The following is a 56,666-nucleotide window of genomic DNA, read 5'->3' as shown; positions in this document are numbered from 1 at the left end:
AGCTCGCCTCGCGGGCAAAATCGGGCAGCGTCTCGGTCTGACCGTCCAGGTAGATCGATGCACGCCCCAGCGATTCGGCGTGGGCTATCCACGCTTTCAAGAGATGTGTCTTGCCGCTGCCCGCTTCGCCCCACAAATAGACAAAGCGCTCTGGCGTCTCGCCGGTAATCGCCGCGATCAATTCGCGGTTGCGATCGGCGATGAAAGTATCGAACGCGGAGACGGGCTCGGGCGTAAGGTCGAGGACGAGCTGATCCAAGGCTTGCGGTCATCAAGAACAGTTGAAATCGAACCCCAAGTTTACGTGCAAAGTGCCCGTCAGTCGCCCCCAACAGCATCAAACGGCACCAAAAGGCGGCATTTTCCACCATTGCACCGCACCGGCCGACCAGCAGGCGGCAGACGAACGGCCTCGGCGTGCCGCAGATCAGGCCCAAAGCCACGGGGAAATCGGTTAAAATACAGGCGCTTTTGGCGACCCCCGGAAGCACCGATTACGCTTACGTTTGCAGAAAGAGACTCCTTTGAACACCACCTCCCTGAGTTACCGTGATGCCGGCGTCGACATCGACGCGGGCGACGCACTCGTCGAGAACATTAAGCCGTTTGCCAAGCGCACCATGCGTCCTGAAGTGCTGGGCGGCCTTGGCGGCTTTGGCGCATTGGTAGAAATCAGCAAAAAGTATAAGGAACCGGTCCTCGTGTCCGGGACCGATGGCGTGGGCACCAAGCTCAAGCTGGCTTTCGACTGGGACCGCCATGACACCGTCGGCATCGACCTGGTGGCAATGAGCGTCAACGACATCCTGGTACAGGGTGCCGAACCGCTGTTCTTCCTCGACTACTTCGCCTGCGGCAAACTCGATGTGCCACGCGCCACCGAGGTGATCAAGGGCATCGCCGCCGGCTGCGAACAAGCCGGCTGCGCGCTGATCGGCGGCGAAACCGCCGAGATGCCGGGCATGTACCCGGTCGGCGAATACGACCTGGCCGGCTTCGCCGTCGGCGTGGTCGAGAAGAGCCGCGTCATCACCGGCCGCGACATCGTCGCCGGCGACGTGGTGCTGGGCCTCGCCTCCAACGGCGTGCACTCGAACGGCTACAGCCTGGTGCGCAAGATCGTCGACCGTGCCCAGCCGGACCTCGACGCCCCGTTCGACGGCGGCAAGACGCTGCGCGAGGCGATCATCGCCCCGACCCGCATCTACGTGAAGCCGCTGCTCAAGCTGATCGACACCCTGCCGGTCAAGGGCATGGCGCACATCACCGGCGGCGGCATCACCGAGAACACCCCGCGCGTGCTGCCGGTCAATGTCGTCGCCCAGATCGATGCGAAGAGCTGGCCGCAGACCAAGCTGTTCCAGTGGCTGCAGGAGCAGGGCCAGGTGGACGCGCAGGAAATGTACCGCACCTTCAACTGCGGCATCGGCATGGTGGTGATCGTCGCCGCCGAACACGCCGACAAGGCCGCCGCACTGTTGGCTGAACAGGGCGAGACCGTCTACCGCATCGGCAGCATCCGTCCGCGTCAGGGCGACGAGCACCAGACCCAGGTAGCGTAACCCGGCGTTCTGATGACCAACGGCGCTACCGGGCACCCGCCCGCTAGCGCCGGTTTGTTTCGGCCCCCTACTCGCACAAGACTCCGAATGAAAAACCTCGTCATCCTGATTTCCGGCCGCGGCTCCAATATGCAGGCAATCGTCGACGCCAAGATTCCCGGCGCGCGCATCGCCGCAGTGATCAGCAACCGCCCGGACGCCGCAGGTCTCGCCTGGGCCGCCGAGCGTGGCATCGCCACCGCCGTGCTCGATCACAAGCAGTTCGCCGACCGCGAAAGCTTCGACGCCGCGCTCGCCGAGCTGATCGACGGCTACCAACCGGACCTGGTGGTGCTCGCCGGCTTCATGCGCATCCTCACCCAGGGCTTCACCGCCCACTACGCAGGCCGGATGCTCAACATCCATCCGTCGCTGCTGCCGTCCTTCCCAGGCCTGCACACCCACCAGCAGGCGATCAACGCCGGCTGCCGCATCGCCGGCTGCACCGTGCACTTCGTCACCGCCGAGCTCGATCACGGTCCGATCGTCGCGCAAGGCGCGGTGCCGGTGTTCCACAACGACACCGAGGCAACGCTGGCCGCCCGGGTGCTCGAGCAGGAACACCGCCTCTACCCGCAAGCGGTCGCCCAGTTCGTCGCCGGCCGTCTGAGCCTCGACGGCCTGCGCGTGCTGGTCGCCGACGAAAAGCCAACCAACGCCCGCCTGGCCGTGCCGCTAGACTGAGTAGCGTCGAACGGGCTTTTGGAGCGCAATGCGTAAACGTCTCGCCATCGTATTGGCACTGCTGCTGTCATTACTGGTGCATTTGGGCTTTCTGGCCGGCGACTTCATCCCGCCGGCCACGCTCGAGCTGCCCGATGACGGCAAGCTCAAGCCGCTCGATGTGCAGTTGAAGGCGATGTCGCTCGACGCGTCCGCTCCGTCGGTCCAGCAGCCGCCCCCACCGGCGACGCTCGCACTGCTGCCGGCGCCCCACACCCTGCCGGTCAGGCCGCCAAAGCGCAGGAAACCGCACCGCGCCGCCGCGCCGAAGCCCATGTTAGCCGTCAAGCAGGCATCGACACCGCTGGCCGAAGCGAGCGCGCCGGCCACCGAGACGATGGCAGAGTCCGCCGCGGCGTCCGCAGCTGCCACCGAGCACGTCGCCGCCAGCTCGGCGCCGAAGGCGCAGCGCCAAGCCGCCTCCGAGCCGACCTCGGCCAAGCTCTCCAGGGCACAGGCGTCCGCCGCCGCCGCCGAAGCCCGGGCCGTCGCCGAGGGCAAGAGCTGGCCGGGCCAGGGCGTCGGCCCCGACGGCATGCTGCGCGCCAGCCAGCCGCTCACGCGCTTCCCAAACACCGCCCGCCTAAGCTACCAAGTGTTCTACGGCCGCTTGTTGCTAGGCATAGGTCAGATCACCTGGCAGCGCGGCAGCGGCAGCTACCAGCTGACCCTGAAAGCAAACGGCCTCGGCCAACGGCTGCGCTACGAATCGCGCGGCAGCCTCGACGGAAATAGCCTCAAGCCCGACAGCTACAAGGCATTCCGCAACGACCAGCCGCGCGAACACGCCGAGTTCGACTGGGCCGCCGGCATACTGCACTACGCGGACGGCAAGCAGGAAAAGCTCGAACCGGGCGCGCAGGACTTATTGAGCCAGACATGGCAGCTGGCGCTGAAGGGCGCGCAGCTGGGCCTCACGCAGATCACCACCGGCAAGAAGGTGTACAGCTACCCCCTGAAACCCGCAGGCGAAACGGTGTTCGACACCGGCGCAGGCAAGATGCGGGCCGTCGTGGTCCGAGCCACCAGCAACGAGAATAGCGCCGAATTCTGGCTGGCCCCGGGCTACGCCAACCTGCCGATCCGTGTCATTTGGATCGACCCGGACAAGAAACTGGAATTACGCATTACCGCGATCAACATCAATGAGCAGGACGAGTGGACGCTTCCGACGTCGCCGACCCGCAGCTCCGGAAAATAGATGATTACTCAGCACCAACTCCCGCATATCGAGGCCGTGATCGGCCGTCTCGTCCGTTTCGACCGCCCGGCCGACGCCGTGCTGTCCGGCTATTTCCGCGAAAACCCGAAGCTCGGCAGCAACGACCGCCACGAGATCGCCGAAACCGCCTTCGCCTGCCTGCGCCACTACGGCCGCGTGTCGGCGCTGGTCGCCCCCAAGCGTACGCCGCGCCGACTGATGCTGGCGACGCTGGCGTGCGCACGCGACATCAACCCGGAGGTGCTCGACCGCCTCCTGCAGGACAACGAGCGCCAGTGGCTGGACGGCGTGCGCGCCGCACCGCAGCCGGATACGCTCAGCGTCGAGTCCGAACTGCCCGACTGGGTGATCGAACGCCTCGCCGACCCCAGCCCTGACGCGGTGCGCGCGCTCGGTGCCGGGCTGATGCAGCCGGCGCCGCTCGACCTGCGCGTCAACACCCTGAAGATGAAGCGCGACGCCGCGCTTGCCGCGCTGCGCGACTCGGGCCTCGCCGCCGAACCGACGCCGTACTCGCCGATCGGCATCCGCCTGGCCGGCAAGCCGGCGCTGAACAAGCACCCGCTGTTCCTCGACGGGGCAATCGAAGTGCAGGACGAAGGCAGCCAACTGCTCGGCATCCTGGTCGGCGCCCGCCGTGGCGAAATGGTGGTGGACTTCTGCGCCGGCGCCGGCGGCAAGACGTTGCTGCTCGGCGCGATGATGGCCAGCAGCGGCCGGCTGTACGCGTTCGACATCTCGGAGAAACGCCTCTCCAATCTCAAACCGCGGCTGGCGCGCTCGGGCCTCTCCAACGTCACTCCACAGCTGATCACCAACGAGAACGACACCCGCATCAAGCGCCTAGCCGGCAAGATCGACCGCGTGCTGGTCGACGCGCCGTGCTCGGGCCTGGGCACCCTGCGCCGCAACCCGGACCTGAAATACCGGCAGAGCGCGAAGAGCGTCGCAGAGCTGAACGATATCCAGGCGAGCATCCTCGCGTCGGCCGCGCGGCTGGTGAAGGCCGGCGGCCGGCTGGTCTACGCCACCTGCAGCCTGCTGCCGCAGGAGAACCGCGCCATCGTCGACGCCTTCCTCGCCGCCCATCCCGAGTTCGAACTGCTGCCCGCCAACCAGCTGTTGGCCGAACAGAAGATCGCGCTCGACACCGGCGACTGCCTGGAACTGCAGCCGCACCTGCACAACACCGACGGCTTCTTCGCTGCGGTACTGGTCAGAAAGGCCTGATCAGCCGTAATATTGCAATATTAGCAAACAGCAAAATAGCGTCTGAAAGGCGCCCGCCATGTCCAAGCCCGGGTTCCCCCCGTTCGCGCCGTACCAATCACGCTCGAGCCGGCGACTGCGCAACTTCTACCTCTCGGTAGGACTGTGGCGCCGCCGGGCGTCGATATGGCTGGCGGCGATCCTGGTCGGCCTGGCGGCAACCACCCTTGCCAGCGGCAGCCACCTGCTGCACCGCTGGTTCGATGTCGCCTACCATGCGTCGCCGTACTGGGCGCTACTGATCACCCCAGGTGGCCTCGGGCTGTCGGTCTGGCTGCTCAACCGCTACTTCACCGGCGCCGGCGGCGGTGGCATCCCACAGGCGATCGCCTGCCTGCAGCCGGGCGCGGTGGCAATCCGCGAGCAGTTCCTGACACTGCGCGTCGTGACCGGCAAGATGGTGCTGACACTGTTGGGCATCGCGTCTGGTGCGACCTTCGGTTACGAAGGCCCCATCGTCCAGGTCGGCGCGGCGATCAAGTACTCGTTCGACCGCAAGGCAGCGCTTGCCAACGAGGGCACTGCGCGCGGACTGATCCTGGCCGGCGCCGCAGCCGGCGTCGCTGCCGCGTTCAACACTCCGCTCGCCGGCATCGTGTTCGCCATCGAGGAAATGGGCCGTACACTCGACCAGCGTTCAAGCAAGACCATCCTGCTGTCGGTAATCCTCGCCGGTCTCACCGCCACCGCCCTGATCGGCAACTACAACTATTTCGGCGTCACCAGCACTACCCTGCCGCTGGCCTCCGGCTGGTACGCGATTCCGGTCACCGGCCTGCTCGGCGGCGTGGTCGGCGGTCTCACCGCCAAGCTGATCCTGGCGTTCTCCCACCAGTTGCCCGGCCCGTTGGCCCACTGGCGCAACAGCCGTCCCATCCTGTTCGCCGTCGGCTGCGGCGTGGTGATTGCCACAATCGGCATCGCCAGCAACGGCAGCACCTTCGGCACCGGTTACTACCGCGCCCAGGACATCATCCAGGGCCACAGCGCCGGGCTGGAAGGCTACAGCGTGCTGAAGCTGATCACGCTCTTGCTCAGCTATATCAGCGGCGCGCCCGGCGGCATGTTCGCACCGTCGCTGGCGGTCGGCGCCGGCTTCGGCCTGAACGTGTCGCACCTGTTGCCGGGCCTGCCTTACACCGCGCTGGTGCTGCTGGGCATGGTGGCGTTCTTCGCCGGCATGACCCGGGCACCGATGACCGGCTTCGTGATCGTGATGGAAATGACCGACTCGAACGGAATGATCATCCCGCTGATGGCGGCCGCGCTGATCGCCTCCAGCGTGTCCCGGATCGTGTCGCGCCACTCGCTGTACGATGGGCAGGCACACCTGCTGCTCAAGCAACTCGCTGCCCCACGGCTGCCCAAGCCGGCGACGCCGGTAAAAGCCGCGAGCGAAGCCCTGCAGCACGACCCCGACTAAGAGCGCTAAGCGCTCTGCCACAGAAAGCGAGAGCTACCCGCTTTTTCGTCGCACTGTACGAGATGTATGGCAAGAATGAGCAACAATGCTTAAGAGAGGTTGAATAGCGGCACCAATTGACCGGCCTGCCGCGAGCGACCTACAATAACCAACTTAATAAGTCAGGTATTTCGCAAGGATAGACTGCATGGACATTCAAGAAGCGCTGCGTCACACCGTCACCACCCACCCGGTCGTGCTCTTCATGAAGGGCTCGCCGAAATTCCCGCAGTGCGGCTTCTCCGCCCGTGCGGTTCAGATTCTGCAGGCCTGTGGCCTGGAGAGCTTCACCGCCATCGACGTGCTGGCCGACCCGGCTGTGCGCCAGGGCATCAAGGAGTACTCGAACTGGCCGACCATCCCGCAGCTGTACGTGAGCGGCGAGTTCATTGGCGGCTCGGACATCATGACCGAGATGTACCAGTCGGGCGAACTGCAGGAACTGATCAAGGGCCTGAACGCGGCCGAATAAGCGTCTAAGGCATCAGCCAGCAAGCCATTCCTTCCGGAATGGCTTTATTTTTGTCTAAAGAGAGACAAGCCTGGACGAAATGCCAATCCGTGTGCATAAACATCAGGTATGGCGTGGATTTCGCAGCGTAAGCCACGCTAAAATCGCGTCCCATACCTTGAATACAATCTACCGGCCTACACGGCCGGAACGCAACGACCGGAAGCTGTTTTTCACCGTACCCTCCGTGAAAGGCAGCTTTCTCATAAGGTAAGGGCTCACATGAACATCTCCGTAGTCAATCACCCGCTGGTCCAGCACAAGCTCGGACTGATGCGCGAAGGTGAGATCAGCACTTCGAAATTCCGCACGCTGACCCAAGAGCTGGCGCGCCTATTGGCCTACGAGGCCACCCGCGACTTTCAGCTGGAAACCATCACCATCGATGGCTGGTGCGGCCCGGTCGAAGTGCAGCAGATCAAGGGCAAGAAGGTCACTGTGGTGCCTATCCTGCGCGCCGGTCTCGGCATGCTCGAGGGCGTGCTCGACATGATCCCATCGGCCAAGATCAGCGTGGTCGGCCTGTACCGCAACGAGGAAACGCTCGAGCCGGTGCCTTACTTCGACAAGTTCGTCGACAGCCTCGACGAGCGCATCGCACTGATCATCGACCCGATGCTCGCCACCGGTGGCTCGATGGTCGCCACCATCGACCTGTTGAAGCGCAAGGGCTGCAAGCAGATCAAGGCAGTGGTGCTGGTCGCTGCGCCGGAAGGCGTCAAAGTCGTCAACGAGGCGCACCCGGACGTGCAAATCTACACCGCCTCGCTTGACTCGCACCTCAACGAGCACGGCTACATCATCCCGGGCCTGGGCGACGCCGGCGACAAGATCTTCGGTACCAAGCACGTCTGATCCCGATGCCATTCTGCAAGAACGCCGCCGCGGTCACCGGGCGGCGTTTTTTTGAGAGCGGTAAAAACCGCTGCGCTTTCACGCACAAGGATAATGCTTCATGTTCAACCACGTAAAACAGGCACTTGCTGGGGCGCAGATCCTGTTCGTCGCCTTCGGCGCGATGGTGCTGGTGCCGCTGTTGACCGGCCTGAACCCGTCGATGGCGCTCTTGGGCGCCGGCATCGGCACCCTCTTGTTCCAGCTCTTGACCCGCCGCCAAGTGCCGATTTTCCTCGGCTCCTCGTTCGCCTTCATCGCACCGATCATCTACGCGACGCAGACCTGGGGTCTGCCGTCGACGATGTTCGGCCTGTTCGCTGCCGGCTTCATGTACTTCGTGTTCGCGGCGCTGGTGCGCTGGCGCGGCGTCGAGGCAGTCAACCGCCTGCTGCCGCCAGTGGTGATTGGCCCCGTAATCATGATCATCGGCCTGTCAGTGGCTGGCGTCGCTTCGAACATGGCGATGGGGCGCGCCGGTGGCCACCAGGTTATCCCCTACGACACCGCGCTGATCCTGGCCGGCGTCTCGCTGACCACCACGGTGATCGTGGCCATCTTCGGCCGCGGCATCTTCCGCCTGGTGCCGATCCTGGCCGGCGTGACCGTCGGCTACGCCACCGCCGCGATGCTCGGCGTGATCGACTTCAGCAAGCTCGCCGCCGCACCGTGGTTTGCGGCGCCGCACTTCATTACTCCCCAGGTGAACTGGGCCGCCGCGCTGTTCATGCTGCCGGTGGCGATCGCCCCGGCGATCGAGCACATCGGCGGCGTGATGGCGATCGGCGGCGTAACCGGCAAGGACTACACCCGCACCCCGGGCCTGCACCGCACGCTGGCCGGCGATGGCCTGGGCGTATGCGTGGCCGGCCTGATCGGCGGTCCTCCGGTGACCACCTACGGCGAAGTGACCGGCGCTGTGATGATCACCAAGAACTTCAACCCGGTGATCATGACCTGGGCAGGGCTGTTTGCGATCACGATGGCGTTCTTCGGAAAGTTCAACGCTCTCCTGCTGTCGATCCCGATGCCGGTGATGGGCGGCATCATGGTGCTGCTGTTCGGCACCATCGCCTCGATTGGCTTGAAGACGCTGATCGAATCGAAGGTCGACCTGATGGCACCGCGCAACCTGGTGATCGTGTCGGTGGTGCTGACCTGCGGCATCGGCGCGCTGGAACTGAAGATCGGTAGCTTCACCCTGGTCGGCGTCGGCCTGTGCTCAATCCTGGCAATTCTGCTCAACCTGATCCTGCCGACGGCACCGGATCGGCATGATGGGATTCCCGAAGGCCAGGACATCTAAGAACCAACCCTCAAAATTACTACGCAGACGTGATCTCGGGTTGGGCGGTGCTCGGAATCCTCATGTACTCCAGTACATTCCGGTTCCTGCGCTCCGTCCGCCCCGAGCTGACGCCCGCTCGCTACACTTTGAGAGCCGGTTCTAAGCATCCCTCCGACAACCAGACCCGCACATACCGTGCGGGTTTTTTGTTGCGCTTGCCGATTCTGCCTGGCGGCACGGGGCGTGGCCGTGGATATAATGAGGCGGCAACAACGACTACAGAGGGAAACGACAATGTTGATGCAACGCGAGCACGCCACCTTACTGGTGGTGGACGTACAGGAAAAACTGGCCCCAGCGGTGCACGATGCCGACGGCTTGATGGCCCGCTTGCAGTGGCTGGTCGATGCGGTGCGTGATACCGGCGTGCCGGTGGTGTTTTCGGAACAGTATCCGAAAGGGCTCGGCCACACCGTGCCGGCACTGCGCGATGCGGCGCCGACTGCGCGCACGGTCGAGAAGCAGCACTTCTCCTGTGTCGCCGGCGACTGCCTGCCCGACAGCCTGATGCAGCGCGACCAGGTGATCGTCTGCGGCATGGAAACGCATGTGTGCGTGCTGCAGACGGTGATCGACCTGCTCGACGAGGACAAGGAAGTGTATGTAGTCAGCGATGCGGTATCGAGCCGACGCGAGGCCGATCACCTGGCGGGCCTTGCGCGGATGCGCGACGCGGGCGCCCAGTTGGTCACCCGCGAAATGGTGCTTTTCGAGCTGCTGCACCAGGCAGGCACCGACGAATTCAAGGCTGCCAGCAAGCGTTATCTCGTCGGCGAACAGCCGGCTTAGCACGCCCCGGGTTGGCCGAATACATTTCGGCCAACCTGCCCTTCCCCCTCATCCGCCCTGCCCGTCGCCGACCGCTTGGCCGTGCAGCAGGTGCAATTTTGCGACGATCCCCCTATCCTGTCCTTCCTATCTATCCAATTGGGAATCACTCGATGACGATCACCAGCAACTTCCAGGCGAATTTGGCCACCCTGCCGGCAACCGATGCCATCGACGCACTGGAACTCGTCAGCTCCACCGGCGCCGTTGTTGCCCGGCTGGAAAACCGCCCCGGCACTGCCGGCTCGGTACGGGTCTACCACGCCCTGCTGAAGGAATTCGGCGAAATCAACCAGGCCGCCGCGCAGCGCGGGCTCGAAATCTACGCCGAACATGTCGCCGACGCGCAAGCCAACCCGGGCAAGCACCCGAACATCGACCGGCTGTTCCCGATCGCAGAACAAGGCGTCCCGGCACTGCAAGTCAGCCTCTTCGCCAACGTCGCCGGCTGATAGCCACCGTGTCGGCCAATAAAAAACGGAAGCCCACAAGGCTTCCGTTTTTTATTGCGGGCCGCGCTCTCAGCGCAGCGGCTCGACTTTATAGCGCGGCGGCAGCAGCAGCGCCGGTACCTCGCGCTTGCGCTTGCCGCGCACCAAGCGCCCCGGAATCAACGGGAACTCAACCGCATCGGCCGGCGGCTCGCCGCGGCCAGCCGCCGGCTTGCCGCGCCCCTGCGCCGAACGCTGCGCGTTACCCGCCGCTCGCTGCGGCTGGGTGCTGCTCGGCACAATGCCGGTTGCTTCGCCCTTCGGCGACGCCATCCATGACGGCCAGAAGCCTTCCACAGGCTGGGCTGGCAGCTTCTGGCGGGTCAGCTTCTCGATCGCCTCGAGCTGCTTCTGCTCATCCTCCGCCATCAGCGAGATCGCCACGCCCTTGGCGCCTGCACGTCCAGTGCGGCCGATCCGGTGCACATAGTCTTCCGGCGAATTGGGCAGCTCGTAGTTGATCACGAACGGCAGCTCGGTCACGTCGAGGCCACGTGCCGCCACGTCGGTAGCAACCAGCACGCGCAGCTCGCCCGACTTGAACATCGACAGCGTCTCCAGTCGCGCTCCCTGCGCCTTGTCGCCGTGGATCGCCTCAACCGACAGGCCGCGTCGCTTCAGATCGCGCGCCACCTGATCGACGCTCTGTTTGGTCTTACAGAACACGATCACCTGACTCATGTCGCGCGACTTGATCAGATGCTCAAGCAGGCCGCGCTTGCGGCCGACGTCGGCAGCGTACACCAGCTGCTCGACCTGATCCGAGGTGGCGTTCTGACGTGCCACTTCGATCATTTCCGGGTTACGCATGAAGTCTTCGGCCAGCTTCTTGATCTCCGGCGCGAAAGTCGCCGAGAACAGCAGGGTCTGGCGTTCTTTCGGCAACATGCCGAGAATCTTGCGGATATCGTTGATGAAGCCCATGTCGAGCATCCGGTCGGCCTCGTCCAGCACCAGAATGTCGACCTTGTTCAGCTGAATGGTCTTCTGGCCGACATGGTCGAGCAGACGGCCCGGCGTCGCCACCACGATCTCCACGCCGCGGCGCAGTTCCTGGGTCTGCGGGTCCATGTTCACGCCGCCGAACACCACGGTGTGACGCAGCGGCAGATACTTGGTATACGCCTTGACGTTGACCGCGATCTGGTCGGCCAGCTCGCGGGTCGGCGACAGGATCAGCGCCCGCACCGGGTGCATCGCCGGCGACGCGCTGTTCGACGCAAATTTCTTCAAGCGTTCCAGAATCGGCAGCATGAACGCGGCAGTCTTGCCGGTGCCGGTCTGGGCGGCGGCCAACAGGTCGCGACTGCTCAGTACCTTCGGGATCGCCGCCGCCTGGATCGGGGTCGGCGTGCTGTAGCCCAGCTCGTCGATCGCCCGCAGGATCTCGGGCGCCAGCCCCAGCTCTGCAAAGGACATTCCATTACTCCTGCAACAGGAAGGGCTGGCCGATCCCGTCCCCGCGGTATCGGCCAACCCTTTCGTGTATGTTCATCAAATTATTATCAATCGAGCCCGCGCCCAAAAAAAAGCACGCCGCCTCCACGGTCGGGGCGGCGTTGCTCTATGGCGGCGACTCAGCCGAGCAGACGAGCAACGCTCAGCAGCAGGACCACGGCCAGCCATAGCAGGACGCAGCGCCACACCAAGCCGACCGCGCTCTTCAGGAAGCTCGGATCGGCCGGATCGCCCAGCCCCAGCTCGGGGCGATAGCGCACCGTGTAGTCCTGGCGCAGCGGATCACCCAGCTTCACGCCGATCGCGCCGGCTGCAGTTGCCAGCAGAATGCCGTTAGCGTAATTCCCCCAAGTGCGCGCCTGCGAGCGCCAGCAGTAGATCGCGTCCTCGAAGTCGCCCATTACGGCGAAGCTCGCTGCAGTCAACCGAACCGGCAACCAATCGAGCCAGGCCGAGGTACTGGCGGCGAAACGGCCGAACTGGTCGTCTTCCAAGCTGCGCTCGCCCCATTTCTGGCCGAGCATCGTCACCATCCGGTACAGCACCGCGCCGACCGGGCCGGGCAGCACCACGAACCAGAACATCGTGCCGAACACATGGCGGTAGCTGTCCACCACCCCTTGCTCGATCGCCAGTCGCGCCATTTCCTCCGTCGACAACTCGGCGGTCGGTTGGCCAGTCCAGTCGCGCAGCGCCTGGCGCGCATCGAGATCGCGCCCTTCGCTCAGTGCCCTCGACATCTCCGAGAAGGCGCCGGAGAAGTGCCTGAAGCCCATTGTCAGGTAGAGCACCAATACGTTCCACGCCAGTGCCAAGATCGGACTGATCCGGAAGAAGAGCACATACACGCCCCAAGCCACCAGCACCGGCGGGACGATGGCCATCAGCCAAGCGAATACGCCGTGGCGGTTGGAACCGGCATTGAAGTTGCGCTCCAGCTGGTTGGCGTAACGGGTGAACAGCAACCAGACGCGGTTGCGGTTGCCGAGCGGGCGCAGCTGCTCTAGGGCGAGCGCCAAAATAAGGGATAACAGGGTCATCGGTATCGGGTGGTTGATCGCAGGCCCAGCGTCAAGATACCACAGTTGGTAGCGCGACGCCCACCGGTGGCGGGCGTCGCGGAGGGATTCAGACTGATCCGAAGCGGCGGCCACCGCCTAGTGACGGCGGGCTGCCATTGCGCTCGTAACCGAGCGTGCTGATCGCCGCCTCGCGCAGCACCTTCAGCGCCTCATCGGTACGCGTCATCTTCTCGTTGATGAACTGACCGTTCAGGTCGTTGATGGCCTGTACCTTATGCAGCGCGCTCTGCAGCGCCTGCCAGGCAACCAGCGCCGCCGGCTTGTCGACCAGCCAACCATTGAGCGCAGCCTGAGAGTCGATGCCAAGCTCGAACAGACACCGCTCGCGCAGCACCGACAGCGAGGCGAGCTCTTCGAGCAGCACTGCCTTTGCGCGCGCTACCGGCTCCAGGTGCAGCGTCAGGCCGTTGATCAGCACCCGCTGCTCCTCATTAAGCACTTCGCCCAGCCGGTTCAGCTGGGCGGTCTCACTTTCGCAGGCGGCAGTAAAGCGCAGCGTGATATCACTCATGCACAACTCTCTCTGTCAGGACGGTCGGACGTCCCGCAGCTCAGCGCCCCAGCAGTTCGCGCGCGGAGGCGATCAGCCCGTCGGCAATCGCGCCCGGGTTCACCTCGAAGGTGCCTGCGGCGATAGCGGAACGGATCGCCTCGACCTTGCCGGCATCAAACGCAGGTTCCGACGCGACGCTGCGCTCGACCGCGCTGATCTGGCTCGCCAGCGGGTTGATCGCGACACTGTCGGTAGCGCCAGTGGTTCCACTTTGCACTTCGTCGTCCTTGCGGGTCGACCGGCTCGGTGTGCCATAGGCAGCCGCCAGGCTGCGGTTAGTCTCGACTTTCATAAAAAATCCTTGCGCTCGGCATTGCATTATTACTGCAATTATCGGCGACAAGTCTGCAATCTTTAACGGTTTTTTTCCGACCGCATTCAGTACTGCACCTGCACGGTACCGTCCTTCTGTGCCACTCCCTGTACCAGGCGGCCGGAGCCCATCCGTACTGCCACCACCTCGCCCGCTGCCGCACTGCGGTTGGCGATGCCGTCGGCGAGCACCGCGAAGCCGTCGCCTCCCGCGTGCACCTGCACCTTCTGGCCGGCCTTCACCACCTGCGGGGGGCGCAGCATGAAGGCGCGCAGCCAGCTGCCAGCCGGGATGCCACTCCTGGCACTTTGACCCACCACCTCGCCCGGCTCCTGCAGCACGCTGCGCGCCAGCGTCGGGTTCGGTACCACCACCCGCTGCACATCAGTGTCGGCCAGCACTTCACCCGCGCCGATCGCCCGCGTCGTCACCATGCCGTAGCGAGTCTCGCGGATCGTCACCGGCACCTTCACAACCCAACCGATGCTGGGGCAGGCCACGCTGACCTGGGTGCTGCCGCCGGGCTGGGCACCGGGCGGCCAGCTGACCCGCGGCGGCTGCGGACAGGGCTGCAGCCCGTCGAATGAGCTGAGCGGCCCGATCTGATAGCTGGCCTTACGGTGCTGCAGTTCGGCATCAAGGAAGCGGCGCAGCGCGCTCTCGACCGGCGCCGCAGCCGGTACAGCCGCCAGGACGTGTCCCGCCAGGACGAAGAAGAGCAGCGCGAAAATTCTGTTCGACATGCGGGCCATTGTACCTCTGCCATCCGGCAAAACCCAGAATCCGGTGAAAACCTCAAATGGGTTGACAGATGAAATGAACATGCAATAAACATACACAGTAGAGCACTGACTCCATACATACGTTTGACAAAATTAGCTAATAACAAGAGGGGAAACTATTAATGAAACTGCGTCTTGCTGCCTTGAGCTGCGCCATCAGCCTGGCGTTGGCTGCCCCAGCTACGCTGGCCCAGGGCTACAGTAATATCTACTTCTTCGGCGACAGCCTGACCGATACCGGCGCGTTCGCCGGCCAGCCCTTTAAACTGCCCCCTGCCCTAGGCGGCCAAACCATCACTCTGCCGGCCAATGCCCGCTGGACGCTCGATTACGGCCCGAACGTTGCCAGTGTGCTAGCCGGCAAGCTCGGTCTCGGCGTCACCGCCACCAACGCGACCGATGGCCTGAACCCGAACGGCAACAACTTCGCCCAGGGTGGCGCGCAGGCGCAGACCGCCACCCCACCCAGCACCGGTCCGAGTACTCCGGGCATCACTATCCGCGATGTACCGCAACAGGTGCAGGACTATCTCGCCCGCACCGGTGGCCGAGCCGACCCGAACGCCGCGTATTTCATCTGGGCCGGCGGCAATGACGTACCGGCTGCGGCGACCATCGGCGCTATCCAGGGTAGCCAGGCAGCGACCAACTACATCCTCACCTCGGCCGGCTCGCTCACCACCCAGGTCGGCTCCCTACAGGCGCTCGGTGCCAGAACCATCATCGTGCCAAACTTGCCGGATTTCTCGATCACGCCGGCATCGTTCTATGCAGGCCTGAGCCAGTTGTTCGGCGGCAACACCAGCAATCCGAATTTCGTGAACGGTGCATACGCCGCATGGAAAGTATTGTCGACGGTGAAAACCAGCAATGCGGCAGACGAACAGGCAGCGCTCAATCAGGCCATCGCCGCCGCCGCCGCCGCCTCCGGTCAGTCCGTGGCGGCCGTCACCGCAGCGGTCACCGCTACCAAGGCGGGTCTGCAACAGTTGTCGCAGGGCTTTAACGCCGCGGCCAACCTGGGCCTGTCCGGGCTGGGCGTCGGCATCGTGCGCCCGGACATCGCCGCGCTGCTGAACGAGATCATCGCCTCGCCAACGGCGTACGGCTTCACCAACGTCACCGGTAGCGCCTGCCCGGTCGGCGTCAGCGCGATCATCTGTAGCTCGGCCGTCGCCTCGCAAACCAACCCAGCCTTCGTGGCCGGGATGGCCTACCTGTTCACCGACGACCGCCATCCGACACCGCAGGCGGATGCGATACTCGGCCAGTACATCTACTCGCTGCTCGCCGCGCCGGCCTTCGCCGCCGCGCTGCCGGAAACTGGCCTGAACGCGTCGCGCCAGCTCGGCGACGCCCTGACTTCCCGCTACCAGGCACTGCGTGCAACGCCACGCAAGGCAGGCACCGTCAGCGGCTTCGCCAGCGGTGGCTGGCGGCCTGACTCGCTCGACGATGACACCCTGAGTGGCAAGACCCGTGGCAAGCTCCTCACGCTGGGCATCGACTTCCAGGCGACCGACACACTGACGCTGGGCATGGCGTTTGCCGCCGGCAAGGGCGACAACAGTGTCGATAACCAGGGCGATTTCGACAGCCGCCAGCAGCTGATGGCACTGCTTGCCAGCTGGCAGATGGACCACTACTGGGCCGATGGCGATCTGCACCTTGGCAATGGCCATATCGACACCCACCGTCAGGTGACGCTCGGCCCGATGGTACGCACGATGAACGGCACGACCCGCACCAACCAGTACGGCTGGCGCGTTAACGGCGGCTACCAGTTCGACATCGGCCCGGTCCAGACAGGTCCGGTTGTCGGTCTCGACTATGTCAAGGTCAAGGTCGGTGGTATCACCGAGGACGGCAACCTCAGCACCAGCATGAACTTCGACAAGCAGAACCTCAGTTCCTTCCTGAGCAAGGTCGGCTGGCAGGTGCAAGGCACGTTCGGCCAGTTCACCCCGTACGCCAACGCCTCGTGGGTGCACGAGTTCAAGGACGACGCGCGCAGCGTCGCGGTCGGCCTCAATACCCAGCCGGGCCTGTTCACCACCACGGTCGGCAAGCCGGACAGCAACTGGGCGGAGTGGAAGCTCGGTGCCTCGGCGAAGCTCACCAAGACCGTCAGCGCTTACGGCGAACTGGCGACCACCAGCGGGCGCAGCACCGGCAACCTGCATGCGGTAACGCTGGGACTCGCCGCGTCGTTCTGAGTCACACTCGGCAACGAAAAGGCCAACCCGTTGGGTTGGCCTTTTTGCTGGGCGGCGTTTGAAACCGGCTTATTCGCCGAGTTCGGAGACGATCAGCGCCTTCACACGGGCGGCATCGGCCGGCAGCTCGACCACCCGCTGCGGCAGCGCTTCCAGGCCCTCGAAGCCGGCCGGACGCGGCGGCTGTTTGCCGAGCGCCTCGACGATGGTGTCAGCGAACTTGGCCGGCAGCGCGGTCTCGAGACACACCACCGTCTCGCCGGCACGGCGCAGCTCGCGCGCCACCTTGATGCCGTCGGCGGTATGCGTGTCGACCACCACGCCATCCTCGGCATCGACCTGTCGGATCGTCGCGATCCGGTCGGCGTGGCTGCTCTGGCCGGACACAAAACCGAATCGCCCGCACACTTCATCGAGCTTGGCCGACAGATCGAACCCTTCGCCGCTGTCGACCTTGGCCCACAGTGCGCGCACCGCATCGCCATCGCGGCCGACCAGATCGAACACGAAGCGCTCGAAGTTGGATGCCTTGGAGATGTCCATCGACGGGCTGGAGGTGATGTGTGTCTCGGCGCTGCTGCGCGGGCGGTACACGCCGGTGCGGAAGAACTCGTCGAGCACGTCGTTCTCGTTGGTCGCAACGATCAGCCGCTCGATCGGCAGCCCCATCTGGCGCGCGATATGGCCGGCGCAAACGTTGCCGAAGTTGCCCGACGGCACGCAGAAGCTGACCTTCTCGTCGTTGCTTGCGGTGGCGTTGAAGTAACCCTTGAAGTAGTACACGACCTGCGCGACCACGCGCGCCCAGTTGATCGAGTTGACCGTGCCGATCTTGTGCGTTGCCTTGAAGTCGTGGTCATTCGACACCGCCTTGACGATGTCCTGGCAGTCGTCGAACAGGCCGGCGATGGCGATGTTGTGGATGTTGGCGTCCTGCAGGCTGTACATCTGCGCACGCTGGAACGCACTCATCTTGCCGGACGGCGACAGCATGAACACGTTGATGCCGTGCTTGCCGCGCATTGCATATTCGGCGGCGCTGCCGGTGTCGCCGGAGGTAGCGCCAAGAATGTTCAGCGTCTCGCCGCGCTTCTCGAGCACGTATTCGAACAGGTTGCCCAACAGCTGCATCGCCATGTCCTTGAACGCGAGCGTCGGACCGTTGGACAGTTCGAGGATCGCCAGGCCGTCCTTCAGGCGCTTCACCGGCGTGATGTCGGCCGAGCCGAACGCGGCGGCGGTGTAGGTACGGTTGACGATGTCCTTCAGATCCGCCTCGGGAATGTCGTCGGCGAATAGGCGGATGACCTCGAACGCGAGCTCCGGGTAGGACAGGCCGCGCCAAGCATCCAGCGTGCCGCGGTCGATCTGCGGATAGGCCTCCGGCAGCGCGAGGCCGCTGTCCGGCGCCAGCCCCATCAACAGGATGTCGGAAAAGGCGGCGGGCGCAAGGCCGCCGCGGGTACTGATGTAACGCATGATTCTTTTACCGTGGTTTGAGGCAGGAGAGCGCGGCCTGCTCGAGCATGCCCTTCAGGCGCGGGTCGTCCTTGACCTTGACCTCGCCGCCGATGATGGCGATCACGTCCTCCTTGGACAGCGAGGCAGTAACTTTCTCGGCGGTGCAGGTGCACATCCGCTCCGGGTTCGGGCCGGCCAAGAGGGCACCGACCGGCGAGTCCTGTGCCTTGTTGATGCACAACAGCGACAAGCCCTTCAGCGTGATCTCACGCCCCTGGCCGGTCAGCTGCTCGCCAGCGCCGGCGATGGCGCTGGTAGCGCACAACAGCATGCCGGCCAGCCACAATACCCGTTTAGCCATTGAGTTCTTCCATGCGCAGGCGCACGACCTTGCCATCCACGCTGTCGAGCGCTTCGATCGCGGCGATCGCGGCGTTGACCGCCTTTTCCTGCACCAGATGGGTGAGGATCACCACCTCGGCCGAGCCGTCGGACACCGAGCCCTTCTGGATCACCGCCTCGATCGAGATGCCCTGCTCGGCCAACAGGCTGGTGATGTTGGCGAGTACGCCGGCGCGGTCCACCGCACCGATACGCAGGTAGTAGCTGCTGTAGATCTCGTCGATCGGCAGGATGCGCAGGTCTTTGAGCTGGTCCGGCTGGAACGCCAGGTGCGGCACGCGGTGCTCCGGGTCGGAGGTGAGCAGGCGGGTCACGTCGACGATGTCGGCGACCACGGCCGAGGCAGTCGGCAAGGCGCCGGCGCCCGCGCCGTAGTACAGCGTCGGACCAACCGCGTCACCCTTGGCGAGCACCGCGTTCATCACGCCGTTCACATTGGCGATCAGCCGCTTCTCCGGGATCAGCGTCGGGTGCACGCGCAGCTCGATGCCGGCGTCGGTGCGGCGGGTCAAGCCGATCAGCTTGACGCGGTAGCCGAGCTCCTCGGCGTACTTGATGTCCTTAGCGGTCAGCTGGCTGATGCCTTCCAGGTAGCACTTGTCGAACTGCATCGGGATGCCGAACGCGATCGACGCCATGATGGTCAGCTTGTGGCCGGCGTCATGGCCTTCCACGTCGAAGGTCGGGTCCGCTTCGGCGTAGCCGAGGCGCTGCGCTTCGGCCAGCACGTCGGCAAAGTTGCTGCCCTTCTCGCGCATCTCGGTGAGGATGAAGTTGGAGGTGCCGTTGATGATGCCGGCGATCCACTCGATGTGGTTGGCCGACAGGCCCTCGCGCAGCGCCTTGATGATCGGGATGCCGCCCGCCACCGCCGCCTCGAACGCCACCATCACGCCCTTCTCCTGCGCGCGGGCGAAGATCTCGTTGCCGTGCACCGCCAACAGCTTCTTGTTCGCGGTGACCACGTGCTTGCCGTTCTCGATCGCCTTGAGCACCAGTTCTTTGGCGATGGTGTCGCCGCCGATCAGCTCGACGACGATGTCCACCTCGGGATGGTTGACGATCGCGAACGCGTCATCGACCACGGTGACGTCGTCGCCACACACCTCGCGGGCACGCTCCACGTCGCGGTTGGCGGCCATGAACAGGCGGATCGCCCGGCCGGCGCGGCGGCTGATTTCCTCGGCATTGTTACGCAGTACCTGAGCGGTACCGCCACCGACCGTTCCAACCCCCATCACGCCAATATTGATCGGCTTCATCATTGCTCCTGTTTCTTTGTCCTGGTCATTCTTGTGCCCGGTGGGCATCTATTCATGCACACACGGGGAGCCGATGGCTCCCCGTTTGCGGTGTCCAGCGGTTTCGGGCGTCGCGGTCCGAAACTCAGTCGGTGCCGTGGCGCTTTCGGTAATTGCCGAGGAAATTGGCCACCCGGCCCAGCGCCTCGGTCAAGTCATCGGTATTGGGCAGGAATACCACGCGGAAGTGATCCGGCGCAATCCAGTTGAAGCCGGTGCCCTGCACCAGCAAGACCTTCTCCTCGAGCAGCAGGTCGAGGATGAACTGCTGGTCGTTCTTGATCGGGTACACCGCCGGGTCGAGGCGCGGGAACATATAGAGCGCGCCCTGCGGCTTCACGCAGCTCACGCCCGGGATGTCGGTCAAGAGCTGGTAGGCGAGCTCGCGCTGGCGGCCGAGGCGCCCGGCCGGCAGCACCAGATCGTCGATGCTCTGGTAGCCGCCCAGCGCGGTCTGGATCGCGTACTGGCCCGGCGCGTTCGGGCACAGGCGCATCGACGCGAGCATGTTCAGCCCCTCGATATAGTCGCGCGCGTGCTTCCTTTCGCCCGACACGCACATCCAGCCTGCCCTAAAGCCGCACGCACGGTAGTTCTTCGACAGCCCGTTGAAGGTCACGCACAGCAGGTCGGGAGCGAGGCTGGCGATCGAAGTATGAGTGACGCCGTCGTACAGCACCTTGTCGTAGATCTCGTCGGCGTAGATGATCAGGCCGTGCTCGCGCGCCACCTCGACGATCGCCTGCAGCACAGGTACCGGGTAGACCGCGCCGGTCGGGTTGTTCGGGTTGATCACCACGATCGCCTTGGTGTTCGGGGTGATCTTGGCACGCATATCGTCGATGTCCGGCATCCAGCCTACCGACTCGTCACACAGATAGTGCACCGCCCGGCCGCCGGCGAGACTGACCGCAGCGGTCCACAGCGGGTAGTCGGGCGCCGGCACCAACACCTCGTCGCCGTTGTCCAACAATGCCTGCATCGCCATTACGATCAGCTCGGACACGCCGTTGCCGATATAGATGTCCTCCATACCGACGGTGGGCAGCTGCTTCTCTTGCCCGTAGTGCATGATCGCCTTGCGCGCCGCGAACAGCCCCTTCGAATCGGTGTAACCGGACGCGTTCTGCAGATTGGCGATCATGTCCTCGATGATCTCGTCCGGCGCGAAAAAGCCGAACGGCGCCGGGTTGCCGATATTGAGCTTGATGATGCGATGGCCTTCGTCCTCCATCCGCTTGGCATGGTCGAGCACCGGGCCACGGATGTCGTAGCAGACGTTGGCGAGTTTCTGCGATTTATGGATGGGCTGCATGGCGGTCTTTGGTTGCAGAGCGTGCTGGCTCTCTGGTTCTTTGTCTCTTGTAGGGCGCGCGGGCGGCAGTGCGGCGACCGCTGCGCGGGTCAGGGTATAATCCTATCCCAAACTTTGCTGCGCTGCGAGGGACGCGCGCCCCTCAGCGCCACCGACACAAAACGCGTGTTTCCAAGGACTTCGGCGATGAAATTCAATCAAGAAACGAGCGAGGGCTCGAACCGCTTCACCGGTTACGGCGACGGCTACGTCCTGATCAACGAGGAGCGCCACGATGGTAGCCTGATCGTCACCGCCGATCGCATCGAAACATGGCCGGTGGCCGATTTCGTCTCTCTGACGCCGGAGCACTTCGCGATGCTGACCGACTACAGCCCCGAGGTGGTGCTGTTCGGCACCGGCAAAAACATCCGTTTCCCGCACCCGCGCCTGACCGCGGTACTGACCAACGCACGCATCGGCGTCGAGGTGATGGATAGCCAGGCGGCCTGCCGCACCTTCAACATCCTGCTGGGCGAGGACCGCCGGGTACTGGTAGTGTTGCTGGGCTAACCAAGCGGATACTCGCCTACCTACACCTCCGGCCATCGTCTTAGTGCAGTTTCAGCGACGGACGCGCCACGCCGCGCAACTTGTCGCCGCAATAGAGCAGCGCGGTGAGCAGCCAGCCGTGCACCACCGCCTGGTGCATGCGGTACAGCGAGGCGTAGATCAGCTTCGCGCCACGCCCTTCCACGTAGTAGTCGCGCTTGGGGCCGACCACGGCGGCCAGGCTGCCGACTGCGCTGTGCTTGCCGAGCGACACCATCATGCCCTGCGGTTTGAACACGAACGGCGCCGCTTCCTTGCCGGCGAGGCGCGCGCTCAGCTCGCCGACCAGCCACTTTGCCTCCTGGTGTGCCACCTGGGCAGTCGCCGCCAGCGGACGGCCGCAGTCGCCGTCCGGCGCCGCCGCGCAGTCGCCCAGCGCGTAGATGCGCTCGGCGCCGACGCAGCGCAACCGGCCGTCGACCTGTAGCTGGTTGACCCGGTTCACTGTCAGACCGTCGAGACTGGCGAGCCAGGCCGGCGCCTTCACCCCGGCCGCCCACACGGTGATGTCGGCGCGCACCTTCTCGCCGCCGGCCAGCTCGACGCCGTCCGGTTGCACCGCGGCGACACGACTGCTGGTCAGCACGCGGATCTGCTTGGCGGCGAGCTGCTCTTCGGCATAGGCCGACAGCGACGGCGGCGCGGCCAATAGGATGCGCTCGGCGCCTTCGATCACGCTGATCTCGACTTGGTCCGGCGCAAGGCGCGCGCCGTACTGGTGCAATTCACGCATGGTATGGTTCAACTCGGCCGCCAATTCGACGCCGGTGGCACCACCGCCGACGATGGCAATGCCGAGCTTGCGTCCCGCCTCGTTGCTGCTGCTGACCGCGAACGCCAGCTCCAGCACGCGGCGGCGCAGCTCATCGGCGTCGTTCGGCGTGTTGAGGAACATCGCATGCTCGGCGACACCCGGGGTACCGAAGTCGTTGGCCTCGGCGCCGACCGCCAGCACCAGGTAGTCGTAGGCGATGTCGCGAGCCGGGCTCAACAGCTGGCCGTCGGCACCGTGGATCGCCGACAGCCGGATGGTGCGGTGTGCGCGGTCCAGCCCTTCCATGTAGCCGAACTCGAATTCGTAGTGGTTGCGGTAGCCGTGCGCGAAGTAATTGACCTCGTCCTCGCCGGTGTTGAGCGCTCCGGTCGCCACCTCGTGCAGCAGCGGCTTCCAAATGTGGGTGGCGGCGCCGTCGACCAGCACGACCTGGGCCTGGTGACTGGCACCGAGCTTGCGGCCGAGCCGGGTGGCGAGTTCGAGACCGCCAGCGCCGCCGCCGACGATGACGATGCGCGGTAAAGCCTGTGAGCGGCTGAGCATGACATCTCCTGATGAGTGGTTTGCGTCGAGCTTACCTGCTGTGTCGCGTCGCAACAACTGCATCAGAGCCCCATCATTTTGCAGGGAAAATCGCTTAATTCCAGCCAAAACAATCGAAGCCGCCAAACTGTCGACAAGCGATCGGCGGCGGCATTCAGCCATGCCTTCTTCCTCCGTCCGGTCGGGAGAGGGCTGCCGGCCTAATGTTCCGAAAACGCCGAGGGCCAGGCTAAGCAGCCCGGCCCCCGTAATCCCTTGCAGCGATTCGACTTAGCGTGCGAACAGCAACAACCCAAGCAACACCGCGATCAGTGCCAGCAGCCAATTCTGGCGCTTCTGCTCGCGCATCAGCTGCGTATAGCCCTCGATCAAGAGACCGGTGTGGTCTGCCGACAGCGCCTCGTTGAGTTTGCGTGGAATCGCCGGCAACGTGGTCGCCCAATCAGGCGCCTCGTTTTTCAAAGTACGCAACAGTCCGCGCCAACCGATCTGCTCGTTCATCCATTTCACGAGGAACGGCTTGGCGGTCGCCCACAGGTCAAGGTCCGGGTCGAGCTGGCGTCCCAGGCCCTCGATATTGAGCAGGGTCTTCTGCAATAGCACTAGCTGCGGTTGGATCTCGACGTTGAAGCGGCGACTGGTCTCGAACAAGCGCAGCAGCACCAGGCCGAACGAGATCTGGCTGAGCGGCTTCTCGAAGATCGGCTCGCAGACGGTGCGCACCGCCGCTTCGAGTTCCTCGGCACGGGTATCCTTCGGCACCCAGCCTGACTCGATGTGGGCGGTAGCGACGCGGTGGTAGTCGCGGTTGAAGAAAGCCAGGAAGTTGATCGCAAGATAGCGCTTGTCGTACTCGGTCAGGCTGCCGACGATGCCGAAGTCGAGCGCGATGTAGCGGCCGTCGGCGGCGACGAAGATGTTGCCCGGGTGCATGTCGGCGTGGAAGAAGCCGTGGCGGAACACCTGGGTAAAGAAGATCTCGACGCCAAAGCGCGAGAGCTTCTTCAGATCGACGCCCTGCTCGATGAGCCTGTCGGTCTGCGACACCGGCGTGCCGTGCATCCACTCCATCGTCATCACGTTGCGCGCGCACAGATCGAAGAACACCTCGGGCACCACCAGCTGGTCCGAGCCCACGAAGTTGCGGCGCAACTGACTGGCATTGGCCGCCTCGTGCATCAGGTCGAGTTCGTCGTGCAGGTACTTGTCGAACTCGGCGACCACCTCGCGCGGCTTCAAGCGCCGGCCGTCCGGCAGCAGCCGTTCGGCCAACCTGGCGAGCACGCGCATCAGCGCCAGGTCCTGCTCGATCACCGACAGGATGCCGGGGCGCAGCACCTTCACTGCCACCTCGCGGCCGCGCTCATCATTGCCGTTCTTCAGCCAGGCGCGGTGCACCTGAGCGACCGACGCACTCGCGACAGGAGTGAGATCAAACTCGGCATAGAGCTCCTTGATCGGCTTGCCAAAGGCGATCTCGATCTGGTCGCGGGCGATCTTCCCGTCAAACGGCGGCACCCGGTCCTGCAGCAGCGCCAGTTCGTCGGCATACTCAGGCGGCAATAGGTCGCGGCGAGTCGACAGCACCTGGCCGAACTTGACGAAGATCGGGCCAAGGCTCTCCAGCGCCAGGCGCACCCGCACCGGCAGCGGCTGGCCGCGGGTGACGGACGAGCGCGGCAGCAGCCGGCTGGCACGGTGCAGCCAGCGCAGCCGCGGGTGCAGGCCGAAGAAATCGCTCAGGCCGTAGCGGTGGAAGGTCGAAAAGATCTTGTAGAAACGGGCAATCCGCATGCTTCAGTTCAAAGTGATTCGGCCAACCCCGAGGTTGGCCCCAAGGTTGGCCGAAGAATCGAAGGAGCGCTCAGGATGCGGCACGGCGCGCCAGCGCGTCGGCAAGCCGTTCCAGACGCTTGTCGAGGCGCTCGACGTCGTCGCGCAGTGCATCGACGTCGGCGACGAAGTGCGCCACGTCGTGCTTGCGCGCCAACAACGGAGCCTCTTCGCGCAGGTGCTCGATCCAACTCTCAAGCAGCCGGCCGCCAATCTCGCCCTTGATGCCGAGTGCGCTACGCACGAAGCGCTCGACCCGGTTGGCGGCAACGTCGCCGACGAGGCGCGACAAGTCTTCGCCTGCATCCCACTTGAGCTGGCCAAAGACCCGCGCCACCGTGGTGGCAAGCTCGGTGTCGCCCGATAGCTTTACCGCGGTCAGGTCGGGGTCACGGCCGGACAGCGCCGTCAGCACCGCGCCGTGACTGACGGTGACACCCGCCTCGGCCTCGCCGTCGCTGTCGGCCAGCCAGCCCTGCTCGGTAAGCACGCCTCGCACCGTCACCGGTGGCAGCGTGAACGCGATGCGCCGGCCGGCGTGGCGGGCGAGTTCCTCGCGCGCTACCGGGCGCTGGTTGAGCAAGTGATTGATCAGCGCGAGCGACAGCATCAGAGCTTGTAGCCCTTGTGCAGCGCGACCACGCCGGCGCTGAGGTTGTGGTAGTCGACCTTGCCGAAGCCCGCGTCGAACATCATCTGCTTCAGCGTCTCCTGGTCCGGATGCATGCGGATCGACTCTGCCAGGTACTGGTAGCTCTCCGCGTCGTTGGCGACCAGCTTGCCCATCAACGGCAATGCCTTGAACGAGTACAGGTCGTAGAACGGCGACAACGGTTTCCATACCTTGGAGAATTCCAGCACCATCAGCTTGCCGCCCGGCTTGAGCACGCGGCACATCTCCTTCAGCGCTGCATCCTTGTGCGTCATATTGCGCAGGCCGAACGCCACCGACACCGCATTGAAGTAGTTGTCGGGGAACGGCAGCTTCTCGGCGTCGGCCAGCGACACCGGCAGGATCAGCCCCTCGTCGAGCAGACGGTCGCGGCCGACGGTCAGCATCGAGCTATTGATGTCGGTCAGCCACACCTCGCCGGTCTTGCCGACGCGCTTGGCCCAGCCGCGCGCCAAGTCGCCGGTGCCACCGGCGATGTCGAGTACCTTGTCGCCGCTCTTCACGCCGGAGGTGTTCAAGGTGAAATGCTTCCAGACGCGGTGCAGGCCACCCGACATCAGGTCGTTCATCACGTCGTACTTCTGCGCCACCGAGTGGAACACCTCGGCGACCTTATGGGCCTTCTCGCTCTCGTCGACCGTCTTGAAACCGAAATGGGTCTGCTTGTCCATCTATTACGACTCCCTGCTCGCGCCGGCGGCGGCGAGGCGGTTGAGATAATCCTGCCAATAGGTTTGTTGGTTGCGGCCCAGCTCGTAGAGGTAGTCCCAGCTGTAGAGGCCGCTGTCGTGACCATCGTCGAACACCAGCTTGAGCGCGTAGTGGCCGACCGGTTCGATCGCGGTGATCGCGACGTTTTTCTTGCCCACCTGCAGCACTTCCTGGCCCGGACCGTGACCGCGCACCTCGGCCGACGGCGAGTAGACGCGCAGGTATTCGCACGGCAGCGAGAAGCGCTGGCCATCGTCGTAGGCTAGCTCCAGCGTGTGGCTGGCGGTCAGCAGGCGCACTTCGCTGGGGATGGGGGTATTCGGGTTCAGTCCGGCCATTTTTCAGTTCCCCACATGGTCGGCACGCTCCAGCAGCATCGCGTCGCCGTAGCTAAAGAAACGGTATTCGTGCTCGACCGCGTGGCGGTAGGCCTTGCGAATCGTCTCGACGCCGGCAAACGCCGACACCAGCATCAGCAGCGTCGACTTGGGCAGGTGGAAATTGGTCAACAGCCGGTCAACCACCTTGAACTGGTAGCCCGGCGTGATGAAGATGTCAGTCTCGCCGCGCCCGGCAACCAGCTCCCCACTCTGCGCCGCCGACTCGAGCGCGCGCATGCTGGTAGTGCCCACCGCCAGCACCTTGCGGCCGGACGCGTGCGCGGCGGCGATGGCGTCAACGGTGGCCGGCGGGATCTCGTAGATCTCGCTGTGCATCTTGTGGTCGGCGATGTTCTCGACCCGCACCGGCTGGAAGGTGCCGGCGCCGACGTGCAGCGTCACATAGGCGAGCGTCACGCCCTTGGCGCGCAAGGCGTCGAGCATGGCCTCGGTGAAGTGCAGGCCGGCGGTCGGCGCGGCCACCGCGCCCTGCTCGCGGGCGTACACGGTCTGGTAGCGGCTGTCGTCGTCGCTGTCGGTGTCGCGCTCGATATACGGCGGTAGCGGCAGCTTGCCGGACGCCTCAAGGATGTCGAACACGTTTTCCGCGTCGAGGAAGCGCAACTTGAACAGCGCATCGTCGCGCTCGACCATCTCGGCCTGCCAACGGCCGGCGAAAGTGATCTTGTTGCCCGGCTTCGGCGACTTGCTGGCTCGCACGTGCGCCCATACCGTATGGGCGTCGATCACCCGCTCGACCAGCGCCTCGACCTTGCCGCCCGACTCCTTCTCGCCGAACAGCCGCGCCTTGATCACCCGGGTGTCGTTGAACACCATCACATCGCCGGCATTTATATGATGTATGAATTCAGAAAACTGGGTATCGGTCAGCGTGCTGCCTGCCACGTGCAGCAGCCGGCTGGCACCGCGCTCGGCTGGCGGGTGCTGCGCCACCAGATGATCGGGCAGATCGTAGTCGAAGTCGGAAAGCTGCATGGTCAAGAACAAATACCGGATTCAAACCGCAGGATTATACCCCGCGCGCCCCGCCCCGGTCAGGGAGAGTGTCGTGCGACACGCCACGCTGACGGCGGACCGGGCGGATTCACACGACACTGTTGGCAAAACGCTGCCTCGGTGTAATATCACGCACCAACTAGTGTTTTCACTCGAAAGCATCCCCCTGCCCGTCCGGTGTACCTGGCAAATTTCTGCTCAATAGCGGCAAACGCTAGACATCTTGCTGCGATTTACGGCAAACTCGCCGCCATGACAAATACCGGACAGCCTAAATGACCCGGAAAATCCTGGTTCTGAATGGCCCCAATCTGAACCTGTTGGGCACCCGCGAACCCGAGCATTACGGTCGCGACACGCTCGACACGATCAATGTGCGTCTTGCCGCTCAGGCCCAGGCCGCAGGCTACGGTTATGACACCCTGCAAAGCAACGCCGAACATGTGCTGATCGACCGCGTGCACGCCGCGCGCACCGACGGCACCGAGTTCGTGCTGATCAACCCGGCCGCCTTCACTCATACCAGCGTCGCGCTGCGCGATGCCTTGGCCGGGGTCCAACTCCCGTTTATCGAAGTGCACCTCTCCAATGTGCACGCCCGCGAAGCGTTCCGCCACCATTCGTATTTCTCGGATTTGGCGGTCGGCGTGATCTGCGGGCTCGGCGCTCACGGCTACGAGCTGGCGATGGCCCACGCCATCCGGCTCCTCGACGCCAAAGCGGCCTGATCGAACCGAAACATCCCTTCCGAAGGATTAGCAATGGATTTGCGCAAGCTCAAGAAACTGATCGACCTCGTCGAAGAGTCGGGTATCGCCGAACTCGAAGTGACCGAGGGCGAAGAGAAAGTTCGCATCACCCGAGTTTCGGCCAACGCTCAAGTCACCTATGCTCAGCCGATGCAGTTTGCGGCAGCCGCTCCTGCTGCGGCCCCGGCAGCCGCTCCGGCTGCAGCCGAAGCCGCGCCGGCTGCGGTCAACACCGCCAACTCGGTGAAGTCGCCGATGGTCGGCACCTTCTACCGTTCCGCCAGCCCTGGCGCCAAGCCGTTCGCCGAAGTCGGCAAATCGGTCAATGTCGGCGATACGCTGTGCATTATCGAAGCGATGAAGCTGATGAACGAGATCGAAGCCGACCGCGCCGGCGTGATCAAGTCCATCCTGGTCGAAGACGGCCAACCGGTCGAATACGGCGAGCCGCTGTTCGTCATCGAGTAATGCACCCGAAAACGGGGAAGAGAGAGGGAAGACCGGCCCGATGGCCCGGCACAACCCGTCCCTCTTCCCCTTTTTCCTATTGCGGGAAAAATCATGTTTGAAAAGATCCTGATCGCCAACCGCGGCGAAATCGCGCTGCGAATCCAGCGCGCCTGCCGCGAACTCGGTATCAAGACCGTGGTGGTGCACTCCGAGGCCGACCGCGACGCCAAGTACGTCAAGCTCGCTGACGAATCGGTGTGCATCGGCCCGGCCCCGTCGGTGAAGAGCTACCTGAACGTGCCGGCGCTGATCGCCGCCGCCGAGGTCACCAATGCCCAAGCCATTCACCCGGGCTACGGCTTTCTGTCCGAGAACGCCGACTTCGCCGAGCGCGTCGAACAGTCCGGCTTCGTGTTCATCGGTCCGCGCCCGGACACCATCCGCCTGATGGGCGACAAGGTGTCGGCCAAGGACGCGATGATCGCCGCCGGCGTGCCGACCGTACCCGGTTCGGACGGCGCGCTGCCGGACGACCCGAAAGAAATCCTCAAGATCGGCAAACAGGTCGGCTACCCGGTGATCATCAAGGCCGCCGGCGGTGGCGGCGGTCGCGGCATGCGCGTGGTGAACCGCGAGGAAGACCTGCTCACCTCGGTCGAGATGACCCGTACCGAAGCCGGTGCCGCGTTCGGCAACCCGACCGTGTACATGGAGAAATTCCTGCAGGAACCTCGCCACATCGAGATCCAGGTGCTGGCCGACGAGTACGGCAACGCCATCTACCTGGGCGAGCGCGACTGCTCGATGCAGCGCCGCCACCAGAAGGTGATCGAGGAAGCGCCGGCGCCGGGTATCACCGACGAACAGCGCAAGAGGATCGGCACCGCCTGCGCCGAAGCGTGCAGCCGCATCGGCTACCGCGGCGCCGGCACCTTTGAATTCCTGTTCGAGAACGGCGAGTTCTACTTCATCGAGATGAACACCCGCGTGCAGGTGGAACACCCGGTGACCGAGATGATCACCGGCGTGGACATCGTGCAGGAACAGATCCGCATCGCCGCCGGCGAGAAGCTGCGCTACAAACAGAGCGACATCGTGCTGCGCGGCCACGCGATGGAATGCCGGATCAACGCCGAAGACCCGTTCACCTTCGTGCCGAGCCCGGGCAAGATCGAGAGCTACCACCCGGCCGGCGGTCCTGGCATCCGCATCGACTCGCACATTTATCAGGGCTACAGCGTTCCGCCGCACTACGACTCGATGATCGGCAAGCTGATCTCGTACGGCGACACCCGCGACCAGGCAATGGCCCGCATGCGCGTGGCACTGTCCGAGATGGCGATCAGCGGCATCAAGACCAACATCCCGCTGCACCAGGAACTGTTCAACGACAGCCTGTTCATCCGCGGCGGCACCAGCATCCACTATCTGGAAGAGTTGCTGGAAAGCACGAAAGGCAGGTAAACCATGGCTTGGCTTCAGGCCACCATCGACACCCCGTCGACCCACGCCGAGGCGCTGTCCGACGCGCTGATGGACGCCGGCGCCCTGTCGTCGGCAATCGAGGACGCGCTGGCCGGCACCGATGCCGAGCAGCCGATCTTCGGCGAGCCGGGCGAGCCGGTCGACCAGCTGTGGGCGCATAGCCGCCTGGTCGTACTGTTCGACGAGGCCGCCGACGTCGCGCTGATCGTCGCCGCCGCCGCCAATGCGGTCGGCGTCCCAATGCCGTCGTACAGCATCGAGCGCATCGAGGAGCAGGACTGGGTGCGCTTGACGCAAAGCCAGTTCGACCCGATCCGCATTTCGGACCGGCTGTGGATCACCCCGACCTGGCACGAGTCGCCGGACCCGAAGGCGGTGAATCTGCAGCTCGACCCGGGCCTCGCGTTCGGCACCGGCAGCCATCCGACCACCCGCCTGTGCCTGCAGTGGCTCGACGCCCACATCAAGGGCGGCGAGACCGTGCTCGACTACGGCTGCGGCTCCGGCATCCTGGCGATCGCCGCGCTGAAGCTCGGCGCTGGCAAGACCGTCGGCACCGACATCGACCCGCAGGCGATCCGCGCCAGCCTCGACAACGCGCAGCAGAACGGCGTGTCGGCCGAGTTCTTCCTACCGGCCGCACTACCGGCCGGCCAGCACGACGTAGTGGTGGCGAACATCCTCGCCAATCCGCTGCGCATGCTCGGTGAATTACTGGCAAGCCACGTCAAAACCGGTGGTAAGATCGTGCTTTCCGGCATCCTTGCCGAACAGGCCGACGAGCTCTCGGCGATCTACTCGACGTGGTTCGAGATGGACGCCCCGGTGTTCGATGAAGGCTGGACCCGTCTTACCGGAACCAAACGCGCAATCTAGTGACCATGCAGACCACTCAGTGCCCGAATTGTCAGACCCGTTTCAACGTCACCGATCAGCAATTGTCGATGGCCGGCGGGCGAGTCCGCTGCGGGCGCTGTTCGCATGTGTTCAATGCGCGCGAGCAGATCGAGCAGGCGCGCCGCGACGCTGCATTACTGGCCGAAGCGGCACCGCGTGCCGGTGTGATGCAGGATTTCAGGCTGGAACTGCCGCCCGAGCCGGCCAAAGAGGCCCCGGCCAGCAGCCCCACTGCTGTCCAGGCCGACGTGGCCGCCGTCGAAGCACCTCCCGCACCGGCCCCAGTGCCGACGCCGGTTCCGGCACCCGCGCCGGTCGAACCGGCTGCGCCCCCTATCGATCATGAATTCAGCCAGGCGCTGAGCGAAGCGCTGCGTCCGACTCATGAGCCGGACGCCGAGCGCGGTGCCGCGCCGGCACGACGCCGCCTGTCTCTCTACGACGAGGTGGCCAGCGAGCCGCAAGCTGCACCGGCCCCCGAACCGGAACCGTTCGTTGCCGACCGAACCCGCTACGAACCGAGCCCGGAAGAAGTGGAAGAACGCCTGCAGGCCGCCGAGCGACCGGAGCGCCGCCCGGCGCGGCGCTCCGGCCTCGGCGTGCTGTTCGGCCTCTTCGCCGTGCTCGGCCTGTTGGTGCTGGCCGGCCAGGTGGTCTATCTGAAGCGGATAGAGATCGCCGCGCAGGCACCGGAATGGCGCCCTATGCTGGAAGCCGCGTGCAAGCCGTTCCACTGCACCGTGCCGCTTGCCACCGACGTGCAGTACATCCGTACCGAATGGTCGGAGATGGCGTTTGTGCCGGAGCATGCCAACCTGATCCAGCTGAATGCCACGCTGAAGAATCACGCGGGCTACGTGCAGGGCTACCCGATGCTGGAGTTGTCGCTGAAGGATGCTGATGACCAAGTGCAGGTACGCCGGGTACTGACACCGGCCGAATACTTGAAGAACGACGATGTGCAACTGGGCCGCTTCAACCCACACAGCGAGGTGAAGCTGAGCCTGCGCCTCGACGTCGGCAATGTCCATCCAAGCGGTTACAGCCTGCACTGGTTCTACCCGTAGGCCCCACCAGCAAAAAACCGGAGCAATGCTCCGGTTTTTTTCATTGTAACGCAGGCCGAAAGGCCTCGGACGCTTAGTCGCGCTCGGACCACAGCACTCCACCGGTGGCCCAGTCGCTCTTCTTCACGTCCTCGAACAGGATGTCCACTGCACCCGGCTCACAGCCGAGCACACGGCAGGACTCGCGGGTCAGCGCCTCGGCCAGCTCCTTCTTCACCTCGACCGGACGGCCTTCGAACAGTTTGACGGTAATGGTCGGCATGGTTTGCTCCTGGGTGGAAATAAAGAAAATAAAGAATTAACGTTCAATCGGCTCTACTTCTGAGCCGCCCACAAAGCTCTGTACAGCGGTCCCGGTAGGGGCAATGCAACAGCAGACGGACTTTGTGGTAGCGCTTAGAGTCGCGGCAAAACGATCCAGGCCAGGCGCGCCGCCTCAGATAGTGCAAAGAGTACGGCAAGACAGCACAACAACGTCGGGAGGGTTTTGCCAGCGCCTCTTAATCGCGATAGCCCGGTGACAGCCGGTCGAGCTTGCGCAGCAGCGCCGGCCACTCCAGCTCGCCCTCCGGCGTATCGCCGGGCAGCAACTGCCGGTAGGTCAGCTCGCACACCTCAGGCGGCGGCATCACCAGCTTGCCAGCGGCCATCGCCGACAGCTGCGTGCGACAAGCCTTGTCGAGCGTGTCCATCAGGCAGTACGCCTCGGCGACAGTGCGGCCACACACCAGCGTGCCGTGGTTGCGCAGCAGCATCACGTTCTTGCTACCGAGGCTGGCGATCAGCCGGGTCTTCTCCGTTTCGGTCAGCGCCAGCCCCTCGTAGTTGTGATAAGCCATGTCGCCATAGAAGCGCAGCGCGTGCTGCGACAGCGGCAGCAGCCCCTCCTCCAACATCGCCACGGCGATGCCGGCGTCGTTATGCAGATGCATCACGCACTGCGCGTCCGCACGGGCCGAATGCACCGCGGCGTGGATGACGAAGCCGGTCTTGTTCACCCGGTGCGGGCTGTCACCGACAATATTGCCGGCGATGTCGATCTTCACCAGATTGCTGGCGGTCACCTCATCGAAGGCGAGGCCGAACGGGTTGATCAGGAAGCGCCCCGGCTCGCCCGGCACCGCCAGCGACACATGCGTGTAGATCAGGTCATCCCAGCCGTTCAATGCCACCAGCCGGTAACAGGCGGCGAGATCCTGGCGCGCCTGCCATTCGGCGGCGCTGATGCCGGTATCGGCCAGCCGCCCAGCGGCAAACTGCAATTGCAATCCGTCCTGGCTCATCGCCACCCTTTCTTCGGAAAATGTTTCCATTGCCGAATTATGGCATGAAGCTTGGCCGGCGGTCACCGCCGCGGCCTTGCGATTCGCCTATGGCCGACGCAGATTGTCATTGGCATAATTCATCGAGTAATTTCCCATATGACATCACCCAACCCGCACCGCTTGCTGGTCGAGCAGGCGGTCGACCGATTAAGCGCGCACATCAACGCCGGCAACAGGCAGCCCGGCGCGCGGTTGCCCACCGAACCGGAGCTGGCCGAACAGCTCGGCATGAGCCGCAACACCGTGCGCGAGGCGGTGTGGGTGCTGGCATTCGCCGGCGTGCTCGACCCGCTCGGCGACGCCGAACGGCGTATCGAGCTCGACATCCGCATCCACCACCAAGTAGTCGCCTGCGCGCGCAATCATCAGGTGCTGCCTGAGCTGTACCGTTTCACCGGCCTGACCCGGCAGCTGGCAGGTGGGCCTCGGCGTCTGGGCACTGCCAGTGCTGCTGGCAGCGTTGCTGTGGTGGCCGCAGCTACGTCACGCTCAGGCGAGCGCACGCCGCCACGGAGTGGCATGCGGACTGTGGCGCGACTCGGTCGCCTGGCAGGTCATCGGTTACATGGGCCTGCGGTCGAGCCACGCGTACATCGTGTTCAGTTGGTTCCCGGCGATGATGGTCGACCGGGGCCTAAGCCCGCTCGCCGCCGGCTGGACGCTGTCGCTGCTGATGCTGACCCAGCTGGTCCGCTCGCTCGGCGCTCCGTGGCTGGCCAGCCGCTGCCGCGACCAGCGCCTGGTGATCGTGGCGATGCTGGCGCTGTCGATGGCGGGCTTCAGCGGTGCGTTGTACGCGCCGCTCGGCTCTCTGTGGCTGTGGGCGTCGCTGATGGGATTGGGGCTGGGCGGCATGTTCAGCATGGGGCTCACGCTGATCGTGCTCAGGGCGCCGAGCTCGCAGCTGGCGTCGCAGTTGTCGGGGATGGCGCAGGGCGTCGGCTACCTGCTGGCCTCGACCGGCCCCTTCCTGGTCGGACTCAGCCACGACCTACTCGGCAACTGGCACGGCGCTTTCGTCGTCTACCAGACGTTCGGCATGGCGGCATTGCTGTTCGCGCTACTGGCCGGACGCAACCGGCAGGTCGGAGCGCACTGACCCCAAGCAACGGAAACGGCCCGCCTCCGGAAGGGATTGCGGACCGTTCGCTTGACGACGTGAGATGGTTTCAGTGCGCCGGCAAGGGCCAGAGTGGTGGCAGCTCGTCGACACGAGAGGTCGCCGACGGCTTGGCCGCCCCCATAGCCGGCGCGCTGGCCTCGCCGCCCGGGGCGCTCCCCACCCGGCGAGAGCTCGCTTCCAGCCGGAGCAGGTTTGCCCGGATGTCCTGGCGATCCGGCGCAATCCGCACGGCGCGATACAGCAGCACCCGTGCCGACTCCGTGTCGCCGGCCTCGACCAGCCGCAGCGCCAGGTCATTGATCGCCGCTGGGTCGTACGGACTCTTCCAGTACTGCGCCCTGGCGACTGCCAACGGATCGAGTGCAACGGGTGCCGACGCGTCGGCGGCATAGAGCGATGCCGCCGACAGCGCGAGCAGCAGGACCAAAGTGGGCCGAACGAAAGGGAATGATCGCATCGTCGGCTCCTCAGAAACTCGAATACGGCTGCAGCGGTTCGGGCGGGAACGGCAGCGGTTTGCCCGATGGCGCGAACAGGTAGCGCAGGTACAGACTGGCGCGGCTCGGCTGGTAGTACTGCGAATACTCAAGATCGAAGCTGCCGCCGAGCACCCACAGCGGTGACAGCTGGTACTCGAACGCACCGCTGAGCGACGCGCCACTCCCCCACCCCTCACTGGCGGTGAAACTAGGATTATTGGCTCCTGCCGCTTCCAACGGAAAATACAACTCATCCTTCTCGCGCGAATTTGACACCGAGACCGATGCGCGCAACAGATAGCTCAAGCGCTCGTTGCGGGCCGCGTAGCTAACCGGCAGCGACAGCGAATTGTAGCGCTGTGGGCTGTAATAGCCGCCCTGCCCGAAGGTGAACTGGCTGAGGTTCTCCTTGTACCAGAAGTTGATCGAGTTGAGCCCCAGCGTGATCCGCCGGGTATCCTCGCGCTGCGCCCGCCAGTACACCCCGCCCATCGCGGTGAGACGGCGGTTGTCGAGCACGTTTTCGCCGGTCAGCGTGTGGTAGCCGAAGTTCGACCATACCCCGTAATCGCCACCTTGATCGTAACCGATGCCGACACTGGCACCGGTCGCGCGCACCCCGCCCCAGGTCTGCTTGGTGACCGGGTCCTTGGTGCCGGCGTACGTCAGCACCGAGCTGGTCAGCGGACGGCGCGACACGTCGACGTTGTAGTTGAGCTCACCCATCTTTCCGTAATGCTTTACCCCGCCGACCACGTCCTGCACGGGGAAACCGATCGGCGTGGTACCGATGTCGAGTCGCCAGTCGTCGTTCTCGTAGCCTACGCCGACCGCGACGCCGCTGGCGCTCTGCCGGCCGGCTTGTTGGCCGTAGCCAGCCCGATCCGCTTCAGGTTTCTGATAGATCGAACCGAAGCGGTCGCGGTTGTAACTGTCGTTCGGGTCGAGCGAACCTGCGCTCATCGTAATCGGGTCGCTGCGCACGAAAAACTTGCCCTCGTGCGGTCCCGGCACATTCACCAGCAGCGGCGTCTGCACCGACAGCATCCGCGACTGGCCGACCGTGCCGGTATGGCGCGCCGTCACGTCGAGCCCGGCCTGCACGTCGCCGGTACGCTTGTCGATCAGCTCCGCGTACTCTGCGTGCAGATCGGCGTTGCCGGCCGGCTCGGCCGCGACGGGCAGCAGCGGCTGGTTTCTCAGCTGCGATGGCGCGACGCCCGCCAGCTCCCCGGGCAGCGCCGGCACCTCTGCGGCGACTGCGGCCTGCCCGGGGAGCATCAGCCGCGACAATGCCGTACTTGGTGGCGGCGCCTGCAACACCGGGGCGGGGTCAGGGTCCGGCGACGCCATCAGCGCGGTCAGGTGCGGGCGCAGCCCCGCCGGCGCGAAGCCGGCCTGGTAGCGCAACAGGGCCGGATCGGGCTGGTCGGCCCGACGCGCTTGTCGTGCGGTATAGCCCCATAGGCGCGGCGTCAGTTCGCCTTCGGCGACCAACTTGTCCACGGCCTGATCGGCACGCGCCTGCTCGCCCATCGCCATCAGCCGATCGATGACGCGCAACCGGAAATCGACACTACGCTTGGGCGGCTCAGCCAGCAAACGATCGGTCCCTTCCAGCGCCGCGGCGCGCTGCCCCGACAGGCGATCGGCGTCGATCATCAGCAGCCGGGCCTCGTCGTCGTTCGGGTCGCGCTGCAACACCGCCTCAAGGCGTTGGCGCGATTCCGCAACATGCCCCTCTGTCAGGTCGAGCGACGCGAGGTTGCGCAACAGGCTCGAACTGGTCGGGTCGGCCGCCAGCGCCGTCGTCAACAATGCGCGTGCCTGACCGTTATGCCCGTCGGCCCGGGCACGATCGGCCAGTCGTACCGCCAGGGTCGAACGCGCTGCGCGCAGGCTGTCTTGCTGCCCTTTGTCGAGCGTGCCGCTAGGCAGCTTGTCGAGTAGAGTACGCGCCTCGTCGCTGCGCTCGGCATCCAGCAGCAGGTCTGCATACAGCAGCGCCACCGCCGGCGTCGGCCGCTCGGTATAGACGCGCCGCATCAGCGTCAGGCCACGCTCGGGCTGGCCGAGCGTCAGCCAGCCCTTGGCGAGCTCGGCAAGGCGTTCCGGATCGCCCGCCAACTGCCCCTCGGCCAGCGCCAGGCGCCGCTCGGCACGATCCGGCCTGCCGGCAGCCATGTCCGCATCGGCCAGACGCAAGGTCTCGCGCAGCCACAAACGGCGCTGCAGCTGCAGCATGCTGGCGCTGCGCTGCGCCGGCGGGATGCGCTGCAAGGCTTGCAGCGCGACCAGGTCGTCCTCGGCGCGCGAGCGGAACAGCGCATAGGCGTACAACACTTCGCTGTCCGGCGCCGGCGCATCGGCCAGCTGGCGCAGCAACTGCTCGCCACGCGCAGCCTGGCCGGCTGCCGCATAGGCGTTGGCAAGCGCGAAGCGGTTCCACGGGTCCTGTGGTGTCGCCGCCACCGCACGTTGCAACGCGGCGATTGCCTCGTCGTTACGCCCGGCCGCCAGCAACCGGTCGGCCCGCTCGCGCTCGACCTTGGCCACCGCGGCCGGGTAGGCTCGGCCTAGCACCTTACGCCGCGCGGGGGCCAGCGTGTCCAGATAGCGGCTGGCACCGCCCAGATCGCCGGCAGTGACATAGACGTCGATCAGGCCGGACAGCGCCGCGCCGTTGTCCGGCTCCAGCGTCAGCGCCGCCTGGTAGGCATCGCGCGCCGCGTCCGGCTTGCCCTGCCTGAGCCACAGCTGCCCCTGCGCCACGCGCAGGTCGGCCGACTTGGGCTTGAGCCGGCCGGCCTCGGCAAGCGCCGCCTCGGCTGCGCCGAGCTGACCGGAAGCTTCCGCCTGCTCGGCCTCGGCCAAGCGCTGTGCAAAGCGTGCATCGGTGATGTGACGCTGCCAGCCAGTCTTATCCGTGTCCTTTGCCTCGGCCTGGCGGTAGTAGTCGATCGCCTCGTCGTACCTGCCCTGCTTCTCGCGCAAGCGGCCGAGATTGCCGAGCACGTCGGCCTCGTTGCCGAAGCGCTGTCGCGCCAGCTGCAGCTGGCGCTCGGCATCGGCCAGGCGGTTCTGGTCGAGCGACTTGCCCGCAGCCAAGCGGGCTTGGTACGCCGGGTCGGCCAGCAGCGCACGCTGCTTGGCAGCGGCCTCGTCGAGGCCGGCGAGCTTCTCCTTCACCGCCTCGTCGTCCGGCACCTCACGCAGATAGGCGATGAATGCGTCGCGCTGCACCGAACCGAGGTCCTCCTGCAACAGCGCGCGGCGCCAGATGCCGAGCGCTTGGCTGCGACTGTCCTGATGGACGCTGAGCGCCTTCAGTTCGGCCATCACCTGCGGCGGCGCGGGCGGCTTGTTCAGGTACAGGTCGGCCAGCGTCAGCCGATAACGGCGGTTGTCCGGATTGGCCGCCACCAACGCCGTCAGGCCCGCTCTGGCACGCGCCCAGCCGTTGTTGGGGCTGCGCGCCACCAACTGCCAGTATTCGACCGCTGGCTCGCCGTCGGGTGGACGCCCCTTGTAGAGCTCGTCTAAAGCCGCAATCGCGGCGTCGACCTTGCCGCTGCGCGCCAGCGCGCGGGCGGCCAGCAGCTTGTCCAGGTCTGCGCCGGCCAGACGTTGCTGCTGCTCGATACGGGCGATGCCTTCATAGCCGGGATAGAGCCGCTTCAGTGTTGCCAGCGTCGCTGCGGCGGCTTTGTCCTGCCGGTTTTTCAGCTGCTGCTGCGCCAGTAGGGTCAAGCCCTCCGGGTTGTTCGGCGCGATGCGCTGCAGCTTGTCGAGCGCCTGCTGGGCCAGGTCGTCGCGGTTGAGCCCCTGCCACATGCGCGCCTGATTAAGCAGCGTCTGCACCGGGTCGACCTGCGCCGGCGCGGCAAAAACGGGCGGCACGGCGGCGGTCGCTGCGCTCAGGACGAAGAGCGGGATGATGCGGGACATGCGGTCTCCCAGTGCGGCCGGACTTCACCGTACCGGTTGAAGGCATAGCGTTGCTGCTGCCAGCCAAGGCCGAACAGCGACAGTACATGCTCATAGTAATTCTGCGGCCGTTCGGCCAAGGGCTTGGCCGCCAGGCGGGTCAGTTGCTCGTCGGCGGCATTTTTCTGCCCCGATGCGATCAGGAACGGCAGCATTGCCACCGAGAAGCCGACCGGCCCGGCCTCGCCGGCCTGCCCGCTGACCGTGTCGATCTCCGTCGGCGGCGTGCCACGCTTGGCGACAAGTGTCCCCATCGGCGATAGCCAGTTGAGCAGACGCATTCTTCCCGGCAGCTCGGGGGACAGCATGCCGGCCCAGGTGTAGACGCGGATAGCATCGAAGCTGCCCACCGCCTTCGTCTTGGCATCCGGCACGAAGCCCTTGCCGGCCCGATAGCCGACCCAGTCAGGCGCATAGCCCTTCGGCGCACTCTTCAGGATCAGTTGCTCCGAACTGGCCAACAGCTTGCGCCAGCCCGAGTCGGGCAAGGCCCGCGCCATCCGTTCGACCAGTTGCAGCGGCACATAGCTCGGGTTCAGCCGCCACAGCGTCGGCTCGGGCTGGAACCCCTTGGCCCCCGGCAGCAGCGTCAGGCCGAGGCCAGGCAAGTCGGCAGCCTCCTCGCGCAGCATGCGCTGCCCGATCAGCTTGCCCATCGCGGTGTAACGAGGTTCCTGCCACAGGCGGCCGGCCTCGATCAGACTGTAGGCAATCCACAAGTCGGCATCGGACGCACTGTTGGCATCGATCACATCCCAGCTGCCGTCGTCGCGCTTGCCCCACTGCCAGGCCGGCAGCCGCGCGGTCAGGTCCCCCCCCGCCAGGTTGTCACGGGTCCAGGCCAGCACCTTATCGAACGTGGCGCGGTCGTTGGCCACCAGCGCGAAGAACAGCGCATACGACTGCCCCTCCGAGGTCGTCTGCATGTTTGCCATGCTGCGGTCTATCACCCGGCCGCCATCGGACAGGAAGCGCTGCTTGAACACCGTCCAGTCCGGCCAGTCGCCACAGGGCGCCGCCTGTGCGCTGCCGGCCAGGCACAGCAGCGCGGCAGCCAGCCAACTCTTGATTGGTCTGCGCATTACTTGTTCTCCAGACGGCGTGCGGTCACCGCCTTCAGTAGTCGCAGGATCGCGAAGGCGAAGGTGCAGACGGCCAGTACCGCCATGACCGCCAGCAAGATCGGACGCTCGGACAAGAAGAACCACACCCAGGTCCACAGCGGCAGCTTGCCGACCTGGTAGGTCGGTCCGACCAGCTGGCTCACGACGTTGTCGGCGCGGATCAGCACCGCGCTGCCGTGCATCGCGGCGACCTTGCCTTCGTCGTCCAGCGCATCGAGCGCCTGGCCGAGCGCGCCCGGCTCGGAGCCGGTCACCACCACTACGCTGCGGCCAGGAGTGTACGGCGACTCGAAGCCGAGCAGCGCCGCCAGCCTGCCCTGAGCCTGGATTTGCGTCTGGCCCAGGATCGCCGTGTTCGGCTGGGCATTGGCCGCATTGAGCCAGCCGAACGACGAGTTGGCCGAATAGGCGCTGTCGGCGACTCGACGGTCGCTGCCGTCCACCGAAGTCGGCAAGCGGTCGCGCCACTGCTTTAATAGCGGCATCTGCGCCGCCGCGCCGATCACCAGCAGGTCGTCGTCCTTCACCGTGTCGATCTGCGCCGGCGTCACCAGCCGGTAGCGCAGCGCCGGGTAGCCGGTCGACTCGCCCATGTGCGCCAAGAGCGTCAGCATCGCCTCGATATCCGAGGACGACGGCTTGGCCGGCACGACCAGTGCACTGCCTGACAGGTCCGCGTACTTGGTGAACGGGTAGCCCGAGTTGGCGAAGAAGCCCAGATTGGGCAGCGTGGCAAAGTGCGGGTAGCCGCTGAAGTCGATCTGCGAGTCCGGGTCGATCGCCGCACGGAAGTTGTCATTGCCGGTGCTGCTGCAGTTGCCCTCCTTCGGCAGCACGAACGAATACTGGAACTGCAGCTGGTTGCGGCTGCCGACGCGGAAGGCCGGCAGCAGCACCTCGTTGCCGGATGCGAACAGCCCGTCATCCAGCAGCGGCAGGCGTAGCGACGACTGCTCGCCGCCCTGCCCCGCCGGGCGCAGGTTGAAGCTCTGCACGAAGTTGTCGTTGATCGCCACCGCCATGCGCGAGCCGTCGAGCTTGGCCGGCGCGGTGTAACGGAACTTCAGCGCAATCGGGATACCGCGGCTGCGCCAGGTGAACAGGTCGGCCGGCACGCGCAGATTGACGCGGATCTGGTCGGGTTGCTGGCCGGACACCTCCAGGTCCTGCTGGCTGCCAACCAGCTCGCCGAACTTGGTCGCCCTATCCATACGCACCCAGTTCGGCGCGTCGTAAGCCTGGCGCGGCGCGTCGAGCTTGATGCCGGCCACTGTCACCTGCGGGCCGGTCATCGCCGCCTGGCCGAGCACCAATGCGTCGGCGGCCTGCTTCAGGTCACTGTCGTCGCGGCCGAGCACCATCAGCAGCTTGCGCGCCGGCTGGTTCGGATTAGTGATGATCGCCACCGTCGGCGCCTTCACCGACGGGTATTTGGCGAGGAAGCCCGGGCGCTGGTCGTTGGTGGCGAACACGACCGCGTGCTGACTGGCCGGCAGACTGTCGAGCAGGGTCGGGAAGCGAGCGCCACGCCAGCCGGCGGCAGCGCCGAACCAGGACGACAGCACCCCGGCCGCCTGCAGCGTGCCGATCGAGGGATGGCCGGCGAACACAAAGGGCAGCGTCAGGCGCGTGAAGTCTCGCCGGTCGAAGAACGGTTCGGGGAAATGCGCCAGATCGTTGACGAGCGACAGCGACTGCGCCGTCAGCGTCAACTCGCTGGTATTGCTGATCTGCGCCCACAGGCTGCTGTTCGCCGGGTCTTCGCACTGGTTGGTGTAATGGCCAATCAGGCGAAACTGCAGCCGATTGAAGTCGGTCAACAGCCGCGAGTCGAGCGGCAATTCGAGCTGCTGGGTCTCACTGCCCTTGTCCTTGGGCAGCGGCACCACCGCGACGATCTCGTCGTTGAGCATCACCTTGATATGCGACAGGTCCGCCAGCATCGACGGCGAATAGGTGTAACGCAGCTTGAGCTTCGCCTGCGTGATCACTTCGTCGCTGCGGCTGCCGAAGCTGACCCCGGCAACGCCGCTGCCGCCATGCAGGTTGAGCGGCGCTTGCGCGCCAAGCTGGCGGAAGGTCTGCGTGCGGGAGGTAATCAGCGGGGTGACCGTGGCGCTCGCGGCAAGCGGCGTGCGCTCGGCCGGACCGGCCGAGGCGATGGGTGGCGCAGCGACGGCGATCGGCCCGGCCAACGTCAGTGCCAGCAGGGAGATGAGCACGTGGCGGGTCATGTTTTTCCTTGTATCGTATGGGGGGCCGGTTGACGCGGCAGCAGCGTGGCAAGACGGCGGGCCAGTGCCTTCAACCGCGAAGGCAGCGGATCCAGATAATCGAGAGCTTGAACTATCAGCAGGTGGAAGCCGTCCCTGCCGAGTCTGAAAATGTCGCGAAGGCCGTGCATTGGGGTGCCCTCATGGGCACGCGCCTCGTCCCTGAGCCAAGCATCGGCGCGACCGAAGGTGCACTGCACCAGGTCCATCTCCTGCTGTCGGCTCAACGCCGAAAAACGCAGGCTCAGTCGGTTGCCCTTGGTAAACACGGTCAGGCAGGGGAAGGCGAAGCTGCGGCCGCTGCGCCGCAGCGACACATGCAGCGGGGTGTCCGGTGCCAGTTTCACCGCGTGCGGCATCACGATCGCCATCCCGCCCTCGGAATAGTCGCTGGAATGGCATGGCAGGCACTTGCCGTCCGGCAGGTGCAGCGTCAGCGGCAGGCGGGCGTGTACGCGGTGCGTGACTCGCACTTGTCGCGACTCCTTGGCCACCGCCAGTGCCGCACCGAGCAGGAACAGGTTGTAGCCGGTCCACGCCATGTTCACCAACACGGTGCCCAACTCGTCGTTAGGCCCGGTCACCAGCCGGTAGCCGCCGGCGAGCAGGCCGAGCAGGTTCAGCGACAGCAGCACCAGATAGGGCTTGGTGATGTTCCAGTCGAAATAGCTCTCCTCGACCAGCCCCCCCTTGGCGGTGACGTTGAATTTGCCGAGCTTGGGAAACAGCAGTGCGATGGTGGTCGGCAGCGTGATGTACCAGGCCAGCACCGTCTCGTAAATCTCACCCCAGTAGGAACGGCGGAACTGTCCGTGCATCCGCGAGTTGGTGATCGTGGCAAATATCATGTGCGGCAGCACGTATAGCACGATCGCCATCGCCGGCGCGTAGATGGTGTAGGCATGCAACAGCAGGAAGGCCAGCGGAGCGGTCAGGAACACCGTACGCGGGATGCCGTACAGGAAGTGCAGCATCGCATTGCTGTAGCAAATACGCTGCGCCAGCGACAGCCCCTTGCCGAACAGCGGGTTGTCGGTGCGGAAGATCTGCGTCATGCCGCGTGCCCAACGGATGCGCTGGCCGATGTGCGCCGACAGGCTCTCGGTGGCGAGACCCGCCGCCTGCACCAGGTTCAGATAGGCCGAGCGGTAGCCGCGCCGGTGCAGCTTCAGCGAGGTATGAGCATCTTCGGTGACCGTTTCAACCGCAATGCCGCCGATCTCCTCGAGCGGGCCGCGCCGCAGCACTGCGCAGCTGCCGCAGAAGAATGTCGCGTTCCACAGGTCGTTGCCATCCTGCACCCGGCCGTAGAACAGCTCGTTCTCGTTGGGCACCTTGCGGAAGGAATTCAGGTTGCGCTCGAACGGGTCGGGCGAGAAGAAATGGTGTGGCGTCTGCACCAGCGCCAGCTTCTCATCGCCCAGGAAGCCCCCCATCGTCACCTGCAGGAAGGAGCGCGTCGGGATGTGGTCGCAGTCGAAGATCGCCACGAACTCGCCATCGGTCAGCGTCAACGCATGGTTGATGTTGCCCGCCTTCGCATGGTTGTGCTGTTCCCGGATGAGGTAGCCGACGCCGATCTCCTCTGCGAAGCGACGCACCTCCTCGCGGCTGCCATCGTCGAGGATGTAGACGTTGAGCTTGTCCTTGGGCCAATCCAGCGCCTGGGCGGCGTAGATGGTCGGCTTGAGCACACGCAGCGGCTCGTTGTAGGTCGGAATGAAAACGTCGACGCTCGGCCACAATCCGGGATCGGCCGGCAGCGCGACCACCTTGCGACGCAGCATCCAGGAAGTCTGGAAGAAGCCCAGTAGCAGCACCACCCAGGCGTAGAGTTCGGCGCACAGCAGTACCACGCCGGCGATCAGGTTCGCCATCGTGTCGTCGTTGATCGTCGAAGTGGCTCGCCACCAGATGTAGCGGGTCGACACCGTGATCGAGAACACCACCAGAATCAATGTCGGCACCGGCCCCGGCACGCGGCGCACCCACAGCGCCATCGCCAGCAGCAGCACCACGAACAGCGCCTGCGAAGCGATGTCGAACGGGGTGGTGATGCATACCACAGCCAGCAGCACCGCCAACGCGTAGCATGCATAACTCGCCAGCCAGTGATCCCAGAACGGGTGCAGGGCGGCATGTTCGACCGAACCGCGTAGCCGGGAACGATCGAGCAGGGCCGGGAAACGCCGCACCGCCCACGCCTTGAAGCGCAGCCAGTACAGCCGTAATGCGCCCTGTAGATGACGGCGCTCGCTCCAGCGGCGCCGCTCTCGCGGCAGCACTTGCCGCAGGTCCAGGCCATGCCGAGCCTCGCCCGGCCTGCGCACCAGCAGCAGCCACAAGCATTGCAATACGATGCGCAGCGCATCGCTTAGCCTCAGGCGGTCGAAGTCCACATGCGGAAAGAAGCGCCGGGCCTGTCTCCCCCATGCGTGCCACCCTTCGGGAGGCGCCACCAGAAACAGGCTGAGCAGCACGGTGCTGGTCGAAGCGGCATCGTCAGGATGACGTACGGCGCCGCTCGCCAGCAGCCAGCGAGTCCAACGACTGCTCATCGTCCCTTCGCCCCACCGTTGAGACGAATGGACAACCAGGTCGCCAGCTGGTTGAAGTCGTCGCAAGCCTGGCTGTGCGCCGCATAGTCGGCGAGCTGCTGCTGCATCGCCAGCGCTTCGCGCACCGCCTCGTCACGATGCACCGGCAGCGGTGCCAGTCGTGTGGCCAGCATCTCGCGCAGCAGCAACTCGACATCGCGATCGAGCTGTCGGGTTGGATCGAAACGGTTCAGCACATACAGCAGCTTCTCCTGCGCCACGCCATGGGCCGAAAGCTCGGCCTCGAGCGGCTCGATCAGACCGCAGGACAAGGGCTCCGGCGGCAAAACCACCAGCACGTGGGTAGCGGCAGCCAACGCTTGGGCGCGCTCGCGACCGGCCTGCGGCGTGTCGAGCAGCAGCCGGCAATCGGAGGGCAGTGCGAGGCTGGCCAGTTCAGCGGCCAACCAATGGGGATTGTTCAGTACCTCGGCCGCTGCGCCGTCGCGGAGGCTACCGTGCGGAACGAAGCTGAGCCCGTCGGGTGTGCGCCATGCCGCACCACTCCAGTCACGCCCTGCCACGAGCCGGGCATGCCAGCCGTCGCGCTCATGCCAGTCCAGGCCGAAGTGCAGACGCAACAGATTCTGCCGGCACAGATCGAACGCCAGCACCGCCTTTTTCTGACGGGACCACGCGCCGGCCAAGCCAGCCACCACGGCCGTGCAGCCGACGCCCCCCTTCGCCCCGGTTACCGAGAGAATCGACAAGCGTGCTCTCCCGCAGGCATCAGTGGGCCGGCTCTAACTCTTGCCGCTCAGGTGCTACCGCGGCTCGAATCGATTGCAGCAAGGACCAGCGCAGGCAGGCATTCTCGGCCTCCTCGCTGAAACGCAATTCCTGGAAGTGGAACTCGGGCTGTTTGAGATGGCGGTACAAACGGTCGATGTCTTCTTGCATGGTTTCAATCGGCCCCGTTGCATCTCGGCAACCGGCCATTCAATAAAATGTTGTTACTGTAATCAATATTACTACAAAATGACCAATGATTAATGAAATTGCCAACTAACCATGTGGGTACGGTGCAAGGGAAAGTAGTATGCAACATCTTGATTTCAAATCAACATCAATTGAAAATCACCCTGTTGCTTATTTCACGAAACTTATAAAACCAGCACAAAAACATATTCCATAAGAATAACCACCTCCATGGGCAAAGCCGATCTGCCACCCATTGAGACAGGAAGGATCCCCTCGCAGTGCTACCGGCACGGCGCCACCGATATGCTGACACGACCAACCCTCGGTATCTCCGGACTCGACCCTGCCGCAGGCAGCCTGACTCATGGGGCCGTCTATCTGGTGGCGAGCGAAACGCCGCCGCTGGCCCGCGCCCTTCTGTTCGGCAACCTGCCGAAGGGTAGCGACCGCCCCTTGCTGTGTGTCAGCAGTGCCGACCCTGCACTGCTGCCGGACACCGCTTGTCTCGACGAACGGCTACGCGACCGGTCGGCGGCACTGCTCACGCCACTGCCCCGAAAACGCGGCCGGGCCGAGCCGCTGGAACGGCAACTGGTCGAACTGGCCCATTACCGCGCCCGGCTACAACCGGTTGGCGGACCGATGCTGCTGGTGCTCGACGAGGCCGAGACCCATCTGCCCCTCGAACACGGCTCGGCAGCCCAACGTTCCCTGGCCCAGTGTCGGCGCTGGGCCGCCGAAACCGGCCACACCCTTTTACTCGTATTCTCCGCTCAACGGCTTGACCTGCCGCAACTGGCACTGCTCAGCCAGCTCGGGATCGAATGCGCCGGCCTCGCCTTCGGCCAACAATCGTGGCAGGGCCATTACACGTGGCAGGTCGAGCACTGGCAGGGCGACGGGGCGTTGACGATACCGACGCCGTTCCCACTGACGTTAGACAACGACGGACGGTTGCAGGTAGACACCACGCCCGATGGCGTGAACGCCTCGCCGCGCGCCGCCAGCGACCGGCAGCGCGTGCTCGCCACTCGCTCCAGCCTGCCCGAGAGCGCCGCCCCCTCTCAGAACTGGCAGCTGTTCGATACCCGCGCCGAGCTGCTTGAGGCCGCTGAAACCGCGGTGGCGGCCACCGTGCTGTTCGATGCCGCCGACAGTGCCGACTTGCCAGAGACCATCAGCCGTTTGCGCCAGCGCTGCGGCAAACAGCTGAAAATCCTGGTGCGCGAAATCGGCAACAGCCGCTTGCGCCACAGCGATGAGCAGCTGCTGCTCAACCTCGGCGCCAATGCGATACTGCCGGCCGAGTTGAGCCTGACCAGCGTACTCAGCCTGGTCGGTTCGCTACAGCAAGCGGTCTACCAGGGCCGGCTCGGTGGTGAAACCGACACACTCGAGGCCGCCAGTCGTCCCGAGTCCGACCGCGGCTATCTGCCGCCGGCCCGTTTCGCCAAAGCGGTCAGCGCCACGGTCGAGCGCAGCCGGCTTATCGGCATCCAGAACGTCCTACTCATCCTGCACCCCGCGCCTGGCGCCAGTCCGCTCGACATGTTGCGGCTGTGCCGTTTCAAGCGTGCCGGCGACCTGTGCACCGCCGACCGCGAGCATGTCTACCTGTTTCTGTTCGCGTGCCGCGACGCCGACGTTGACACCGCGCTGTGTCACTTGTTCCGCTTGCCGGTCAGCGAGCTGTTCGCCGACGAGGTGCGCAGCCCCGATCTGGACAGCATCCGCCTGGCGCTAGAACAGTTTCGGGAACAGGAGGGCTTCAGCAGCCTACCCGACCTTAGCGAGGCGATCGCCAAGCAGCAGGCAGCGACAACGGTGCAGCGTGCCGCCCCCCAGGACAAGCCGCGAACAGCCGCGCCGATTCCGGCTCCGCTGGTCCGTCGCACTCCCATGCCGCAAGAGGCCTGATCATGTTCAATCCCGAATTGAGCGCACAGCAGTTCCTGTTGCTGCTCACCGCGCTGGTCGCCCTATTCGCCGGCTACCAATTGCACGCACGCCTGCTACCCTGGCTGAGGGTCTGGCGACAGCGTCGGCGCAATGGCTTGCGCCACTTCGAACCCCATCCCTACATGAACCAACTGGCGACGCGCAATGAGACAGCGTCGCCTCATCACGATCACCACCATGGCTAGTACCACGTCCCACAATACGCCTCTCGCCTCTAGCCGCACCGCCGGGCTCGGCGCCTGGAGCCTGTATTTCATCGTCAAGCTGTTGATGTTCTGGCAGGGCCTGCTCGGCTTTCATCCCTTGCCAAACCTCGCCTTTGCATTACTGCTGCTGGTGCCGGTGGAAGGGCGGCTCAAGGTCGGGCTGCGCAACGCGCTGGCGACGGTCGCGGCCGCGGCGTTGCTCTACAATGACTCTTTCCTTCCCTCGTTTGCCCAGACACTGAGCCAGCTCAAGGTGATCCAGGGCTTCAGCCTCACCTACCTCTTGGAACTGGCCGGCCGGGTCGCCAAACCCGATGACGTGCTGCTCCTGGTGGTGCTGGCGGTTGGCTATGCCCTGCTGTCGCGCTATCTGCGTATCGGCACGCTGGTGATGATGGCGCTGCTCGGCGTCTGCGGCTCGCAGCTGTGGACGAGCTACCGCCCCGCCCCGGCCGTCGCCGTCGCCGTCGCCGTCGCCGCCACGGGTAGCACCGGCAGTACGGCGGCGGGCGGCACCCAGTCGCTGGACGACAAGCTGGCAGCCTTCTACAAGAACGAACAGCAGCGCATGGTCGCATTCAATCCACCGCTGGCCGATCCCGGCTTCGACATATTACTGATCCATATCTGTTCGCTGGCTTGGGACGATCTGCGCGACGTCAAGCTCGACAACCACCCGCTGTTGTCGCGCTTCGACTTCCTCTTCACCCATTTCAACTCTGCGGCGGCCTACAGTGGTCCGGCAGCCATCCGCGTGCTACGCGCCACCTGCGGCCAGACCAACCATACCGCGCTGTATGACAGCGCCTCGTCGCAGTGCTATCTGTTCGACAACCTGGCCAAGCTCGGCTTCAAGAACGAACTGATGATGAACCACGACGGCCACTTCGATGACTTTCTGAAGCTGGTGCAGAACGAGGGTCACCTGAACCAGCCGCTGATGTCGCAGAAGGGCCTGAAGGTCGGCCAGCATGCCTTCGACGATTCGCCGCTGTACGACGACTACGAGGTGCTGAACCGATGGCTGGAGCTGCGCAAGAACGACCCGGCCCAGCACGTGGCGGCCTACTACAACACCATCAGCCTGCACGACGGCAACCGGGTGGTCGGTGCCGGCAACCTCAACACGCAGGATAGTTACCATCTGCGCGCCAACAACCTGTTCAACGGCCTGAACCGCTTCATCGACAGCCTGGAGCAGAGCCACCGCAAGGTCATCCTGATCATGGTGCCGGAACACGGCGCAGCGCTGCGTGGCGACAAGCTACAGTTCTCCGGTCTGCGCGAGATCCCGACCCCGGCGATCACCACTGTGCCGGCGGCGATCAAGGTGATCGGCACCGCCGCCAAGGCGAATCCGGTAAGGATCGACCAGCCGGTCAGCTATATGGCGGTGTCGACCATCCTGTCGCGAATGATGAACAAGAGCCCGTTCGGCGCCGACTACGCACCTCAACATTATCTGGACCAGCTGCCGACCACGCCGTACGTGGCCGAGAATGCGGGCACGGTGATGATGCAGGACGGCGCGCGCTACATGATGCGCCAGCAGGGCGCGAACTGGACGCCCTACCCGATCGCCCAGTAAGGCGCAGACCAACGACCGGCCCCGCAGGGCCGGTTTTTTCATATCCGAAGGAGAGCGAAACGGGCGCGCAAACGCAAAAAGACCGCAGCAAATGCTGCGGTCTTTTTTGATATTCTGGTGGCCAATCTCGGAATCGAACCAAGGACACACGGATTTTCAATCCGTTGCTCTACCAACTGAGCTAATTGGCCAATCTTGGTGGCCAGTCTCGGAATCGAACCAAGGACACACGGATTTTCAATCCGTTGCTCTACCAACTGAGCTAACTGGCCACATCCGACAACGCTGTTGCGTTATCGAGGGGTGCATTAAACCAATCGGCCGATTTTCCGTCAAGGGCTTTGCAAAAAAAAATCCCGACGGAGTCGCCGGGATCCTTCATCATTCACCCAAAGTCACTTCGCGTCGGGCTGCTGATCCGGGTGGGCCAGCTTGAATGCCTGCAGCGCTTCAAGCCGGTCTCCCAACGCCACCGTGCGCGGATAAGCGTCGAGAGGAACGTTGAAACGGCGCGCGCTGTAGAGCTGCGGCACGAGGCACACGTCGGCGAGGCTGATCGTGTCGCCGACCGCGTAGTGGCCGGCCGATTCGGCCAACAATGCCTCGAACGCGGCAAGGCCCGTGCCGACCCAGTGGTGGATCCAGCGCTGCTTGGCCGCGTCGTCGGCGCCGAGCTCGGCGGCGAGATAGCGCAGCACGCGCAGATTGTTCAGCGGATGGGTGTCGCAGGCGATCAGCTGCGCCAGCGCACGCACGCGTGCGCGCGCCAGCGGTTCGGCCGGCAAGAGCCGCGGGGTGTCCCAGTACGCGTCGTCGAGGTATTCGCAGATCGCCAGCGACTGGGTCAACCGCACACCGTTGTCGACCAGTGCCGGCACCAGACCCTGCGGATTCAGTGCAAGATAGTCGGCCTTGTGCTGCTCGTCCTTGATCAGGCTGACCGGATGATTGTCGAATGCCAGCCCCTTGTGGTGCAGCGCGATGCGCACCCGGTAGGCGGCGGTGGAGCGCCAATAGCCATAGAGCACGCGCCCGCTGGCGTGTTCGTGGTCGCGACCAGATGGCAGATCGTGCAGTGCGTTACTCATGGGCGGTCACCTTCTGTTCGATTGCACCGAAGATCGATGCCCCTGCGGCATCGCGCATCGCTATCCTCACCGTGTCGCCGAGCTTCATAAACGGCGTGACCGGCGCGCCCTGCTCGATCGTTTCGATCATGCGCTGTTCGGCGAGGCAGCAGGAGCCGACCTTGCGGTCGCTGTTCGACACGGTGCCCGAGCCGACGATGCTGCCGGCGGAAAGCTCGCGCGTCTTCGCGACATGGGCGATGAGCTGTGGGAACGAGAACTGCATCTCGACCCCGGCATTGGGTTGACCGAAACGCGTGCCGTTGTAGTCGACCAGGAGCGGCAGATGCACCTTGCCGTCCTGCCAGGCGTCGCCCAGTTCGTCCGGGGTCACCGCCACCGGCGAGAAGCTGGTGGCCGGCTTGCTCTGGAAGAAGCCGAAGCCCTTGGCCAGCTCGTTCGGGATCAGGTTGCGCAGCGTCACGTCGTTGACCAGCATCAGCAGCCGGATCGCCTGGCCGCACTGCTCGATGCCTGCGCCGAGCGGCACGTCGCCGGTCACCACTGCCACTTCCCCCTCGAAATCGAGCCCCCAGGCCGGATCGCGCAGCGGGATCGCCGCGGTCGGCGCGAGGAAGGCGTCCGAACCGCCCTGGTACATCAGCGGGTCACTGTAGAAGCTCTCCGGCACCTCGGCCCCGCGCGCCTTGCGCACCAGTTCGACGTGGGTGAGATAGGCACTGCCATCCGCCCACTGGTAGGCACGTGGCAGCGGCGAATGACAGCGGGCGGGATCGAACGCCAGCTCGCCGGACACGTGACCGGTATTGAGCTGGGCGTAGATGGCCTGCAGCCGCGGCGCAGCCTCCAGCCAGTTGTCGAGCGCGCCCTGCAGCGTGCGGGCGATGTCCGGCACCACCACACAGCGGGTCAGGTCGCGGCTGACCACGTGCAGTGCACCGTCACGGGTGCCGTTCTTGTAGCTTGCAAGTTTCATAGCGATCCTTTTTGTTCTACTGCTTACTGCATCACCACGCCGCCGGGAGCGATCCGGGGCGCAGTCGGAAATCAGACCTGCTTCGGCTTCCAGCTATCGACGTAGCCGCCCCACTCCGCACCGGCCATGGCCTCGCTCGGGTCGAGCGCGTCGCGCGCGTCGATCATCACCGCCACTTCGTCGGTGAAGGTCTTCGGCTCGACCAGCGATTTGGCGTAGGCCTTCGGATGCGGGCCGTGCGCGAAGCCGCACGGGTGGTGGGTAAGCATGCCGGGCTTGATATTGTCGCGGCTGAAGAAGTCGCCGGCATGGTAGAAGATCACCTCATCGTAGTCGTCGTTGCTGTGATAGAACGGTACTTTCAGCGCGCCCGGGTCGGACTCGATCGGCCGCGGCACGAAGGTGCACACGACGAAGCGTTCGGCAACGAAGGTACTGTGCGCCGACGGCGGCAAGTGATAGCGGTGCGACATCAGCGGCCGGATGTCGCGCCAATTGATCCGGCACACCGACAGGTTGCCGTGCCAGCCGATCGCGTCGAGCGGGTTAAACGGGAACGTCTGCGTCGACAGCGCGCCGCGGCGCTTGATCATCACCTTCGTCTCGGTCTCGCCGTACTGCGCCTGGAACGCGGCGTCGATCTGAGGCACATCCAGCATCGCCTCGTCGAAAATCGCGTTCGGACCGACCAAGCCCTTCTCCGGCAACTGGTAGGCGCCGCCCGTGGCCTCGATCAGCAGCATCGTCGTCGGCGCGTCCGGCTCGATCCGCCACATCGTGCCGCGCGGGATCAGCAGGTAATCGCCATCGCGGTAGCTCAGATGGCCGTAGTCGCAATAGAACTCACCGGCGCCCTCGTGGATGAACAACAGATCGTCGCCGTCGGCATTGCGAAACAGCGCCGGCATCACCGCGTCGACGGTCCAGATGCGGAACTGGCAGTGCGCATTGGAGAGGACGGTCGCCGCGTCGAACGGCATCGCACTGGACTTGGGCAGCTCGTTCAGGTCGTAGGCGCGTGGGCGCAGCGGCCCCTGCCAGTCGCTCCAGCCGGTCGGCGGGTGCTGGTGGTGCAGATGGCTGGCCGGGCCGTAGAAGCCGCTGCGGCCGACTTCGCGCTCGTAGGGCGCGGCCTCGGGCAGGTCGGCGTGCGCCTGGCGCGACACGGTGCCGGCCTTGTGCGGATAGGAAATCCATTTGCGCATGGCAGTCCCCTAACTATGCCTTCGGCCAACCTGGCAAGGTTGGCCGAACAGGCGAGATCAACATGCTCCCGAAGAAGCGGTCTATCAGTCGGCCTTCAGCACGCCGCGGCGGATCTGGTCTTCCTCGATCGACTCGAACAAGGCCTTGAAGTTGCCTTCGCCGAATCCCTCGTTGCCCTTGCGCTGGATGATCTCGAAGAAGATCGGCCCGATCACCGTTTCGGTGAAGATCTGCAGCAGGATGCCGGCTCCCTCCATCGGCGCGCCGTCGATCAGGATGCGGTTGCGACGCAGCCGCGCGAGATCCTCGCCGTGGCCCGGTACGCGCGCATCGGTCTTGTCGTAATAGGTGTCCGGGGTATCGAGAAAGTGCACGCCAGCCGTCCGCAAGGTCTCCACCGTATGGTAGATGTCGCGGGTAGCGAGTGCGATGTGCTGGATGCCCTCGCCGTGGTATTGGTGCAGGAATTCCTCGATCTGGCTCTTGTCGTCGCTCGACTCGTTGATCGGAATGCGGATCTTGCCGCATGGGCTGGTCATCGCCTTCGACACCAGACCGGTCAGCTTGCCCTCGATGTCGAAGTAGCGGATTTCGCGGAAATTGGCGATGTCCTCGTAGAACTTCGCCCAGGTCGCCATATGGCCACGTTCGACATTGTGTGTCAGGTGATCGACCTCGATCAGCCCGACACCAGCCGGGTGCTGGTCGGCGCCGGCGATCGGCACGAAGTCGACATCGTAGATGGTCTGGTCGCCGTAGCGGTCGACGAAGTACAGCGCCGAACCGCCTATCCCTTCGATCGCCGGAATGTTCAGCTCCATCGCGCCGATCGGCCGGCTGTATGGTTTGGCACCGTGCGCGAGGGCGTACTCGTACGCCTGGGCCGCATCCTTTACGCGCCAAGCCATCGCACAAGCGGATGGGCCATGCCTTTTGCCGAAGCTCGTGAACGGTTCGCGATGCTCACCGTTGACGATGAAATTGATGTCGCCCTGGCGAAACAGGCTGACGTTCTTGTGGCGGTGGCGCGCCACCTCGGTGAAGCCGAGCGAGACAAACAGCCGCCCCAGCTCAGCCAGACCCTGCTCGGTCGGCGCAGTGTATTCGACAAATTCGAAGCCGTCGGTCGCGAGCGGATTGTAAGTCTGCGCTTCCATTGTCATCTGCTTCTCCCGGATAAAAGCCAGCCGGGTCTAGCACCCGGCTTGGCGCCGCTGGCAACACCGTCCTGGCGTTGCTGCACGGCCTTGCTGTCTGCTTTAGCCAAGGCCACCTTGCGGCGTGTTTTGAGCGGCTCCTGGTCGAAGGGGTCGCTGCTCAGGCCAAGCCCTGCTCGGCGGTCCAGCGCGCGAAATCGGCCTCGAGCGCGTCGAAGCTGTCGATCACGAACAGCACGTCCTGCATGTGCCAGATGTCGTACGGGGTGTCGATAACAGTGGCGAGGTCGAACGGGCGCTTGTCGGTGGCATCGGACAGGCTGTACAGCACTTCCTTAGGCGACGACATGATGCCTGCACCGTAGATGCGCAGTCCCTCGGGATTGCGAATCAGACCGAACTCGACGGTGAACCAGTAGAGACGCGGCAGCCAGGTGATGGCGGGGTGGTTCAGTTCGAACGCGCGCACGCCGGCGCGGCCGAAACGCTCGAAGAAGGCGGTGAAACGAGGGTTGGTCAACAGCGGCGCATGGCCGAGCAGGTCGTGAAACATGTCCGGCGACGGAGTGTAACCAATCTCCTCTGGCTTGCGGATGAAGTCGGTGGACGGAAACATGCGCTGCGACAAGAGCCAGAAGAACTCCTTGTCCGGCACGATGCCGTCGACGCGCACCAGTTGCCAGCCGGTACAGGCCTCAATCGCATCGCCGACGTCGGCAAGACGCGGGATGTGCTCTCTCGGAAAGTCGATCAGGTCGAGCCCGACCAAGAACTCCTGGCACGCCCGCCCCGGCAGCACCGCCTCCTGGTTGCCGATCAGCGTCTGCCAAGTGTGATGTTCGATATCGCTGTAATGGGGCACGGCAACACGATGAATGTCCAACTCCTCCGGCAGGCCGACCAGCTTCATGTCATCGCGTACTGCGGCAAGATCAGCTGTGTACATAGCGCCTTCTCCTCTGTTGCCGTGCGTTTAGCGCATTTTGTTGTCGACAATCTCCATCGGCAGTGTCGCCAAGGTGTAGAATAATGTCGTTTTAGGCAATTTATTCTAGGGGAGAGCTGCGGCAATTTCCTTGCAACATTGCTAGAATCCACCTAAATCTAAAAACAAAATGCCAATAATCGAGAGAACAACCGAGAAATCATGCCAAACCTGATCCTGGACAAAACCGACCTCAAAATCCTCGCCGAATTGCAGCTCAACGGCCGCCTGACCAACGTCGAGTTGGCAGAACGGGTCGCCCTGTCGCCGTCGCCGTGCCTGCGCCGCCTGAAACAGCTGGAAGAATCGGGCGTGATCCGCCAGTACGTCGCGCTGCTCGACCCGGCCAAGATCGGCCTGGGCCTGCAGGCCTTCGTGCGCGTCACCCTGGAAAAACGCGGCCAGGGCCAGATGATCGCCAGCTTCCTCGAAGCGGTGCAGACCTGGCCCGAGGTGATCAACTGCTACGCGATGACCGGCGAGATGGACTACCTCTTGCAGGTGTACTTCGAAGACCTGGAGCATTTCTCGCGCTTCGTGATGGACGCGCTGCTGCAGCACCCGGGCATCGAGGACGTAAAATCGAGCTTCGTGCTGAAGGAGCTCAAGCGCACCACCGCGATGCCGCTGGCTCAGATGCAGCTGAGCTAAGCTCCCGCTCTTCGCCAAGAAAAAAGGCCGCCCCGAAGGGCTAATGCCGTTCACTTAACGGATCGAACCTGTTTGATTGAGTAACGGGACGGCAGCTTTTTCACCACGCGGGGGCATTCACGCCCCCGCCGTTGTTTCGGTAGCAACAACTCCCCGAGGCGTTCCCGCAGACGCAGCAAGCACGCCGGCAAGGTGCCGGGGCTGCTGATCGCCAGCCAGCTCCACTCATAGCGCAAATAATGCAGCGCTGTCGTAAAGCTAAGATCGGTCGGCGCAACACCCACTTCCCGCGCGATCTCAGCCATCTCCAGTCGGACCAGGTTGTAGGCCAAGAGCGTCCCCCACACTTCCTGTCGGACGGTCTCCGGAGTGCCACTGCGTAACGTCAATTCGTCCCCCAACATGTCCTGCTTCAGCTCGCGGTAGCTGGTCTCGATGTGCCAGCGTTCCTGGTATTGCGCCGCGATCTCCTTGGCCGGCCACGCCTTGGCATCCAGCAAGGAGGTCAACAAGATGCGCCGGCGCCCATGCCGAGACACCGTTTCGATGGCCCGCGCTTCCCAGTGGGATGGCAGGGCCGGAGTGTGTTCCCTTGCTTGCGGCGACACCTTCATTCGG

Annotated in this window: 53 protein-coding genes, 2 tRNA genes, 1 other RNA gene and 1 pseudogene (1 of these 57 running past the window's edge); 24 read left to right on the top strand and 33 right to left on the bottom strand. The window is 64.6% G+C overall.

Features of this window, described 5'->3' with window-relative positions:
• Positions 1-259, bottom strand: partial view of a DnaA regulatory inactivator Hda gene (hda, locus tag QU481_RS00285; protein WP_289827857.1) — the 5' portion only. It extends 416 nt beyond the left edge of the window; 259 of the gene's 675 nt are visible here — the first part of the coding sequence; its start codon is at positions 257-259; its stop codon lies off the left edge, out of view.
• A gap of 265 nt (positions 260-524) precedes the next feature.
• Here hda and purM point away from each other — a divergent pair, with 265 nt between their 5' ends.
• The 11 genes from purM (at position 525) to QU481_RS00230 (ending at position 10,310) form a co-directional block, all read left to right on the top strand.
• The gene (gene purM, locus QU481_RS00280) at positions 525-1,562 is read left to right on the top strand and encodes a phosphoribosylformylglycinamidine cyclo-ligase (protein ID WP_289827856.1); all 1,038 of its coding nucleotides are present in this window, start codon (positions 525-527) and stop codon (positions 1,560-1,562) included.
• 87 nt (positions 1,563-1,649) lie between these two features.
• The gene (gene purN / locus QU481_RS00275) at positions 1,650-2,285 is read left to right on the top strand and encodes a phosphoribosylglycinamide formyltransferase (RefSeq protein ID WP_289827855.1); all 636 of its coding nucleotides are present in this window, start codon (positions 1,650-1,652) and stop codon (positions 2,283-2,285) included.
• A gap of 28 nt (positions 2,286-2,313) precedes the next feature.
• Positions 2,314-3,525, top strand: a complete 1,212-nt coding sequence (locus QU481_RS00270; protein ID WP_289827853.1) for a DUF3108 domain-containing protein — start codon at positions 2,314-2,316, stop codon at positions 3,523-3,525.
• A 3-nt stretch (positions 3,526-3,528) separates the two neighbouring features.
• Entirely contained in the window at positions 3,529-4,776 is a 1,248-nt protein-coding gene (locus QU481_RS00265; RefSeq protein WP_435382717.1) for an RsmB/NOP family class I SAM-dependent RNA methyltransferase, read from the top strand.
• Between the two features lie 58 nt (positions 4,777-4,834).
• The gene (locus QU481_RS00260) at positions 4,835-6,238 is read left to right on the top strand and encodes a chloride channel protein (RefSeq protein WP_289827850.1); all 1,404 of its coding nucleotides are present in this window, start codon (positions 4,835-4,837) and stop codon (positions 6,236-6,238) included.
• 187 nt (positions 6,239-6,425) lie between these two features.
• Positions 6,426-6,749 (top strand): Grx4 family monothiol glutaredoxin, encoded by a 324-nt coding sequence (gene grxD, locus QU481_RS00255; RefSeq protein WP_289827849.1) that lies wholly within the window; start codon positions 6,426-6,428, stop codon positions 6,747-6,749.
• Positions 6,750-7,010: 261 nt separating this feature from the next.
• Positions 7,011-7,643 (top strand): uracil phosphoribosyltransferase, encoded by a 633-nt coding sequence (gene upp, locus QU481_RS00250; protein WP_289827848.1) that lies wholly within the window; start codon positions 7,011-7,013, stop codon positions 7,641-7,643.
• Between the two features lie 100 nt (positions 7,644-7,743).
• Positions 7,744-8,988 carry a uracil-xanthine permease family protein gene (locus tag QU481_RS00245; protein WP_289827847.1) on the top strand — a complete coding sequence of 415 codons (1,245 nt, stop codon included), beginning with the start codon at positions 7,744-7,746 and terminating at the stop codon, positions 8,986-8,988.
• Between the two features lie 62 nt (positions 8,989-9,050).
• Positions 9,051-9,125, top strand: a non-coding RNA gene (locus QU481_RS00240) — sX9 sRNA.
• A gap of 139 nt (positions 9,126-9,264) precedes the next feature.
• Entirely contained in the window at positions 9,265-9,819 is a 555-nt protein-coding gene (locus QU481_RS00235; protein ID WP_289827846.1) for a hydrolase, read from the top strand.
• A gap of 152 nt (positions 9,820-9,971) precedes the next feature.
• Positions 9,972-10,310 (top strand): DUF2322 family protein, encoded by a 339-nt coding sequence (locus tag QU481_RS00230; protein ID WP_289827845.1) that lies wholly within the window; start codon positions 9,972-9,974, stop codon positions 10,308-10,310.
• A gap of 69 nt (positions 10,311-10,379) precedes the next feature.
• On the opposite strand, the gene QU481_RS00225 is transcribed toward QU481_RS00230, so the two are convergent.
• From QU481_RS00225 to flgA, 5 genes are all read right to left on the bottom strand, one after another.
• A complete protein-coding gene (locus QU481_RS00225; RefSeq protein WP_289827844.1) occupies positions 10,380-11,768 on the bottom strand; it encodes a DEAD/DEAH box helicase in 1,389 nt (462 codons plus the stop codon).
• A gap of 158 nt (positions 11,769-11,926) precedes the next feature.
• Complete coding sequence (locus QU481_RS00220; protein WP_289827843.1) at positions 11,927-12,847, bottom strand: CobD/CbiB family protein; 921 nt, start codon at positions 12,845-12,847, stop codon at positions 11,927-11,929.
• A gap of 88 nt (positions 12,848-12,935) precedes the next feature.
• Positions 12,936-13,400 carry a flagella synthesis protein FlgN gene (locus tag QU481_RS00215; RefSeq protein WP_289827842.1) on the bottom strand — a complete coding sequence of 155 codons (465 nt, stop codon included), beginning with the start codon at positions 13,398-13,400 and terminating at the stop codon, positions 12,936-12,938.
• A 40-nt stretch (positions 13,401-13,440) separates the two neighbouring features.
• Positions 13,441-13,734 (bottom strand): flagellar biosynthesis anti-sigma factor FlgM, encoded by a 294-nt coding sequence (gene flgM, locus QU481_RS00210; protein WP_289827841.1) that lies wholly within the window; start codon positions 13,732-13,734, stop codon positions 13,441-13,443.
• 86 nt (positions 13,735-13,820) lie between these two features.
• Positions 13,821-14,498, bottom strand: a complete 678-nt coding sequence (gene flgA / locus QU481_RS00205; protein WP_289827840.1) for a flagellar basal body P-ring formation chaperone FlgA — start codon at positions 14,496-14,498, stop codon at positions 13,821-13,823.
• A gap of 161 nt (positions 14,499-14,659) precedes the next feature.
• On the opposite strand from flgA, the gene QU481_RS00200 reads away from it, so the two are divergent.
• On the top strand, positions 14,660-16,753 hold the full coding sequence (locus tag QU481_RS00200) for an autotransporter outer membrane beta-barrel domain-containing protein (RefSeq protein WP_289827839.1): 2,094 nt from the start codon (positions 14,660-14,662) through the stop codon (positions 16,751-16,753).
• Between the two features lie 69 nt (positions 16,754-16,822).
• Here the strand turns inward: QU481_RS00200 and thrC are convergent, their stop codons facing one another.
• From thrC to QU481_RS00180, 4 genes are all read right to left on the bottom strand, one after another.
• Positions 16,823-18,232, bottom strand: coding sequence for a threonine synthase (gene thrC / locus QU481_RS00195; protein ID WP_289827838.1), 1,410 nt, complete (start codon positions 18,230-18,232; stop codon positions 16,823-16,825).
• A 7-nt stretch (positions 18,233-18,239) separates the two neighbouring features.
• A complete protein-coding gene (locus tag QU481_RS00190) occupies positions 18,240-18,575 on the bottom strand; it encodes a hypothetical protein (protein ID WP_289827837.1) in 336 nt (111 codons plus the stop codon).
• Positions 18,568-19,878: a homoserine dehydrogenase gene (locus QU481_RS00185; RefSeq protein ID WP_289828007.1), complete on the bottom strand. Its 1,311-nt coding sequence runs from the start codon at positions 19,876-19,878 to the stop codon at positions 18,568-18,570. Before QU481_RS00185 ends, QU481_RS00190 begins: the two co-directional genes overlap by 8 nt.
• A gap of 124 nt (positions 19,879-20,002) precedes the next feature.
• The gene (locus QU481_RS00180; RefSeq protein ID WP_289827836.1) at positions 20,003-21,232 is read right to left on the bottom strand and encodes a pyridoxal phosphate-dependent aminotransferase; all 1,230 of its coding nucleotides are present in this window, start codon (positions 21,230-21,232) and stop codon (positions 20,003-20,005) included.
• Between the two features lie 186 nt (positions 21,233-21,418).
• Between QU481_RS00180 and QU481_RS00175 the strand changes: the two genes are divergently transcribed.
• The gene (locus QU481_RS00175) at positions 21,419-21,784 is read left to right on the top strand and encodes an Mth938-like domain-containing protein (protein WP_289827835.1); all 366 of its coding nucleotides are present in this window, start codon (positions 21,419-21,421) and stop codon (positions 21,782-21,784) included.
• Positions 21,785-21,824: 40 nt separating this feature from the next.
• On the opposite strand, the gene QU481_RS00170 is transcribed toward QU481_RS00175, so the two are convergent.
• The 6 genes from QU481_RS00170 to queA form a co-directional block, all read right to left on the bottom strand.
• A complete protein-coding gene (locus QU481_RS00170; protein WP_289827833.1) occupies positions 21,825-23,141 on the bottom strand; it encodes an NAD(P)/FAD-dependent oxidoreductase in 1,317 nt (438 codons plus the stop codon).
• A gap of 270 nt (positions 23,142-23,411) precedes the next feature.
• The gene (ubiB, locus tag QU481_RS00165) at positions 23,412-24,935 is read right to left on the bottom strand and encodes a ubiquinone biosynthesis regulatory protein kinase UbiB (protein WP_289827832.1); all 1,524 of its coding nucleotides are present in this window, start codon (positions 24,933-24,935) and stop codon (positions 23,412-23,414) included.
• Between the two features lie 70 nt (positions 24,936-25,005).
• Positions 25,006-25,584, bottom strand: a complete 579-nt coding sequence (locus QU481_RS00160; protein WP_289827831.1) for a ubiquinone biosynthesis accessory factor UbiJ — start codon at positions 25,582-25,584, stop codon at positions 25,006-25,008.
• Positions 25,584-26,318, bottom strand: a complete 735-nt coding sequence (gene ubiE, locus QU481_RS00155) for a bifunctional demethylmenaquinone methyltransferase/2-methoxy-6-polyprenyl-1,4-benzoquinol methylase UbiE (protein ID WP_289827830.1) — start codon at positions 26,316-26,318, stop codon at positions 25,584-25,586. The genes QU481_RS00160 and ubiE overlap by 1 nt, the downstream gene beginning before the upstream one ends.
• 3 nt (positions 26,319-26,321) lie before the next feature.
• Entirely contained in the window at positions 26,322-26,696 is a 375-nt protein-coding gene (locus tag QU481_RS00150; RefSeq protein ID WP_289827829.1) for a gamma-butyrobetaine hydroxylase family protein, read from the bottom strand.
• Positions 26,697-26,699: 3 nt separating this feature from the next.
• Positions 26,700-27,734 (bottom strand): tRNA preQ1(34) S-adenosylmethionine ribosyltransferase-isomerase QueA, encoded by a 1,035-nt coding sequence (queA, locus tag QU481_RS00145; RefSeq protein WP_289828006.1) that lies wholly within the window; start codon positions 27,732-27,734, stop codon positions 26,700-26,702.
• Between the two features lie 296 nt (positions 27,735-28,030).
• On the opposite strand from queA, the gene aroQ reads away from it, so the two are divergent.
• The 5 genes from aroQ (at position 28,031) to QU481_RS00120 (ending at position 32,403) form a co-directional block, all read left to right on the top strand.
• Positions 28,031-28,483 (top strand): type II 3-dehydroquinate dehydratase, encoded by a 453-nt coding sequence (gene aroQ / locus QU481_RS00140; RefSeq protein WP_289827828.1) that lies wholly within the window; start codon positions 28,031-28,033, stop codon positions 28,481-28,483.
• Positions 28,484-28,516: 33 nt separating this feature from the next.
• On the top strand, positions 28,517-28,972 hold the full coding sequence (gene accB / locus QU481_RS00135) for an acetyl-CoA carboxylase biotin carboxyl carrier protein (RefSeq protein WP_289827827.1): 456 nt from the start codon (positions 28,517-28,519) through the stop codon (positions 28,970-28,972).
• Between the two features lie 93 nt (positions 28,973-29,065).
• Positions 29,066-30,418 (top strand): acetyl-CoA carboxylase biotin carboxylase subunit, encoded by a 1,353-nt coding sequence (accC, locus tag QU481_RS00130; RefSeq protein WP_289827826.1) that lies wholly within the window; start codon positions 29,066-29,068, stop codon positions 30,416-30,418.
• A 3-nt stretch (positions 30,419-30,421) separates the two neighbouring features.
• Positions 30,422-31,315 carry a 50S ribosomal protein L11 methyltransferase gene (gene prmA, locus QU481_RS00125; protein ID WP_289827825.1) on the top strand — a complete coding sequence of 298 codons (894 nt, stop codon included), beginning with the start codon at positions 30,422-30,424 and terminating at the stop codon, positions 31,313-31,315.
• A 5-nt stretch (positions 31,316-31,320) separates the two neighbouring features.
• Entirely contained in the window at positions 31,321-32,403 is a 1,083-nt protein-coding gene (locus QU481_RS00120; protein WP_289827824.1) for a DUF3426 domain-containing protein, read from the top strand.
• 73 nt (positions 32,404-32,476) lie between these two features.
• On the opposite strand, the gene QU481_RS00115 is transcribed toward QU481_RS00120, so the two are convergent.
• Positions 32,477-32,665 carry a 4-oxalocrotonate tautomerase gene (locus QU481_RS00115; RefSeq protein WP_289827823.1) on the bottom strand — a complete coding sequence of 63 codons (189 nt, stop codon included), beginning with the start codon at positions 32,663-32,665 and terminating at the stop codon, positions 32,477-32,479.
• Positions 32,666-32,903: 238 nt separating this feature from the next.
• Positions 32,904-33,716 (bottom strand): class II aldolase/adducin family protein, encoded by an 813-nt coding sequence (locus tag QU481_RS00110; protein WP_289827822.1) that lies wholly within the window; start codon positions 33,714-33,716, stop codon positions 32,904-32,906.
• Between the two features lie 108 nt (positions 33,717-33,824).
• Here QU481_RS00110 and QU481_RS00105 point away from each other — a divergent pair.
• Both QU481_RS00105 and QU481_RS00100 read left to right on the top strand, forming a co-directional pair.
• A pseudogene (locus QU481_RS00105) lies at positions 33,825-33,950 on the top strand (GntR family transcriptional regulator); the annotation flags it as partial.
• A 196-nt stretch (positions 33,951-34,146) separates the two neighbouring features.
• Entirely contained in the window at positions 34,147-34,827 is a 681-nt protein-coding gene (locus QU481_RS00100) for an MFS transporter (RefSeq protein WP_289827821.1), read from the top strand.
• Between the two features lie 70 nt (positions 34,828-34,897).
• Here QU481_RS00100 and QU481_RS00095 read toward each other — a convergent pair whose 3' ends face one another.
• From QU481_RS00095 to bcsR, 7 genes are read right to left on the bottom strand one after another with little or no spacing between them, the layout of a single operon-like run.
• Entirely contained in the window at positions 34,898-35,308 is a 411-nt protein-coding gene (locus QU481_RS00095; protein WP_289827820.1) for a hypothetical protein, read from the bottom strand.
• Positions 35,309-35,318: 10 nt separating this feature from the next.
• Complete coding sequence (locus QU481_RS00090; protein ID WP_289827819.1) at positions 35,319-39,278, bottom strand: cellulose synthase subunit BcsC-related outer membrane protein; 3,960 nt, start codon at positions 39,276-39,278, stop codon at positions 35,319-35,321.
• On the bottom strand, positions 39,248-40,399 hold the full coding sequence (gene bcsZ / locus QU481_RS00085; RefSeq protein WP_289827818.1) for a cellulose synthase complex periplasmic endoglucanase BcsZ: 1,152 nt from the start codon (positions 40,397-40,399) through the stop codon (positions 39,248-39,250). Before bcsZ ends, QU481_RS00090 begins: the two co-directional genes overlap by 31 nt.
• The gene (gene bcsB, locus QU481_RS00080) at positions 40,399-42,675 is read right to left on the bottom strand and encodes a cellulose biosynthesis cyclic di-GMP-binding regulatory protein BcsB (RefSeq protein ID WP_289827817.1); all 2,277 of its coding nucleotides are present in this window, start codon (positions 42,673-42,675) and stop codon (positions 40,399-40,401) included. Before bcsB ends, bcsZ begins: the two co-directional genes overlap by 1 nt.
• Positions 42,672-45,272, bottom strand: coding sequence for a UDP-forming cellulose synthase catalytic subunit (bcsA, locus tag QU481_RS00075; protein WP_289827816.1), 2,601 nt, complete (start codon positions 45,270-45,272; stop codon positions 42,672-42,674). Before bcsA ends, bcsB begins: the two co-directional genes overlap by 4 nt.
• Positions 45,269-46,021 carry a cellulose biosynthesis protein BcsQ gene (gene bcsQ / locus QU481_RS00070; protein ID WP_289827815.1) on the bottom strand — a complete coding sequence of 251 codons (753 nt, stop codon included), beginning with the start codon at positions 46,019-46,021 and terminating at the stop codon, positions 45,269-45,271. The genes bcsA and bcsQ overlap by 4 nt, the downstream gene beginning before the upstream one ends.
• Before the next feature lie 19 nt (positions 46,022-46,040).
• The gene (bcsR, locus tag QU481_RS00065; protein ID WP_289827814.1) at positions 46,041-46,211 is read right to left on the bottom strand and encodes a BcsR/BcsP family cellulose biosynthesis protein; all 171 of its coding nucleotides are present in this window, start codon (positions 46,209-46,211) and stop codon (positions 46,041-46,043) included.
• Between the two features lie 324 nt (positions 46,212-46,535).
• Between bcsR and bcsE the strand changes: the two genes are divergently transcribed.
• The 3 genes from bcsE to bcsG are packed head-to-tail and all read left to right on the top strand — an operon-like array spanning position 46,536 to position 49,985.
• Positions 46,536-48,149: a cellulose biosynthesis protein BcsE gene (gene bcsE, locus QU481_RS00060; protein ID WP_289827813.1), complete on the top strand. Its 1,614-nt coding sequence runs from the start codon at positions 46,536-46,538 to the stop codon at positions 48,147-48,149.
• Between the two features lie 2 nt (positions 48,150-48,151).
• Positions 48,152-48,376 carry a hypothetical protein gene (locus QU481_RS00055; protein ID WP_289827812.1) on the top strand — a complete coding sequence of 75 codons (225 nt, stop codon included), beginning with the start codon at positions 48,152-48,154 and terminating at the stop codon, positions 48,374-48,376.
• Positions 48,369-49,985 carry a cellulose biosynthesis protein BcsG gene (gene bcsG, locus QU481_RS00050; RefSeq protein WP_289827811.1) on the top strand — a complete coding sequence of 539 codons (1,617 nt, stop codon included), beginning with the start codon at positions 48,369-48,371 and terminating at the stop codon, positions 49,983-49,985. Before QU481_RS00055 ends, bcsG begins: the two co-directional genes overlap by 8 nt.
• Before the next feature lie 115 nt (positions 49,986-50,100).
• On the opposite strand, the gene QU481_RS00045 is transcribed toward bcsG, so the two are convergent.
• From QU481_RS00045 to QU481_RS00015, 7 genes are all read right to left on the bottom strand, one after another.
• Positions 50,101-50,176, bottom strand: a tRNA-Phe gene (locus QU481_RS00045).
• A 5-nt stretch (positions 50,177-50,181) separates the two neighbouring features.
• Positions 50,182-50,257 (bottom strand) — tRNA-Phe (locus QU481_RS00040).
• Between the two features lie 123 nt (positions 50,258-50,380).
• Entirely contained in the window at positions 50,381-51,073 is a 693-nt protein-coding gene (gene maiA / locus QU481_RS00035; protein WP_289827810.1) for a maleylacetoacetate isomerase, read from the bottom strand.
• Positions 51,066-52,049, bottom strand: coding sequence for a fumarylacetoacetate hydrolase family protein (locus QU481_RS00030; RefSeq protein WP_289827809.1), 984 nt, complete (start codon positions 52,047-52,049; stop codon positions 51,066-51,068). Before QU481_RS00030 ends, maiA begins: the two co-directional genes overlap by 8 nt.
• 71 nt (positions 52,050-52,120) lie before the next feature.
• On the bottom strand, positions 52,121-53,254 hold the full coding sequence (locus QU481_RS00025) for a homogentisate 1,2-dioxygenase (RefSeq protein WP_289827808.1): 1,134 nt from the start codon (positions 53,252-53,254) through the stop codon (positions 52,121-52,123).
• 84 nt (positions 53,255-53,338) lie between these two features.
• A complete protein-coding gene (hppD, locus tag QU481_RS00020; protein WP_289827807.1) occupies positions 53,339-54,418 on the bottom strand; it encodes a 4-hydroxyphenylpyruvate dioxygenase in 1,080 nt (359 codons plus the stop codon).
• A gap of 154 nt (positions 54,419-54,572) precedes the next feature.
• Positions 54,573-55,358: a phenylalanine 4-monooxygenase gene (locus tag QU481_RS00015; protein ID WP_289827806.1), complete on the bottom strand. Its 786-nt coding sequence runs from the start codon at positions 55,356-55,358 to the stop codon at positions 54,573-54,575.
• Positions 55,359-55,559: 201 nt separating this feature from the next.
• Here QU481_RS00015 and QU481_RS00010 point away from each other — a divergent pair, with 201 nt between their 5' ends.
• Entirely contained in the window at positions 55,560-56,048 is a 489-nt protein-coding gene (locus QU481_RS00010; protein ID WP_289827805.1) for an Lrp/AsnC family transcriptional regulator, read from the top strand.
• Positions 56,049-56,098: 50 nt separating this feature from the next.
• Here the strand turns inward: QU481_RS00010 and QU481_RS00005 are convergent.
• Positions 56,099-56,666: transposase (locus tag QU481_RS00005; RefSeq protein WP_289827804.1), on the bottom strand; the 568-nt coding region annotated here is incomplete at its 5' end.

Origin of the sequence: Crenobacter oryzisoli (genome assembly GCF_030385785.1) — a bacterium.
GTDB classification, from domain to species: domain Bacteria; phylum Pseudomonadota; class Gammaproteobacteria; order Burkholderiales; family Chromobacteriaceae; genus Crenobacter_A; species Crenobacter_A oryzisoli.
This window is presented reverse-complemented; position numbering and strand designations above follow the sequence as displayed.

Coding starts and splice junctions, on each gene's coding strand:
- queA (WP_289828006.1), bottom strand. CDS start 27,734: ATGCAGCTTTCCGACTTCGACTACGATCTGCCCGATCATCTGGTGGCG.
- QU481_RS00200 (WP_289827839.1), top strand. CDS start 14,660: ATGAAACTGCGTCTTGCTGCCTTGAGCTGCGCCATCAGCCTGGCGTTG.
- QU481_RS00220 (WP_289827843.1), bottom strand. CDS start 12,847: ATGACCCTGTTATCCCTTATTTTGGCGCTCGCCCTAGAGCAGCTGCGC.
- QU481_RS00055 (WP_289827812.1), top strand. CDS start 48,152: ATGTTCAATCCCGAATTGAGCGCACAGCAGTTCCTGTTGCTGCTCACC.
- bcsB (WP_289827817.1), bottom strand. CDS start 42,675: ATGACCCGCCACGTGCTCATCTCCCTGCTGGCACTGACGTTGGCCGGG.
- QU481_RS00260 (WP_289827850.1), top strand. CDS start 4,835: ATGTCCAAGCCCGGGTTCCCCCCGTTCGCGCCGTACCAATCACGCTCG.
- QU481_RS00015 (WP_289827806.1), bottom strand. CDS start 55,358: ATGTACACAGCTGATCTTGCCGCAGTACGCGATGACATGAAGCTGGTC.
- QU481_RS00170 (WP_289827833.1), bottom strand. CDS start 23,141: ATGCTCAGCCGCTCACAGGCTTTACCGCGCATCGTCATCGTCGGCGGC.
- flgM (WP_289827841.1), bottom strand. CDS start 13,734: ATGAAAGTCGAGACTAACCGCAGCCTGGCGGCTGCCTATGGCACACCG.
- QU481_RS00090 (WP_289827819.1), bottom strand. CDS start 39,278: ATGTCCCGCATCATCCCGCTCTTCGTCCTGAGCGCAGCGACCGCCGCC.
- thrC (WP_289827838.1), bottom strand. CDS start 18,232: ATGCGTTACATCAGTACCCGCGGCGGCCTTGCGCCCGCCGCCTTTTCC.
- maiA (WP_289827810.1), bottom strand. CDS start 51,073: ATGAGTAACGCACTGCACGATCTGCCATCTGGTCGCGACCACGAACAC.
- flgA (WP_289827840.1), bottom strand. CDS start 14,498: ATGTCGAACAGAATTTTCGCGCTGCTCTTCTTCGTCCTGGCGGGACAC.
- QU481_RS00120 (WP_289827824.1), top strand. CDS start 31,321: ATGCAGACCACTCAGTGCCCGAATTGTCAGACCCGTTTCAACGTCACC.
- QU481_RS00215 (WP_289827842.1), bottom strand. CDS start 13,400: ATGAGTGATATCACGCTGCGCTTTACTGCCGCCTGCGAAAGTGAGACC.
- QU481_RS00025 (WP_289827808.1), bottom strand. CDS start 53,254: ATGCGCAAATGGATTTCCTATCCGCACAAGGCCGGCACCGTGTCGCGC.
- ubiE (WP_289827830.1), bottom strand. CDS start 26,318: ATGGACAAGCAGACCCATTTCGGTTTCAAGACGGTCGACGAGAGCGAG.
- accB (WP_289827827.1), top strand. CDS start 28,517: ATGGATTTGCGCAAGCTCAAGAAACTGATCGACCTCGTCGAAGAGTCG.
- ubiB (WP_289827832.1), bottom strand. CDS start 24,935: ATGCGGATTGCCCGTTTCTACAAGATCTTTTCGACCTTCCACCGCTAC.
- QU481_RS00270 (WP_289827853.1), top strand. CDS start 2,314: ATGCGTAAACGTCTCGCCATCGTATTGGCACTGCTGCTGTCATTACTG.
- purN (WP_289827855.1), top strand. CDS start 1,650: ATGAAAAACCTCGTCATCCTGATTTCCGGCCGCGGCTCCAATATGCAG.
- prmA (WP_289827825.1), top strand. CDS start 30,422: ATGGCTTGGCTTCAGGCCACCATCGACACCCCGTCGACCCACGCCGAG.
- bcsR (WP_289827814.1), bottom strand. CDS start 46,211: ATGCAAGAAGACATCGACCGTTTGTACCGCCATCTCAAACAGCCCGAG.
- QU481_RS00150 (WP_289827829.1), bottom strand. CDS start 26,696: ATGGCCGGACTGAACCCGAATACCCCCATCCCCAGCGAAGTGCGCCTG.
- grxD (WP_289827849.1), top strand. CDS start 6,426: ATGGACATTCAAGAAGCGCTGCGTCACACCGTCACCACCCACCCGGTC.
- QU481_RS00010 (WP_289827805.1), top strand. CDS start 55,560: ATGCCAAACCTGATCCTGGACAAAACCGACCTCAAAATCCTCGCCGAA.
- QU481_RS00235 (WP_289827846.1), top strand. CDS start 9,265: ATGTTGATGCAACGCGAGCACGCCACCTTACTGGTGGTGGACGTACAG.
- QU481_RS00160 (WP_289827831.1), bottom strand. CDS start 25,584: ATGCTGTCGCTCGCGCTGATCAATCACTTGCTCAACCAGCGCCCGGTA.
- QU481_RS00225 (WP_289827844.1), bottom strand. CDS start 11,768: ATGTCCTTTGCAGAGCTGGGGCTGGCGCCCGAGATCCTGCGGGCGATC.
- QU481_RS00185 (WP_289828007.1), bottom strand. CDS start 19,878: ATGAAGCCGATCAATATTGGCGTGATGGGGGTTGGAACGGTCGGTGGC.
- bcsZ (WP_289827818.1), bottom strand. CDS start 40,399: ATGCGCAGACCAATCAAGAGTTGGCTGGCTGCCGCGCTGCTGTGCCTG.
- bcsA (WP_289827816.1), bottom strand. CDS start 45,272: ATGAGCAGTCGTTGGACTCGCTGGCTGCTGGCGAGCGGCGCCGTACGT.
- QU481_RS00110 (WP_289827822.1), bottom strand. CDS start 33,716: ATGGAAACATTTTCCGAAGAAAGGGTGGCGATGAGCCAGGACGGATTG.
- QU481_RS00190 (WP_289827837.1), bottom strand. CDS start 18,575: ATGGCTAAACGGGTATTGTGGCTGGCCGGCATGCTGTTGTGCGCTACC.
- QU481_RS00095 (WP_289827820.1), bottom strand. CDS start 35,308: ATGCGATCATTCCCTTTCGTTCGGCCCACTTTGGTCCTGCTGCTCGCG.
- upp (WP_289827848.1), top strand. CDS start 7,011: ATGAACATCTCCGTAGTCAATCACCCGCTGGTCCAGCACAAGCTCGGA.
- hppD (WP_289827807.1), bottom strand. CDS start 54,418: ATGACAATGGAAGCGCAGACTTACAATCCGCTCGCGACCGACGGCTTC.
- bcsE (WP_289827813.1), top strand. CDS start 46,536: ATGCTGACACGACCAACCCTCGGTATCTCCGGACTCGACCCTGCCGCA.
- aroQ (WP_289827828.1), top strand. CDS start 28,031: ATGACCCGGAAAATCCTGGTTCTGAATGGCCCCAATCTGAACCTGTTG.
- bcsG (WP_289827811.1), top strand. CDS start 48,369: ATGGCTAGTACCACGTCCCACAATACGCCTCTCGCCTCTAGCCGCACC.
- QU481_RS00180 (WP_289827836.1), bottom strand. CDS start 21,232: ATGCAGCCCATCCATAAATCGCAGAAACTCGCCAACGTCTGCTACGAC.
- QU481_RS00245 (WP_289827847.1), top strand. CDS start 7,744: ATGTTCAACCACGTAAAACAGGCACTTGCTGGGGCGCAGATCCTGTTC.
- QU481_RS00115 (WP_289827823.1), bottom strand. CDS start 32,665: ATGCCGACCATTACCGTCAAACTGTTCGAAGGCCGTCCGGTCGAGGTG.
- QU481_RS00175 (WP_289827835.1), top strand. CDS start 21,419: ATGAAATTCAATCAAGAAACGAGCGAGGGCTCGAACCGCTTCACCGGT.
- QU481_RS00030 (WP_289827809.1), bottom strand. CDS start 52,049: ATGAAACTTGCAAGCTACAAGAACGGCACCCGTGACGGTGCACTGCAC.
- accC (WP_289827826.1), top strand. CDS start 29,066: ATGTTTGAAAAGATCCTGATCGCCAACCGCGGCGAAATCGCGCTGCGA.
- QU481_RS00230 (WP_289827845.1), top strand. CDS start 9,972: ATGACGATCACCAGCAACTTCCAGGCGAATTTGGCCACCCTGCCGGCA.